At 65.1% G+C, this 56831-nt stretch carries 48 protein-coding genes (1 of these 48 running past the window's edge); 25 read left to right on the top strand and 23 right to left on the bottom strand.

Features of this window, described 5'->3' with window-relative positions; genetic code table 11:
* Positions 1 to 780 carry the 5' portion of a polyprenyl synthetase family protein gene (locus tag AC07OQ_RS20370; protein ID WP_495054972.1) on the bottom strand. Its footprint begins 150 nt before the window's first position, so the window shows 780 of its 930 coding nt (coding positions 1-780); it begins with the start codon at positions 778 to 780; its stop codon lies beyond the left edge, outside the window.
* A gap of 276 nt (positions 781 to 1056) precedes the next feature.
* Here AC07OQ_RS20370 and rplU point away from each other — a divergent pair, with 276 nt between their 5' ends.
* From rplU to proB, 4 genes are all read left to right on the top strand, one after another.
* Entirely contained in the window at positions 1057 to 1368 is a 312-nt protein-coding gene (gene rplU / locus AC07OQ_RS20365; RefSeq protein ID WP_195797624.1) for a 50S ribosomal protein L21, read from the top strand.
* 41 nt (positions 1369 to 1409) lie between these two features.
* Positions 1410 to 1667, top strand: coding sequence for a 50S ribosomal protein L27 (rpmA, locus tag AC07OQ_RS20360; protein ID WP_495054971.1), 258 nt, complete (start codon positions 1410 to 1412; stop codon positions 1665 to 1667).
* Between the two features lie 119 nt (positions 1668 to 1786).
* The gene (obgE, locus tag AC07OQ_RS20355) at positions 1787 to 2866 is read left to right on the top strand and encodes a GTPase ObgE (RefSeq protein WP_495054970.1); all 1080 of its coding nucleotides are present in this window, start codon (positions 1787 to 1789) and stop codon (positions 2864 to 2866) included.
* A complete protein-coding gene (gene proB, locus AC07OQ_RS20350; RefSeq protein WP_495054969.1) occupies positions 2863 to 3984 on the top strand; it encodes a glutamate 5-kinase in 1122 nt (373 codons plus the stop codon). The genes obgE and proB overlap by 4 nt, the downstream gene beginning before the upstream one ends.
* 74 nt (positions 3985 to 4058) lie before the next feature.
* On the opposite strand, the gene AC07OQ_RS20345 is transcribed toward proB, so the two are convergent.
* Positions 4059 to 4646 (bottom strand): RNA pyrophosphohydrolase, encoded by a 588-nt coding sequence (locus AC07OQ_RS20345; RefSeq protein WP_495054968.1) that lies wholly within the window; start codon positions 4644 to 4646, stop codon positions 4059 to 4061.
* 134 nt (positions 4647 to 4780) lie between these two features.
* Here AC07OQ_RS20345 and AC07OQ_RS20340 point away from each other — a divergent pair, with 134 nt between their 5' ends.
* Together AC07OQ_RS20340 and AC07OQ_RS20335 are read left to right on the top strand one after the other, a co-directional pair.
* The gene (locus tag AC07OQ_RS20340; RefSeq protein ID WP_495054967.1) at positions 4781 to 6526 is read left to right on the top strand and encodes a proline--tRNA ligase; all 1746 of its coding nucleotides are present in this window, start codon (positions 4781 to 4783) and stop codon (positions 6524 to 6526) included.
* Positions 6523 to 7134: a lytic transglycosylase domain-containing protein gene (locus AC07OQ_RS20335; RefSeq protein ID WP_495054966.1), complete on the top strand. Its 612-nt coding sequence runs from the start codon at positions 6523 to 6525 to the stop codon at positions 7132 to 7134. The genes AC07OQ_RS20340 and AC07OQ_RS20335 overlap by 4 nt, the downstream gene beginning before the upstream one ends.
* A 111-nt stretch (positions 7135 to 7245) precedes the next feature.
* Here the strand turns inward: AC07OQ_RS20335 and AC07OQ_RS20330 are convergent, their stop codons facing one another.
* The 6 genes from AC07OQ_RS20330 to hemA form a co-directional block, all read right to left on the bottom strand.
* Positions 7246 to 7818: a UbiX family flavin prenyltransferase gene (locus AC07OQ_RS20330; protein WP_495054965.1), complete on the bottom strand. Its 573-nt coding sequence runs from the start codon at positions 7816 to 7818 to the stop codon at positions 7246 to 7248.
* Positions 7818 to 8129 (bottom strand): Grx4 family monothiol glutaredoxin, encoded by a 312-nt coding sequence (gene grxD / locus AC07OQ_RS20325; RefSeq protein ID WP_495054964.1) that lies wholly within the window; start codon positions 8127 to 8129, stop codon positions 7818 to 7820. Before grxD ends, AC07OQ_RS20330 begins: the two co-directional genes overlap by 1 nt.
* A gap of 90 nt (positions 8130 to 8219) precedes the next feature.
* Positions 8220 to 8840 (bottom strand): hypothetical protein, encoded by a 621-nt coding sequence (locus AC07OQ_RS20320; protein WP_495054963.1) that lies wholly within the window; start codon positions 8838 to 8840, stop codon positions 8220 to 8222.
* Positions 8841 to 8999: 159 nt separating this feature from the next.
* Positions 9000 to 9821 (bottom strand): peptide chain release factor N(5)-glutamine methyltransferase, encoded by an 822-nt coding sequence (prmC, locus tag AC07OQ_RS20315; RefSeq protein ID WP_495054974.1) that lies wholly within the window; start codon positions 9819 to 9821, stop codon positions 9000 to 9002.
* A gap of 2 nt (positions 9822 to 9823) precedes the next feature.
* Positions 9824 to 10903, bottom strand: coding sequence for a peptide chain release factor 1 (gene prfA / locus AC07OQ_RS20310; RefSeq protein WP_495054962.1), 1080 nt, complete (start codon positions 10901 to 10903; stop codon positions 9824 to 9826).
* Positions 10904 to 10966: 63 nt separating this feature from the next.
* Positions 10967 to 12274: a glutamyl-tRNA reductase gene (gene hemA / locus AC07OQ_RS20305; RefSeq protein WP_495054961.1), complete on the bottom strand. Its 1308-nt coding sequence runs from the start codon at positions 12272 to 12274 to the stop codon at positions 10967 to 10969.
* Between the two features lie 116 nt (positions 12275 to 12390).
* Between hemA and AC07OQ_RS20300 the strand changes: the two genes are divergently transcribed.
* Positions 12391 to 12663: a hypothetical protein gene (locus AC07OQ_RS20300; RefSeq protein ID WP_495054960.1), complete on the top strand. Its 273-nt coding sequence runs from the start codon at positions 12391 to 12393 to the stop codon at positions 12661 to 12663.
* Positions 12664 to 12696: 33 nt separating this feature from the next.
* Here AC07OQ_RS20300 and AC07OQ_RS20295 read toward each other — a convergent pair whose 3' ends face one another.
* From AC07OQ_RS20295 to AC07OQ_RS20265, 7 genes are all read right to left on the bottom strand, one after another.
* The gene (locus tag AC07OQ_RS20295; RefSeq protein WP_495054959.1) at positions 12697 to 13449 is read right to left on the bottom strand and encodes a hypothetical protein; all 753 of its coding nucleotides are present in this window, start codon (positions 13447 to 13449) and stop codon (positions 12697 to 12699) included.
* A gap of 113 nt (positions 13450 to 13562) precedes the next feature.
* Positions 13563 to 14897: a tRNA (N6-isopentenyl adenosine(37)-C2)-methylthiotransferase MiaB gene (miaB, locus tag AC07OQ_RS20290; protein ID WP_495054958.1), complete on the bottom strand. Its 1335-nt coding sequence runs from the start codon at positions 14895 to 14897 to the stop codon at positions 13563 to 13565.
* 16 nt (positions 14898 to 14913) lie between these two features.
* Positions 14914 to 15306 (bottom strand): hypothetical protein, encoded by a 393-nt coding sequence (locus AC07OQ_RS20285; RefSeq protein WP_495054957.1) that lies wholly within the window; start codon positions 15304 to 15306, stop codon positions 14914 to 14916.
* A gap of 106 nt (positions 15307 to 15412) precedes the next feature.
* Positions 15413 to 16366 carry a lysylphosphatidylglycerol synthase domain-containing protein gene (locus AC07OQ_RS20280; protein WP_495054956.1) on the bottom strand — a complete coding sequence of 318 codons (954 nt, stop codon included), beginning with the start codon at positions 16364 to 16366 and terminating at the stop codon, positions 15413 to 15415.
* A gap of 10 nt (positions 16367 to 16376) precedes the next feature.
* Positions 16377 to 17675 carry a cardiolipin synthase ClsB gene (clsB, locus tag AC07OQ_RS20275; protein WP_495054955.1) on the bottom strand — a complete coding sequence of 433 codons (1299 nt, stop codon included), beginning with the start codon at positions 17673 to 17675 and terminating at the stop codon, positions 16377 to 16379.
* On the bottom strand, positions 17672 to 18409 hold the full coding sequence (locus AC07OQ_RS20270; RefSeq protein ID WP_495054954.1) for an endonuclease/exonuclease/phosphatase family protein: 738 nt from the start codon (positions 18407 to 18409) through the stop codon (positions 17672 to 17674). The genes clsB and AC07OQ_RS20270 overlap by 4 nt, the downstream gene beginning before the upstream one ends.
* 122 nt (positions 18410 to 18531) lie before the next feature.
* Complete coding sequence (locus tag AC07OQ_RS20265) at positions 18532 to 20673, bottom strand: diguanylate cyclase domain-containing protein (protein WP_495054953.1); 2142 nt, start codon at positions 20671 to 20673, stop codon at positions 18532 to 18534.
* A 193-nt stretch (positions 20674 to 20866) separates the two neighbouring features.
* Between AC07OQ_RS20265 and AC07OQ_RS20260 the strand changes: the two genes are divergently transcribed.
* The 4 genes from AC07OQ_RS20260 to AC07OQ_RS20245 all read left to right on the top strand — a co-directional run bounded on the left by AC07OQ_RS20260 (position 20867) and on the right by AC07OQ_RS20245 (position 24979).
* Entirely contained in the window at positions 20867 to 22294 is a 1428-nt protein-coding gene (locus tag AC07OQ_RS20260; protein WP_495054952.1) for a circularly permuted type 2 ATP-grasp protein, read from the top strand.
* A 144-nt stretch (positions 22295 to 22438) separates the two neighbouring features.
* Positions 22439 to 23407, top strand: coding sequence for an alpha-E domain-containing protein (locus AC07OQ_RS20255; RefSeq protein WP_495054951.1), 969 nt, complete (start codon positions 22439 to 22441; stop codon positions 23405 to 23407).
* 16 nt (positions 23408 to 23423) lie between these two features.
* On the top strand, positions 23424 to 24236 hold the full coding sequence (locus AC07OQ_RS20250) for a transglutaminase family protein (RefSeq protein ID WP_495054950.1): 813 nt from the start codon (positions 23424 to 23426) through the stop codon (positions 24234 to 24236).
* An 11-nt stretch (positions 24237 to 24247) separates the two neighbouring features.
* Positions 24248 to 24979: a proteasome-type protease gene (locus tag AC07OQ_RS20245; protein WP_495054949.1), complete on the top strand. Its 732-nt coding sequence runs from the start codon at positions 24248 to 24250 to the stop codon at positions 24977 to 24979.
* 19 nt (positions 24980 to 24998) lie between these two features.
* Here the strand turns inward: AC07OQ_RS20245 and AC07OQ_RS20240 are convergent, their stop codons facing one another.
* The gene (locus tag AC07OQ_RS20240) at positions 24999 to 25595 is read right to left on the bottom strand and encodes a restriction endonuclease (RefSeq protein WP_495054948.1); all 597 of its coding nucleotides are present in this window, start codon (positions 25593 to 25595) and stop codon (positions 24999 to 25001) included.
* Between the two features lie 127 nt (positions 25596 to 25722).
* On the opposite strand from AC07OQ_RS20240, the gene AC07OQ_RS20235 reads away from it, so the two are divergent.
* The 7 genes from AC07OQ_RS20235 (at position 25723) to AC07OQ_RS20205 (ending at position 37504) form a co-directional block, all read left to right on the top strand.
* Positions 25723 to 26058 carry a hypothetical protein gene (locus AC07OQ_RS20235; protein WP_495054947.1) on the top strand — a complete coding sequence of 112 codons (336 nt, stop codon included), beginning with the start codon at positions 25723 to 25725 and terminating at the stop codon, positions 26056 to 26058.
* A gap of 702 nt (positions 26059 to 26760) precedes the next feature.
* Positions 26761 to 28602 (top strand): NERD domain-containing protein, encoded by a 1842-nt coding sequence (locus AC07OQ_RS20230; protein ID WP_495054946.1) that lies wholly within the window; start codon positions 26761 to 26763, stop codon positions 28600 to 28602.
* 11 nt (positions 28603 to 28613) lie between these two features.
* Complete coding sequence (locus AC07OQ_RS20225) at positions 28614 to 31781, top strand: hypothetical protein (RefSeq protein WP_495054945.1); 3168 nt, start codon at positions 28614 to 28616, stop codon at positions 31779 to 31781.
* Positions 31718 to 33631 (top strand): DrmB family protein, encoded by a 1914-nt coding sequence (drmB, locus tag AC07OQ_RS20220; protein ID WP_495054944.1) that lies wholly within the window; start codon positions 31718 to 31720, stop codon positions 33629 to 33631. Before AC07OQ_RS20225 ends, drmB begins: the two co-directional genes overlap by 64 nt.
* Positions 33632 to 33634: 3 nt before the next feature.
* On the top strand, positions 33635 to 34858 hold the full coding sequence (locus tag AC07OQ_RS20215; RefSeq protein WP_495054943.1) for an AAA family ATPase: 1224 nt from the start codon (positions 33635 to 33637) through the stop codon (positions 34856 to 34858).
* 86 nt (positions 34859 to 34944) lie between these two features.
* Positions 34945 to 36591, top strand: coding sequence for a hypothetical protein (locus AC07OQ_RS20210; RefSeq protein WP_495054942.1), 1647 nt, complete (start codon positions 34945 to 34947; stop codon positions 36589 to 36591).
* A 34-nt stretch (positions 36592 to 36625) separates the two neighbouring features.
* Positions 36626 to 37504, top strand: coding sequence for an HNH endonuclease (locus tag AC07OQ_RS20205; RefSeq protein WP_495054941.1), 879 nt, complete (start codon positions 36626 to 36628; stop codon positions 37502 to 37504).
* A 10-nt stretch (positions 37505 to 37514) separates the two neighbouring features.
* Here AC07OQ_RS20205 and AC07OQ_RS20200 read toward each other — a convergent pair whose 3' ends face one another.
* The 6 genes from AC07OQ_RS20200 to AC07OQ_RS20175 form a co-directional block, all read right to left on the bottom strand.
* Positions 37515 to 37958 (bottom strand): very short patch repair endonuclease, encoded by a 444-nt coding sequence (locus AC07OQ_RS20200; RefSeq protein WP_495054940.1) that lies wholly within the window; start codon positions 37956 to 37958, stop codon positions 37515 to 37517.
* 11 nt (positions 37959 to 37969) lie between these two features.
* On the bottom strand, positions 37970 to 43489 hold the full coding sequence (locus AC07OQ_RS20195; RefSeq protein ID WP_495054939.1) for a putative type IV secretion/conjugal transfer ATPase: 5520 nt from the start codon (positions 43487 to 43489) through the stop codon (positions 37970 to 37972).
* Positions 43486 to 44844, bottom strand: a complete 1359-nt coding sequence (locus AC07OQ_RS20190; RefSeq protein WP_495054938.1) for a hypothetical protein — start codon at positions 44842 to 44844, stop codon at positions 43486 to 43488. The genes AC07OQ_RS20195 and AC07OQ_RS20190 overlap by 4 nt, the downstream gene beginning before the upstream one ends.
* Positions 44845 to 44990: 146 nt before the next feature.
* The gene (locus AC07OQ_RS20185; RefSeq protein ID WP_495054937.1) at positions 44991 to 47111 is read right to left on the bottom strand and encodes a hypothetical protein; all 2121 of its coding nucleotides are present in this window, start codon (positions 47109 to 47111) and stop codon (positions 44991 to 44993) included.
* A gap of 24 nt (positions 47112 to 47135) precedes the next feature.
* On the bottom strand, positions 47136 to 48638 hold the full coding sequence (locus tag AC07OQ_RS20180) for a DNA cytosine methyltransferase (protein ID WP_495054936.1): 1503 nt from the start codon (positions 48636 to 48638) through the stop codon (positions 47136 to 47138).
* Between the two features lie 95 nt (positions 48639 to 48733).
* Positions 48734 to 49099 (bottom strand): helix-turn-helix domain-containing protein, encoded by a 366-nt coding sequence (locus AC07OQ_RS20175; RefSeq protein ID WP_495054935.1) that lies wholly within the window; start codon positions 49097 to 49099, stop codon positions 48734 to 48736.
* A gap of 125 nt (positions 49100 to 49224) precedes the next feature.
* Between AC07OQ_RS20175 and AC07OQ_RS20170 the strand changes: the two genes are divergently transcribed.
* The 5 genes from AC07OQ_RS20170 (at position 49225) to AC07OQ_RS20150 (ending at position 54413) form a co-directional block, all read left to right on the top strand.
* Positions 49225 to 49806, top strand: a complete 582-nt coding sequence (locus AC07OQ_RS20170; protein ID WP_495054934.1) for a hypothetical protein — start codon at positions 49225 to 49227, stop codon at positions 49804 to 49806.
* A 13-nt stretch (positions 49807 to 49819) separates the two neighbouring features.
* Positions 49820 to 50893: an AAA family ATPase gene (locus tag AC07OQ_RS20165; protein WP_495054933.1), complete on the top strand. Its 1074-nt coding sequence runs from the start codon at positions 49820 to 49822 to the stop codon at positions 50891 to 50893.
* Positions 50894 to 50905: 12 nt separating this feature from the next.
* Positions 50906 to 51535: a hypothetical protein gene (locus AC07OQ_RS20160; protein ID WP_495054932.1), complete on the top strand. Its 630-nt coding sequence runs from the start codon at positions 50906 to 50908 to the stop codon at positions 51533 to 51535.
* 230 nt (positions 51536 to 51765) lie between these two features.
* Positions 51766 to 52932, top strand: a complete 1167-nt coding sequence (locus AC07OQ_RS20155) for a ParB/RepB/Spo0J family partition protein (RefSeq protein WP_495054931.1) — start codon at positions 51766 to 51768, stop codon at positions 52930 to 52932.
* Positions 52929 to 54413 (top strand): hypothetical protein, encoded by a 1485-nt coding sequence (locus AC07OQ_RS20150; protein WP_495054930.1) that lies wholly within the window; start codon positions 52929 to 52931, stop codon positions 54411 to 54413. Before AC07OQ_RS20155 ends, AC07OQ_RS20150 begins: the two co-directional genes overlap by 4 nt.
* Positions 54414 to 54450: 37 nt before the next feature.
* On the opposite strand, the gene AC07OQ_RS20145 is transcribed toward AC07OQ_RS20150, so the two are convergent.
* Positions 54451 to 54702: a helix-turn-helix domain-containing protein gene (locus tag AC07OQ_RS20145; RefSeq protein ID WP_495054929.1), complete on the bottom strand. Its 252-nt coding sequence runs from the start codon at positions 54700 to 54702 to the stop codon at positions 54451 to 54453.
* A gap of 153 nt (positions 54703 to 54855) precedes the next feature.
* Between AC07OQ_RS20145 and AC07OQ_RS20140 the strand changes: the two genes are divergently transcribed.
* Entirely contained in the window at positions 54856 to 55416 is a 561-nt protein-coding gene (locus tag AC07OQ_RS20140; protein WP_495054928.1) for a hypothetical protein, read from the top strand.
* A 59-nt stretch (positions 55417 to 55475) separates the two neighbouring features.
* Positions 55476 to 56237: a hypothetical protein gene (locus AC07OQ_RS20135; protein WP_495054927.1), complete on the top strand. Its 762-nt coding sequence runs from the start codon at positions 55476 to 55478 to the stop codon at positions 56235 to 56237.
* The last annotated feature ends 594 nt before the right edge of the window (positions 56238 to 56831 follow it).

The following is a 56831-nucleotide window of genomic DNA, read 5'->3' as shown; positions in this document are numbered from 1 at the left end:
GATCTTCACGATCTCGGGCAGGCCTTGCACCTCGCCATGCTCGATCGCATGGCGGATCAGATCGCGCTCGGCGGGGGCCCCTCGCTCCATTGCGATCAGCAGCGGCAGGGTGGGCTTGCCTTCGCGCAGATCGTCGCCAACATTCTTGCCGAGCGCGCTGGTGTCGCCTTCGTAGTCGAGCACGTCGTCGATCAGCTGGAACGCCGTGCCCAGCGCGCGGCCGTAGCCGGCGCAGGCCTCCTCAATCTCGGCGGAACTGTCGGCCAGTACGGCGCCGAGCCGTGCGCTGGCCTCGAACAGCTTGGCGGTTTTGTAGCGGATCACGCGCAGGTAGCTGTCCACCGCTATATCGGGGTCATGCATGTTCATCAGCTGCAGGACCTCGCCTTCGGCGATCACATTGGTGGCCTCGGCCAGCACCTCCAGCACGCGCATGCGATTCACCGACACCATCATCTGGAAGGCGCGCGAATAAAGGAAGTCACCTACCAGCACGCTGGCGGCATTGCCGAACAGGGCGTTGGCGGTCTGTTTGCCGCGGCGCAGCGAGGATTCGTCCACCACATCGTCGTGCAGCAGGGTGGCGGTGTGGATGAACTCCACGACCGCGGCCAGTTCAAAACGAGCCGCCTGCTGGAAGCCCAGCGCGTTGGCGAACAGCAGCACCAGCTTCGGCCGCATGCGCTTGCCGCCGGCATGCACGATGTAGCTGGCAATCTGGTTGATCAGGGCGACATCGGAGGTGAGGCGTCGGCCGATAACGGCATCGACTTCGCGCATCTCGGCGTCCAGCAGGGCGTGGACCTCGGCGACGGGGGATGGGGACGAGGCGGACGCAGCGTACACACTCAGCTCTCTTGTAAGCGAAGCGCAGATTATAGAAAGAGGTCGCGGGCTAGGGCAGAGTTCGCCGCGCCGCCTCTTGGTGTTTCCCCTGAAGTCTGCTAGACTCCCGGGCTCTGCGCATTTCTTGCGTGGGGTAGTGCCTGTGCCGGGGTGGGTTCGAACCGAGGTTCGGCTCCGGGTGGTGCAGGTTGTTTTATTGAAAGGGCTGATATGTACGCGGTCATAAAAACCGGTGGCAAGCAATACAAGGTTGCTGCTGGCGAAAAGATCAAGGTAGAACAGATTGCTGCGGATGTTGGCCAAGAGATCGTGATCGACCAAGTTCTCGCCGTGGGTAACGGCGCGGAACTGAAGGTTGGCACTCCCTTGGTTGCTGGCGCAAGCGTCAAAGCCACTGTTGTGGCACAGGGCAAGCACGACAAGGTGCGCATCTTCAAGCTGCGTCGTCGCAAGCACTACAAGAAGAGCCAGGGCCATCGCCAGACCTACACCGAGCTGGAAATCAGCGCGGTCAACGGTTAATCCGGCTTTCTTCTTTCGCCAACAGTTCAAGGAGCTAATCCATGGCACAGAAAAAAGGCGGCGGTTCCACACGGAACGGCCGCGACTCCAAACCGAAGATGCTGGGTGTGAAGGCCTTTGGTGGCCAGGTCATCTCGGCTGGTTCCATCATCGTGCGTCAGCGTGGCACCCGCTTCCACGCCGGCACCAACGTCGGCATGGGCAAGGATCACACCCTGTTCGCGCTGATCGATGGCACGGTGTCCTTCGCCGTCAAGGGCGAGAAGAACCGCTCGACGGTCATCGTCACGCCGGTCTGACCGACCGCGCCATGCTGGCGGAGGGCTGCAGCCGCCCGCCAGCCATAGAAGCCCCGGCCTGCCGGGGCTTTTGCGTTTCAAGGCTGCCTTAACATTCGGGCCGTCAAGGCGCATAACGTATGAAGTTCGTAGACGAAGCCACCATCGATATCGTGGCCGGCAATGGTGGTGCCGGCTGTGCGAGCTTTCGCCGCGAGAAGTTCATTCCCTTCGGTGGGCCGGACGGGGGTGATGGCGGCCGTGGCGGCAGTGTCTGGGCCGTCGGCGACCTGAACCTCAACACGCTGATCGACTACCGCTATGCGCGTCGCCACGAGGCGCGCAATGGCGAGGCCGGCCGTGGTTCCGACCAATACGGCGCGGCGGCCGACGATATCGTGCTGCGCATGCCGGTCGGCACCATCGTCAAGGATCTGGAGACCGACACCGTGATTGCCGAGCTGATCGAGCCGGGCGAGCGCGTGCTGCTGGCCAAGGGCGGCGATGGCGGTTTCGGCAATCTGCACTTCAAGACCAGCACCAACCGTGCGCCGCGCCAGAAGACACCGGGTTGGCCCGGCGAGGCCAAGAAGCTCAAGCTGGAGCTGCGCGTGCTGGCCGATGTCGGCCTGCTGGGTCAGCCAAATGCTGGCAAGTCGACCCTGATCACGGCCGTCTCGAATGCCAAGCCCAAGATCGCCGACTATCCGTTCACGACCCTGCATCCGAATCTGGGCGTGGTGCGCGTGGCGCCGGAGAAGAGCTTTGTCGTCGCCGACATTCCTGGCCTGATCGAGGGAGCCTCCGAGGGCGCCGGCCTGGGGCATCAGTTCCTGCGCCATCTGCAGCGCACCCGCCTGCTGCTGCATGTGGTGGATCTGGCGCCCTTCGATCCCGAGGTGGATCCGGTGGCCGAGGCCAAGGCCATCGTGGCTGAGCTGAAGAAATATGACCATGCCCTGTTCGAGAAGCCGCGCTGGCTGGTGCTGAACAAGCTGGACATGGTGCCGGCCGAGGAGCGCACCGCGCGCGTCAAGGACTTCGTCAAGCGCTACAAGTGGAAGGGCCCCGTGTTCGAGATCTCGGCCCTGACGCGCGAGGGCTGCCAGCCGCTGATCCATGCGATCTACGACCATGTGGCCGCCGAGCAGAAGCACCATGTCGAGCCCGATGTGCGCTTCGATGCGCCGGTGGAGGGTGGCGGCGAGGCCCAGGCATGAGCACCGGCGTCTTGAAGGACGCGCGGCGCATCGTCGTCAAGGTCGGCTCCAGCCTGGTCACCAACGAGGGTCGCGGCGTCGACGCCGAGGCCATCGGCAACTGGTGTCGCCAGCTGGCCGCGCTGGCCTCGCAGGGGCGTGAGCTGGTGATGGTCTCAAGCGGCGCGATCGCCGAGGGCATGAAGCGCCTGGGCTGGGCCACGCGGCCCAAGGAAGTGCACGAGCTGCAGGCCGCGGCGGCCGTCGGCCAGATGGGCCTGGCCCAGATGTACGAAAGCAAGCTCAGCGAGCAGGGCATGGGCAGTGCCCAGGTGCTGCTGACGCACGCCGACCTGGCCGACCGCGAGCGCTATCTGAACGCGCGCTCCACGCTCTTGACCCTGCTGCAGCATCGCGTGCTGCCGGTCATCAACGAGAACGACACCGTCGTCAACGACGAAATCAAGTTCGGCGACAACGACACCCTGGGGGCCCTGGTGGCCAACCTGGTCGAGGCCGATGCGCTGGTGATCCTGACCGACCAGAAGGGCCTGTACTCGGCCGATCCGCGCAAGGACCCGAACGCCCGCTTCATCGATGAGGCGATCGCCGGCACGCCCGAGCTGGAGGCCATGGCCGGTGGTGCCGGCTCATCGCTGGGCCGCGGGGGCATGATCACCAAGATCCTGGCCGCCAAGCGCGCGGCGGGCTCCGGCGCGAGCACCGTGATCGCCTGGGGGCGCGAGCCCGACGTGCTGCTGCGCCTGGCCGCCGGTGAGCCCATCGGCACGGCGCTGGTGGCCAGCACCCAGAAGCTGGCGGCGCGCAAGCAATGGATGGTCGACCATCTGCAGATGCGCGGCGCGGTGCTGGTCGATGCGGGCGCGGCGGCCAAGCTGCGCGACGAGGGCAAGAGCCTGCTGCCGATCGGCGTGGTCGAGGTGCAGGGCGAGTTCCATCGCGGCGATGTGATCGCGGTGCGCGATGCCGAAGGGCGGGAGCTGGCGCGCGGCCTGACCAACTACTCCAGCGCCGAGGCGCGTCTGATCGCCCGCAAGGCCTCGCACCAGTTCGAGCGCGTGCTGGGCTATGCCGCCGAGCCGGAGCTGATCCATCGGGACAATCTCGTGCTCGCTTAGCGAGCACGAGATTGCGGCGCAGACTCACATCGCGCCAGCGATGTGAGTCGTGGCCACAATTTCCCCGCGAGCGCCTACTTGCTCTCGTTGGTGGTCGGCGGCTCCGGATCCTGCGGAGCCGCCACAGGTTCCTGCCGGTCGCGATGCTGCGGCCGCATGCCCGCGCGCAGATAGCGGTTGTGGTGGTTGGTGCGCGGCAGGTAGCGAGCCAGCTCGGTCAAGGCCATCTGGTAGACGCCGCGCTTGAACTCGATCACCGCCTCTAGCGGCACCCAGTACTCGTTCCAGCGCCAGGCATCGAACTCGGGATGGTCGGTGGCGCGCAGATTCATGTCGCAATCGCGCCCGGTCAGCTGCAGCAGGAACCAGATCTGCTTCTGCCCCTTGTAGTGGCCGCGGGCATCGCGGCGGATGAAGTGCTCGGGCACTTCGTAGCGCAGCCAGTCGCGCGTGCGCGCGATGATGCGCACCTGGTCGGCGTGCAGCCCCACCTCCTCGTGGAGCTCACGAAACATCGCCTGCTCGGGCGTTTCGCCATGCTTGATGCCCCCTTGCGGGAACTGCCAGGAATGGGTCCGGATGCGTTTGCCCCAGAACACATCGTTCCTGTGGTTGAGCAGGATGATGCCGACGTTGGGCCGGAAGCCTTCACGGTCGAGCATAATCAACCCCAAATCTATAGTTGGATCGATTATTGCATTGGGGCGGCCGCCCGGCAGTCCCCTCGCTAACCCTCACCCCCTCAGTCAAGAAGAGGCCCGCCGGCCATGCGCCGCAAGAGCCGAGATAGCACCTCATGAAAGCCTCCCAGTTCTTCATTTCCACGCTGAAAGAAGCTCCCGCCGATGCCGAAGTGGTCAGCCACAAGCTGATGATGCGGGCCGGCATGATCAAGCGCCTGGGCGCCGGCATCTACAACTACATGCCGATGGGCCTGCGCGTGATCCGCAAGGTGGAGGGCATCATCCGCGAGGAGATGAATCGCGCCGGTGCCGTCGAACTGCTGATGCCGGTGGTGCAGCCCGCCGAGCTGTGGCAGGAGACCGGCCGCTTCGACAAGATGGGCCCCGAGCTGCTGCGCGTGAAGGACCGCCATGAGCGCGACTTCATCATCCAGCCGACCTCGGAAGAGGTGGTGACCGACATCGCGCGCCAGGAGCTGCGCAGCTACAAGCAGCTGCCGAAGAACTTCTATCACATCCAGACCAAGTTCCGTGACGAGCGCCGGCCGCGCTTCGGCGTGATGCGCGGCCGCGAGTTCACGATGAAGGACGCCTACTCCTTCGATCGCGACGTCGAATCGGCCGGCCGCAGCTACGAGAACATGTACGCGGCCTACTGCAAGATCTTCGACCGCCTGGGTCTGGAGTACCGCGCCGTGGCCGCCGACACCGGCGCGATCGGCGGCGACCGCTCGCACGAGTTCCAGGTGATCGCCGAGACCGGCGAGGACGCGATCGTCTACTGCCCCACCAGCGACTTCGCCGCCAATATCGAGCTGGCCGAGGCGGTGGCCCTGCTGGCAGCGCGTGCCGCGCCCGCCCAGGCCCTGGCCAAAACGCCCACCCCCGGCAAGAGCACCTGCGAGGATGTGGCCGAGCTCTTGAAGCTGCCGCTGGCCCAGACCGTCAAGTCCCTGGTGCTGGCCACCGACGAGCTGAGCGAGACCGGCGACATCGTCAAGACCCAGGTCTGGCTGCTGCTGGTGCGCGGCGATCACGACCTGAACGAGGTCAAGGCCGGCAAGCTCGAAGGCCTGAAGGCCGGCTTCCGCTTCGCCACCGTGGCGGAGATCGAGGAGCATTTCGGCTGCAAGCCGGGCTACCTGGGCCCGATCGATCTGAAGAAACCGGTGAAGATCGTGGCCGACCGCACCGTTGCCAATATGGCCGACTTCGTCTGCGGCGCCAACCAGGCCGACTTCCACTACACCGGCGCCAACTGGGGCCGCGATCTGCCCGAGCCCGATCTGGTGGCCGACATCCGCAATGTGGTCGTCGGCGATCCCTCGCCGGACGGCAAGGGCGTGCTGGCCATCCAGCGCGGCATCGAGGTGGGCCATGTGTTCTACCTGGGCACCAAGTACTCGCTGGCGATGGGCGCAAACTTCCTGGACGAGACCGGCAAGCCCAAGCCCATGGAGATGGGCTGCTACGGCATCGGCGTGACCCGCATCCTGGGCGCGGCGATCGAGCAGAACCATGACGAGCGCGGCATCGTCTGGCCGGACGCGATCGCGCCCTTCACTGTGGTGCTCTGCCCGATCGGCATGGACCGCAGCGAGGAGGTCAAGGCCGCTGCGCTGCAGCTCTACGGCGAGCTGCAGGCGCTGGGCGTCGACGTGCTGCTGGACGACCGTGGCGAGCGCCCCGGCGCGATGTTCGCCGACTGGGAGCTGATCGGTGCGCCGCACCGCGTGGTGCTGTCGGACCGCGGCCTGAAGGAGGGCCAGGTCGAGTACCAGGGCCGCCGCGACGCCGAGGCGACCAAGCTGGCGCTGGTCGATGTCGTGGCCCATCTGAAGGCCAAGCTCAAGCCTTGAACCGCCGCGGCCTGCTGATCGCAGCGGCGGCCCTGGCGGCCCTGCCGCTGCGTGCCCATGCCGGCGCCCAGGTCGAGGAACCGCTGGCCGACGCGGTGCGCTCCGCCCTGTCCTCGGCCATCGCCAATGGCGCACCGCCCAAACCACAGTTCGCCGATATCGAGCAGCGGCTCGCCTATCTGCGCTGGCTGGGCGAGATGAGCCAGCGCCTCAAGGGCCGCTTGTCGGAGGCGCAGACCCGCATCGAGTTTCTTGAGACGGTCTGGTATGAGAGCCGGCGCGCCGGCCTGGAGCCGGCCCTGGTGCTGGGCCTGGTTCAGGTGGAGAGCGGCTTTCGCAAGTATGCGATCAGCATCGCCGGTGCGCGCGGCTATATGCAGGTGATGCCCTTCTGGGCCAGACTGATCGGCGACGGCCAGGCCTCGCACCTGTTTCACATGCAGGGCAATCTGCGCTTTGGCTGCGTGATCCTGCGCCACTACCTGGACCGCGAGAAGGGCGATATGTTCCTGGCCCTGGGGCGTTACAACGGCAGCCGCGGCCGGGCCGAATATCCGAACGCCGTCTTTGCCTCGCGCAAGCGCTGGCTGATGCCCGGCGAGCAATAGCCCACCCCCTACGGCCTGCGGCAGCCCCCTCAAGGGGGCAAGCCCGTGGGGCCGGCAGAGCCGGACCCTCGGGCTTCGCTGGGTCGACCGGCTATGCCTAGAGGGCTAGGCTCAACTGCGCAGGCCGTTCCAGGCCTGCGGCGCAGCGCCGGCCACGCCGGCCAGTTCCAGCACCCGCTCGGCGCTTTCGTTCACCAGTTCCTCGATGCTCTTCGGGTGGTGATAGAAGGCCGGCAGCGGCGGGAAGACGATGCCGCCCATTTCGGTCACGGCGGTCATATTGCGCAGGTGAGCCAGGTTGAGGGGCGTCTCGCGCACCATCAGGATCAGGCGGCGGCGCTCCTTCAAGGTGACGTCGGCGGCGCGCGTCAGCAGGTTGTCGCCGAAGCCATGGGCGATCGCGGCCAGGCTCTTCATCGAGCAGGGCGCCACCACCATCGCGGCGGTGGCGAAGCTGCCGCTGGCCACGCAGGCGCCCACATCGCCGGGCGCATGGCTGAAGCTGGCCTCGGCCTCCAGGGCCTGGCGGGTGAGGCCCAGCTCGTGGTGCACGTTCAGCACACCGGCCGGCGTCACGATCAGGTGGGTCTCCAGCCCCAGCTCGCGGCCGCGCCGCAGCAGCCGCAGCCCGTAGGCCGCGCCGGTGGCGCCGGTGATGCCGACGACCAGGCGCTGTGCCGTCATCAGGCGCTCAGCACCTGCTGCAGCTCACCGGCCTGGTACATCTCCATCATGATGTCCGAGCCGCCGACGAACTCGCCGTTCACATACAGCTGCGGGATGGTGGGCCAGTTGGCGTAGTCCTTGATGCCCTGGCGCACGCCCTCGTCCTCCAGCACATTGAAGGTCTTCAGGTCGCTGACGCCGCAGGCCTTCAGGATCTGGATGGCGCGGCCGGAAAAGCCGCACATCGGGAATTGGGCCGTGCCCTTCATGAACAGCACCACGCGGTTGTTCTTGACCAGGTCGTCGATGCGTTGCTGAACGTCGCTCATCTCTCTTGCCTCATGGGTTTGCGGCGCCGACGGGCGCCCATGGCCCGATTATCGGCCAGGGGCCGCCGGGGCGGCGCGCTGGGGCCTTGTTCAGAAGCTGTAGCTCAGACCCAGTTGCAGCACCGGGCGCAGCTGTAGATCCCTCAGCAGGTCGTCCAGGCTTTGTGCAGCGTTGTTGCGCCCCAGGCGCAGCCCTTCGTGCGCGCTCAGCCCCGCGAGGCCGAGGTCGGCGCTGAAACCCCAGCCGCTGCGCAGCGACTGGCCGGTGTAGCCGATGCCCAGATAGGGCCGGGCCTCGGTGGCCTCGATGTCGGAGGGCAGGGTGGGGCCGAACAGGCTGATATGGCGCCGGCCGAACGCGACGCCGGGCCGCCGGCCCAGGCTGGCGCTGCGCAGCGCCAGGCCGGCGCTGCTCTGGCTGAGTGCGGCCGAGCCCATCAGCACGCCGCCGGTGGTGCGCAATCCGCCCTGGGTGCTGGCGCCCAGCAGCGAGCCGGTCAGGTAATAGTCGCCCAGCAGATTGGCGCTGAGCAGGCTGCGGCCACTGGCGCGGTTGTCCAGGCTGCTGAGCTGCACGCGCGCCTGCCAGCGCAGGGAATGTTTCTCGAGGGGCGGGAGCTGCAGGCCTTCGGCGCCGGCGGTCTGCAGGCTGCCGGTGAGCAGCAGCGCAATGGCCAGGGTGGGGACAGGGAGGCGGACTGCGGTACGCATGGCAAGCTCCTGCGACATGGCCTGCCGGGCCTCGGCCCCGAGAGCCCGGATGCGATCGATGCTAACTCCGCCGGCCGCGCCGTGCAGAACGAACTGCACCTTGTTCGGGGTGCTCTTGTGGCTTTTTGAACAAGTGGCGCCCGGGCGGGGCGGCCGGGTTCAGCCGGGCCAACGGCCACCGCTGACCCGGGGCTGGCCGCCCAGATCCTGCCGGCAGGCCAGGTCGACAAAACCCCGCTCGGCCAGCAGCCGGGCCACCGGCTCGGCCTGATCGTAGCCATGCTCCAGCAGCAGCCAGCCGCCGGGTCGCAGATGCGGCGGCGCCCCCTCGACCAGGAGGCGCAGTGCCGCCAGGCCGTCGCCACCGGGCGTCAGGGCGCTCAGCGGCTCGTGACGCAGGGCCGGCAGATGCGGGTCGTCGCCGGCGATATAGGGCGGGTTGCTGACGATCAGCTCGAAGCGCCGGCCTGCCAGCGGCTGCCACCAGTCACCGGCCAGGAATTCGACCTCCAGCGCCAGGCGGCTGGCGTTGGCCTGGGCAACCGCCAGCGCGCCGGCGCTGAGGTCAATGGCGGCAACGGCGGCGGCCGGGTGGCGGTGCTTGATGGCCAGCGCGATCGCGCCGCTGCCGGTGCCCAGGTCGACGACCTGCGGCGCGGCGGCCGCAAAACCCGGCAGCAGCGCCAGCGCCCAGTCCACCAGCACCTCCGTGTCGGGGCGCGGCACCAGGGTATGGGCATCGACCTGCAGGCTCAGGCCATGGAATTCCTTCTCGCCCAGCAGATAGGCCAGCGGCATGTCCTGCAGGCGCTGCGCCAGCCAGTCGACAAAGCGCGCGGCCTGCTCGGGCGTCAGTTCGGCATCGTCATGGGTCAGCAGCCAGGCGCGCTCGACCTCCAGCAGCGCCCCCAGCAGCAACTGGGCCTCCAGCCGGTCCAGGCCACGGCCACGCGCCTCGGCCAGCGCCTGGGCGACATTCATCATCAGCGGCCTTCCAGCCCGGCCAGCTGCTCGGCCGCCTGGGCGGCCTGCAGGCCGGCCAGCACATCGTCGAGGTCGCCGTTCATGATCGCGTCCAGCTTGTAGAGCGTCAGGTTGATGCGGTGGTCGGTCAGGCGCCCCTGCGGGAAGTTGTAGGTGCGGATGCGGTCGCTGCGGTCGCCGCTGCCGATCAGGCTCTTGCGCTGTGCGGCCTCCTTGGCGGCACGTTCATTCTTGTCCTTGTCGCGCAGGCGCGCGGCGAGCACGGCCATGGCCTTGGCCTTGTTGCGGTGCTGGCTGCGGTCGTCCTGGCATTCGGCCACCAGGCCGGTCGGCAGGTGGGTGATGCGGATCGCGGAGTCGGTCTTGTTGACATGCTGGCCGCCAGCGCCGCTGGCGCGGAAGGTGTCGATGCGCAGCTCGGCCGGATTCAGCTGGATCTCCTCGGCCTCGTCGGGCTCGGGCATCACGGCCACGGTGCAGGCGCTGGTGTGGATGCGGCCCTGGCTCTCGGTCGCCGGCACGCGCTGCACGCGGTGGCCGCCGGATTCGAACTTCATCCGGCCATAGACGCCGTCGCCGTCCAGGCGCACGACCAGCTCCTTGTAGCCGCCCAGGTCGGAGGCGTTCTCCGACAGGATCTCGCTCTTCCAGCCCTGGCGCTCGGCGAAGCGCAGGTACATGCGCGCCAGGTCGCCGGCGAACAGGGCCGACTCGTCGCCGCCGGTGCCGGCGCGGATTTCCAGGAAGGCCGGGCGCTCGTCGTCCGGATCCTTGGGGATCAGGGCCAGCTGAAGCTGTTCGTGCAGGCTGGCGATGTCTCCTTCAGCGCCGGCGATCTCCTCCCTGGCCATCTCCGCCATCTCCGGGTCGTCCAGCATCTCGCGGGCGGCGACGAGGTCGGCCTCGCGCTGCTGGTAGCGGCGGTAGTTGCCGACCAGGCCGCTGGCCTCGGCCTGCTCCTTGGTCAGCGCGCGATAGCGCTTCATGTCGGCGGCGACGGCGCCGTCGGCCAGGATGGTGTCGAGTTCCGCGAGGCGGAAGGCCAGGCGTTCGAACTGCTGGCGCAGGGAGTCTTTCATGGGGAGCGAAAAGCGGTGAATGGCTGAAGGGCCGGCCAGGTTGCCGGGGCGACCTCAGCGCCGCTAATGCTCGGACGCGGGATTCGTGGGACTGCGCGAGCTGTTGCGCAGGAACAGGCGCGAGACGGTCTGGGCCAGCTGCATGCGCTGCTCGCCCTCGCTGGCGTGCAGCTCGGCCAGCGCGCCATGCAGCATCTTCTGGGTCAGACCCTTGGACAGGGCTTCCAGCACGGCCTCGACATCCTCGCCGCGCGCCAGCAGCTTGCGGGCGCGGGCTGTTTCTACCGCGCGCCACTCGTCGGCCTGCGCATTCAAGGCCTGGATCAGCGGCACCGTGTGGCGCTGGCCCAGCCAATGCACGAAGCTCTGCACGCCGGCCTCGACGATGGCTTCGGCCTGCTCGACCGCGGCCTGGCGCTTCTCGCCGGCGCTCTGCACCAGGGTGGAGAGATCGTCCACCGTGTAGAGATAGACATCGTCCAGCTGGGCAACCTCGGGCTCGATGTCGCGCGGCACGGCCAGGTCCACCATGAACATCGGGCGGTGCTTGCGGTGTTTGAGCGCGCGCTCGACCGCGCCCAGGCCGATCAGCGGCAGGCTGGACGCGGTACAGGAAATCACCGCGTCGAACTCGTGCAGGCGCTGCGGCAGGTCGGCCAGGCGCAGCGCCTCGGCCGACAGCCGGCCGGCCAGCTTCTCGCCGCGCTCCAGGGTGCGGTTGGCGATCGCCATGGCCTTGGGCGTCTTGGCCGCGAAATGGGTGGCCACCAGCTCGATCATCTCGCCGGCGCCGATGAACAGCACCTTGATCTTGCTCAGGTCCTCGAACAGCTGGGCGGCCAGGCGCACCGAGGCGGCGGCCATGCTGATCGAATGCGTGCCGATCTCGGTGGAGCTGCGCACCTCCTTGGCCACCGAGAAGCTGCGCTGGAACAGCTGGTGCAAGGTGGTGCCGAGCGTCCCGGCCTGGTCGGCCTCGCGCACGGCCTGCTTCATCTGGCCAAGGATCTGCGGCTCGCCCAGCACCATCGAATCCAGCCCGCTTGCGACGCGGAAGGCATGGCGCGCCGCGGCGCTGTCCTCCATCACATAGGCATGGTCCAGCAGGGCGCTGCTGCCGACCCCGCCCATCTGGGCCAGCCAGGCCACGGCCGGCTGCACCATGGCGGGGTTGCCGGCCACATAGAGCTCGGTGCGGTTGCAGGTGGAGATCAGCGCGGCCTCGGGGCCGGCGGCGCCGCGGCGCGGCCCCTGCAGTTGCTCGCGAAAGCCGAGTAAGGTGGGGGCGAGTTGCTCGAGCGAGAACGCAAAACGTCCGCGCAGATCCAGGGGCGCGGAGTTGTGGTTGAGGCCGAGGGCGAACACGCTCATGGGCGGATTATAAAATTCAAGGCTTGTCCGCGTGAGGCCGGGGCCGCTATTCCCCGCACATGCGATTGATGCGCATCAAGAAAAAATGCTGCGCGGAACTTCAGCCCCCACCCATCTTGAGCCCTCTGGACTTCTTCTGGCATCTGTGCAACTTTCTCGCACCCGCCTGGGTGGTGGCCGCCCTGATGGCGGCCGGGCTCAAGCTCTTGTGGCGCCGGGAGCTGAAGGCCAGGCCCTGGGGCGGCCTGGCCTTGTGGGGCGGCATCGGCGGATCGCTGGGCCTGCTGGCCGCCCTGGCCCTGCTGGGCCGGGACGGCAGGATGGCCGGTTATGGGCTGATGATCTGCGCCATTGCCGTGCCGCAATGGGGGCTGACACTCAAGCGTTGAGCGCGCATGAGTCCGGCGCGCAACAGCGCCTTGTCAGTTGATCTTGAACATGAATTCCTGATCGAAGAAGTGATTACCCGGGCAGACATAAGTCTCGCGCAGGGTGCGGGTCACGACCTCGATGAACCTTTCATTCAGGCTCGGGTCGATGCTGCCCACCTTCAGCTTGGCATCGACCAGCGAGACCTTGCCGTCGGTCACGCGGGCACGCACGTGCACGACGAGGGTGCCCGTAGCGTCGACTCGTGGCACATCGGGCTTGCCCATGGCGCTGCAGATCATGGCCGCACGCACCGGGACCAGGCCGCCGCTGGGCTCGTCGGCGATCGCTGCCGCAGCCGTACTCGCGGCGGCCGCGGCTCGGTTGGCGGTATCGGCCTCGCGCCACTGGGCGCTGCCGCGCATTCTCTGCTCGTCGGTCAGAGGTGCATGGTCGAACTTCACCCGCAGGTAGAAGACATGCTTCTTGTCTTCACCGCCGCAGCTGTAGTTGTTTTTGACGTGCGCCCTCAGGCTCTCGGCGACGGTTCGGTTGCTCTGCTTGTCCATGCCGCGGATCACATCGACATCGACGTCGTCGGGGCGGCCTTCCTTGGCCGTGAGGGTGACTCTGTAGTCAAAGCTCCCCATCCACGGCACCTGCGGCGGCACGTAGCGGCTCGTGGTGCGGCAGGTCGGCAGCGCGGCGGCGGCGCCAGGCTCCGTGGCCTGCAGCCCATGCGCCGCCAGGCCCCAGAACATTAGGCCCAGCGCAGCGGCGGGCCGTATCAAACGGTTCGGTTTCATTTTCCACTCCCTCGCCTGCTCACTGGCGGGCCTGAATCTGCCACGACTCTTTCCGAGTTTGTCAGCGGGCCTCTGGGGCGGGAGTTTAGGCAGATTCGAACGCCGTCGGCGGCTTATTGAGTCAAGTCGGCCATCACCACCTCGGCGCGCAGCGAATGCGCGAAGGCCTGGGTGATGCGCACATCGATCAGCTGGTTCATCAGGCGCGGCGCGCCCTTGAAGTTGACGATGCGGTTGCACTCGGTGCGGCCCATCAGCTCGCTCGGGTCCTTGCGCGCATTGCCGGTCACGAGGATCTTCTGCGTGGTGCCGACCAGGGTCTCGCTGATGCGGATCGCATTGGCCTCGATTTCGGCCTGCAGCTCCTGCAGGCGCTTGACCTTGGTCTCGTAGGGCGTCAGGTCCTCCAGGTTCGCGGCCGGCGTGCCGGGGCGCGGGCTGAAGATGAAGCTGAAAGACGCATCGAAGCCGACGTCGCGCACCAGCTTCATCAGCTTGGCATGGTCGTCCTCGGTCTCGCCGGGAAAGCCGACGATGAAGTCGCTGGCGATGCGGATGTCGGGCCGGATCGCGCGCAGCTTGCGCACGATGCTCTTGAACTCCAGCGCGGTGTAGCCGCGCTTCATCGCCATCAGGATGCGGTCGCTGCCATGCTGCACCGGCAGGTGCAGGTGGTTCACCAGCTGCGGCACCTTGCCGTAGGCCTCGATCAGGCGCGGGCTGAACTCGTTGGGGTGGCTGGTCGTGAAGCGCAGGCGCTCGATGCCGGGGATCTCGGCCGCGTATTCCAGCAGCAGGGCCAGGTCGGCATATTCGGCCGTATCGCCCATCTTGCCTCGGTAGGCGTTGACGTTCTGCCCCAGCAGATTGATCTCCATCACGCCCTGGTCGGCCAGGCCGGCGATCTCGGTCAGCACGTCCTCGAAGGGCCGCGACATCTCCTCGCCGCGCGTGTAGGGCACGACGCAGTAGCTGCAGTATTTGGAGCAGCCTTCCATGATCGAGACGAAGGCCGAGGCACCCTCGACCTTGGCCGGCGGCAGGTTGTCGAACTTCTCGATCTCGGGGAAGGAGATGTCCACCTGCGGGCGGCGCTGGGCCTGGCGCGCCTCCAGCATCTTGGGCAGGCGGTGCAGGGTCTGCGGGCCGAACACCAGGTCGACATAGGGCGCGCGCTCGATGATGGCGGCGCCTTCCTGGCTGGCCACGCAGCCGCCGACACCGATCATCACGCCCTTTTCCTTCAGGTGCTTGACCCGGCCCAGGTCGCTGAACACCTTCTCCTGCGCCTTCTCGCGCACCGAGCAGGTGTTGAACAGGATCAGGTCGGCCTGCTCCGGGTCCTCGGTCTTCTCGTAGCCCTCGGCGGCGCCCAGCACGTCGGCCATCTTGTCCGAGTCGTACTCGTTCATCTGGCAGCCGAAGGTCTTGATGTATACCTTTTTCATCGCATCGCCTCCTGCTTCAGCGCTTGGTCCAGGTCTGGGTGCCGGGCTCGAACAGCCAGCCGGCGGCTTCCTGGGGCGTGCGCGGCCAGGTCTTGTTGGCCAGCTCGGCCGGGTTCAGCACCCAGACGTCCATCAGCAGGCCCGAGGCGGGCTCCACCGTGTAGTGCACGGCCAGCTTCTGGCCGGCCACGCTGGCCGGCTGCAGCAGCAGATTGGTGTCGCCGCGCAGGCGTGCGCCGGGGGCCAGCTTGGCGGCCCGGCCGTTCAGGCTGACATCGGGCGCCTGCAGCACGAGCAGTTCGCCGCGCAGGGCCTGGACCGGGAAGGGGCGGTGCACCTGGGCCTGGGCCGGGATGCAGCAGACGAGGGCCGCGACGCAGGCGGCGAGGGCGGAGGCACAGCGGTACATGGTATGTGTCCAGTGGCTGCGTTGAGGGGATGGGGGATGAAAGACAAACGGCCTCGGGGGCATGCGACATGCCTCGGGCCGTTTTCTGCGGGTGGACAATTTTAGTCTATCGGGCATGGGCCTTGCCCTGGGCCTCCAGCAGGAAGTACAGCAAGCCGGCCAGCATGAGCGGCGCCAGGTAGTAGAAGGCCCGGTAGGCCAGCAGCGCCGCCAGCAGGGTGGACTGGGGCAGCTGCGCGCCCAGCAGCGCAAGAAACACCACCTCCAGCACCCCGATCCCGGCCGGCACATGGGTCAGCACGCCGGCCACCGCCGCCGCCAGCAGCACCGCCAGCACCTGTGCATAGGGCACGGCGCCCTGCAGCAGCACGAAGATCACCGCGGCGATGGTGAGCCAGTTCAGACAGGACAGCGCCAGCTGCAGCAGGGCCAAGCGCAGGCCGGGTAGACCGAACTCATGGCCGCGTAGGCTGAAGCGGCGCCGCCGCGCCAGGCCGCACAGGGCCAGATAGCCGCCCACCAGCAGCCACAGCAAGGCGCCCAGGCCCTGCAGCATGCCGCCGCCCAGGCCCCAATCGGCCGGCGGCGTCACCAGGCGCAGCAGGAGCAGGCCGCCGGCCAGCAGGCCGTAGCCGAGCCAGTTGCTCGCCAGGCTCAGGCCCAGCACCTGGACGATCTGGGCCTGGCTCAGGCCCTCACGTGCATACAGGCGCAGGCGCAGCGCGAAGGCGCCGACCAGGGCGCCCAGGTTCAGGTTGAAGGCGTAGCTGATGAAGGTGATGCGTATCACGCGCGGGCGCGGCACGCGGTGGCCGGTGCAGGCCCGGCCGATCAGGTCGTAGCTGCTGTAGATCAGGTGGCTCAGTGCGGCCAGCAGGGCGGCGCAGGCCAGCGCGGCGGGGGGCAGGGCCAGCAGCGCGGCCCAGACCTCGCCCCAGGCGATCCTGCGCGCGGCCCATGCCAGCAGGGCCAGCACCGCCAGCATGAAGGCCGCGTCCAGCCAGCTCCGCCAGGCGGGGCGGGTGGCCGCCGCCGTCGATGGGGCGGGCCTGGGCATCATCGCGTCGGCCTCAGTCGGCCCGCTCCTGCAGCAGCGGCTCCATGCCGGCCTGCCATTGCCAGGCTTCGACCGGCTCGTTCTGCGGCGCCTGCACGATCACCGAGCTCTCCGACGCCGGTATCACGCGCTGCTCGCGCGCCGGCAGGCTGGCGGCCCAGCGCGGGAAATGCCGTATCACATGGAAGACCAGGGCGCCGACGCCCAGCTGCCACCACCAGCGCCGCGCGGCCGTCTGCTCGATCCCGACCTGCTCGCAGCGCTCCCGCATCAGCGGCTGCAGCTTTTCGCGCAGCAGGGCGTTGAAGCCGCGATCGCGCACCATCAGGTTGGCCTCCAGGTTCAGCGCCAGGCTCAGCGGGTCGAGGTTGCTGGAGCCGACGGTGACCCACTCGTCGTCCACCAGGGCCACCTTGCTGTGCAGCGGGCGCTCGCGGTACTCGTGGATGCAGACGCCGGCCTCGATCAGCCGGTGGTAGACCATGCGCGAGGCATAGGCGGCCCAGCGGATGTCGGGCTGCCCCTGCAGGATCAGGTGCACGCGCACGCCGCGCCGGGCGGCATGCTGCAGGCTTTTCAGCAGGCGGTAGCCGGGGAAGAAATAGGCGTTGGCGATGATCACCTCGCGCCGCGCCGAATGCAGGGCACGGCGGTAATGGCGCTCGATGTCGTCGCGATGCCGGTGGTTGTCGCGCGTCACCAGCTGGGCTCGCGCCGCTCCGGCCGCCGGCAGGCTCTCGGGCGCTGGCGCCTCGGTCTGGCGCGGCAGCCACCAAGGCCGCCCGAGCGGCCCGTCCCGGGCCGGCGCGATCAGCTGCCGGGCCTCGCGGCGCAGCCGCGCGACGATCGGCCCCTCGGCCCGCACCGCATAGTCCTGCTTGGCCGCGGGGCCGTAGTCGGCCAGATGGTCGGCCGAGAAATTGATGCCGCCGATGAAGCCCACGCGGCCGTCGACCACGACGATCTTGCGGTGCAAGCGCCGGAACGGGCGCAGCCGGCGCGACAGCTTGGGGGGCGGATCGAACACATGCAGGCGTACGCCGGCCTCGGTGAGCGCCGTGATGAAGCCGCGCGACAGCTCGGGCGAACCGAAGCCGTCCACCGTCACGTCGATCCGCACACCGCGCCGCGCCGCCGCCAGCAGCACCGCATGCAGGGCCAGGCCGACCTTGTCCTCGAAGAGGATGAAGGTCTCGATCAGCACCTCCTGCGTGGCCGCCTCGATGGCGGCGAACACGGCCGGGAAATACTCCTCGCCGTTCTCCAGCAGGCGCAGGCGGTTGCCGCCGATCCAGTCCAGCTCCTGGTTCATAGGCTGATCTCCGCGGCCAGCGGGGCATGGTCGGACAGGTGCGACCAGGGGCGGCGCGGCAGCACCAGGGGGCTGTGCACCGCCGCGCCGCGCACATAGATGCGGTCCAGCGCCAGCAGCGGCCAGCGCGCCGGGAAGGTGCGGGCCGCCCGCCCATACTGCTGCAGGAAGACCTCGCGCAAGCCGGCGCCACGGCTCAGCAGCCGGTGCGCGCGCTCGCGCCAGTCGTTGAAATCGCCCGCCACGATCACCGGGCTGTCGGCGGGCAGCCCGGCCACCAGCCGGCACAGCGCGCGTAGCTGCTGCTGCCGGTGCGCCTCGCGCAGGCCCAGATGCACGCAGATCGCGTGCAGCTCGCGCCCGTTCGGCAGGGCCAGCACGCTGTGCAGCAGGCCGCGGCGCTCCGGGCCGCCGACCGAGACGTCGTGGTTCTGGTGCCGCACGATGACGAACTTGGACAGCAGGGCGTTGCCGTGATGGCCCTGCGGATAGACCGCGTTGCGGCCATAGGCATAGGCCTGCCACAGGCTGTCGGCCAGGTACTCGTAATGCGGTGCATCGGGCCAGCCCGGCACGCGGGCGGCATGCAGGGCGTGCTCGCCCAGCACCTCCTGCAGGAACACGAGGTCGGCCGAGACGCTGCGCACCGCCTCGCGCAGCTCATGCAGGATGAAGCGGCGGTTGAAGAAGCCGAAGCCCTTGTGCAGGTTGACGGTGAGGATGGTGAGGCTCATGGCGGGGCCCGGGGGAGCGCCGACTCATGTTGCGGCCTCCCGCAAGGCCCACTTGTCGGACGGCGCCGCATCGGGCGATCGGACGGCGGCGCGTTCGCCGGGCCCGGCAGGGCCGGCCGGCGCTAGAGCGGCATGCTTCGGCCGACGACCTGGTCGCCGAACCGGATGGGCGCGGCCATGTGCCAGCGGCCGCGACCGGCGGCCTTGGCCTCGTACAGGGCCCGGTCGGCGCGCTCCAGCAGCAGCGCCGGTTCGACCCTGTGCTCGCGCGAACCCTGGTACCAGGCGATGCCGATGCTGGTGGACGGCATCAGCGTCGCCTCCGGCAGCACCATCGGCTGCGTCACGCTGCCGATGATCTTCTGTGCCACGGCACGGGCCTGATCGGCCTCGTGCAAGTCCTCCAGCAGCACGACGAACTCGTCGCCGGCCAGGCGGCAGACCAGATCGGTGGCGCGCACGCATTGTGTCAGGCGTTCTGCAAAGGCCTTCAGCACGGCATCGCCGGCCGCGTGGCCGAGGCCGTCATTGATGTTCTTGAACTTGTCGATGTCGAGGAACAGCAGGGCCAGACCCTGCTCGTGGCGCTGCGCGCGCGCCAGCGCCTGCGGCAGCAGTGCCTCGAGATGGCGGCGATTGGGGGCGCCGGTCAGGGCGTCCACCCGGGTCAGGCGGTCGAGGTTCTCGGCCAGCAGCTTGGCGGCGCTGATGTCGCTGGCCAGGGTGTAGACGCCCGCCACCGTGCCATCTTCCAGCAGGTCGGGAAGATAGTCGATGTGCAGCTGGCGCCGCACGCCATGGGCTTCGGCCTCGGCCTCGAAGTCCAGGCGCTCGCCGGCCAGGGCGCGCGCCAGCATCGGGCGCCGGGCCTCGTACTGCGCCGGCGGCAGCAGTTCCGACAGGCGCCGGCCCACCGCCGCGCCGGCGTCGATGCCCATCCAGCTGCCGAAGGTGGCATTGAGGAATTGCAGGCGCTGCTCGCGGTCGATGTAGGAGATCAGGGCCGGCAGATTGTCGGCAATGGTGCGCAGGCGGCGTTCGCCGGCCTGCACCTGGTTCAGGGCCTGCCGCAGCTCCAGCGTGCGCTGCTCGACGCGCTGCTCCAGCGAGGCGTTCAGCTCGGCCAGCATCGCGTCCTGGCGCGCCTGGCGCTCGGACAGCTCGCCCAGCGCGTCGGACAGCAGTGCCGCCTCGCGGTAGCCGCCGATGCGCGGCACGCGGCCCTCGCCCAGGTGGTGGCGCGCAGCGATGGCCTGGGCCAGCCGCACCAGCGGGGCCGACAGCCGGCGCGACAGCAGCCAGGCCAGCGGCACGGCCAGCGCGATCAGCAGCAGGGCGGTGGCGGCGATCTGGGCGCGCAGCCGGTCGTAGTCGGCCAGCGCCAGCGCGGCGGGCTTGCGCAGCAGCACGGTCCAGCCCAGCCCGGGGTAGGCGCCATGGCCGCGGGTGGCCGCGTTGACGACAAAGTAGTCGATGCCGGCGTCCGTGTAGCGCAGCGCGCGGTCGGCCAGGCCCTGGCTGCCGGCCGGGCCGAAGCCGGGCAGCGGCTTGCCCTCCAGCGTTGGCGGTCCCAGCAGCACGGTGCCGTCCCTGGCGATCACCAGGGCCTCGGCCTCGTGCGACTCCATCGCGGCGTCGAGCAACTCGCTCTTGATCTGGCGGGCCCAGCTCCAGCTCAGGTGCACGCCGAAGACGCCCAGCGCCTGGCCGCGGTCGTCGCGCAGCGGCCAGGCGAAGTCGACGAAGCGCCAGGGTTCGTCCTGCTGCGGCAGCAGCTTGGCCAGCAGCAGGGCGGCATGCACGTCGCCCACATAGATGCCCTGGTTCGCATTGATCCACCAGGGGCGCTGCGCGACGTTGGCGCCCTCCAGCATGCCGCCGCCGGCGGCCAGCACCCGGCCCTGGGTGTCGGTGATGCCCAGCCAGGCGAAATGGGGCAGGCCCAGCTGGATCTGGTTGAGCGCGCGTCGCAGCGCCGCCACGTCGTCATGGCGGCGGAACAGCTCCAGCTGCGACAGCACCTTCACCTCCTGGAACTGCTGGGCCATGCCGCGGTCCAGCGCATCGCGGAAGTCCATCGCGATCTGGCGCAAGGATTCGGTGGCCCGCCGCTCGGCATGGGCGCGCGCGAAGGCCTCGATCAGCAGGGCGCAGCCGGCCACCGCCAGCAGCATGGCCGCCAGTACGGCGGCGGTCAGCCAGCTGCCCAGCGACAGGCGGTCGCCGCGCGGAGCCGGCGCCGCAGGGGCTTGAGAGGGTTGCATGGGGGCTTTTTATCCCGGGGCCGGCGCGCTCACAAGCCGGAATAGCGCCGCGTGCACCAGGCGGGCGCGGCGAGGGCTGCACTACGGCGGTGCCCGCTGGCGCCCGGCACCAAACTCGGGCAAGCTCTTGCCGAGGCCCTGGGCACAGGGCTTGCATTGGTCCTGGTACAAGCGAGCGAGACGGAGTCCCTTCATGCATGACCTGACCCTGCCCCCCGCGGGCCATCACGACGAAATGCTGCTCGCCAGCGGCGAGATCCGCCCGCATTACCAGGCCTTTGCGCACTGGTTGCAGGCGCAGAGCCCGGAGAACCTGGCCAAGAAGCGGGCCGAGGCCGACCTGCTGTTCCACAAGGTCGGCATCACCTTCGCGGTCTATGGCGACGAGGCCGGCGCCGAGCGCCTGATCCCCTTCGACACCGTGCCCCGCATCGTGCCGGCCGGCGAGTGGCGGATGCTGGAGCGCGGCCTGCGCCAGCGCGTGACCGCGCTCAACAAATTCCTGTGGGACATCTACCACGACCACGAGATCGTCAAGGCCGGCCTGATCCCGGCCGAGCAGGTGTTCGCCAACGCGCAGTACCAGCCGGCCATGCAGGGCCTGAACCTACCGCATGGCATCTACACCCACATCACCGGGGTGGACCTGATCCGCCATGCGGACGGTGGCTACTATGTGCTGGAGGACAATCTGCGCGTGCCCAGCGGCGTCTCCTACATGCTGGAGAACCGCAAGATGATGATGCGGCTCTTCCCCGAGCTGTTCGAGCGCTACCAGGTGGCGCCGGTCGCGCATTACCCGACCCTGCTGCTGAACACGCTGCGCCATGCCAGCCTGGTGGACAACCCGACGGTGGTGGTGCTGACCCCCGGACCCTTCAACTCCGCCTATTTCGAGCATGCCTTCCTGGCCCAGCAGATGGGGGTGGAGCTGGTCGAGGGGCAGGACCTGTTCGTCAAGGACGATTTCCTCTACATGCGCACCACGGTGGGGCCGAAGCGGGTCGATGTGATCTACCGCCGCATTGACGACGCCTTCCTCGATCCGCTGGCCTTCCGCGCCGATTCGATGCTGGGCGTGCCGGGCCTGCTGTCGGTCTACAAGCAGGGCCACCTGATCCTGGCCAATGCGATCGGCACCGGGGTGGCGGACGACAAGTCCATCTACCCCTATGTGCCGGACATGATCCGTTTCTATCTGGACGAGGAGCCGATCCTGCACAACGTGCCCACCTGGCAATGCCGCAAGCCGTCCGACCTGGACCATGTGCTCAAGCACATGGCCGAGCTGGTGGTCAAGGAGGTGCATGGCGCCGGCGGCTACGGCATGCTGGTCGGCCCGGCCGCAACGAGCGCCGAGGTGGAGGACTTCCGCGAGCGGGTGCGCGCCGACCCGAGCAACTACATCGCCCAGCCCACGCTGTGCCTGTCGAGCTGCCCGACCTTCGTCGAGAGCGGCATCGCGCCGCGCCACATCGACCTGCGGCCCTTCGTGCTGACCGGGCGCGAGACAACCATGGTGTCGGGCGGGCTGACGCGCGTGGCGCTCAAGCAGGGCTCGCTGGTGGTGAACTCGTCCCAGGGCGGGGGCACCAAGGACACTTGGATCCTGGAGGCCTGATGACGGCTCACCCCCTACGCGCTGCGCGCGCCCCCTGCAAGGGGGCGGTGCCGACCGCCCGGCAAAGCCGGATCGGCGGCACCCGCTCGGAAACACATTGTTGGCATGTGACGACCTGGTCGCCCAGCCACGCGGAGAACGTCGATGCTTTCTAGAACCGCCGCCCAACTCTATTGGATGAGTCGCTACCTGGAGCGCGCCGAGAACCTGGTGCGCATGCTGGACGTGACGCACTCGCTGTCGCTGCTGCCGCAGTCGCGCGGCGCGCTGACCGAGCTGGCCGCGCCGCTGGCCGTCACCGGCGCGCTGGAGGCCTACAGCGCCAGCCACCCCAAGCTGGAAGCCCAGGCCCTGTTCAACTTCATGGCGCTGGACCTGGCCAATCCGGCCTCGGTGCTGTCCTGTCTGAAGCTGGCACGCGAGAACGCCCATGCGGTGCGCGGCCAGATCACGGCCGAAATGTGGGAGGCCATCAACAGCACCTGGCTGGAGGCGCGCGGCTTCCCGAAGCGCGGCATCCCCAGCGTCTCCAGCTTCTTCGACTGGGTCAAGGAGCGCTCGCACCTGTTCCGCGGCGCCACCTACGGCACCCTGCAGCGCAACGATGCCTATTGCTTCATCCGCCTGGGCACCTTCGTCGAGCGGGCCGACAACACGGCGCGCCTGCTGGACGTGAAATCGCAGCTGATCGAGCCGGCGGTGGAGTCGCTGGTGCCGGTCGACATGCCCAGCGACAGTGCACCGGACTTCTACGCCTGGAGCGCGCTGCTGCGTTCGCTGTCGGCCTTCGAGGCCTATCACGCGGTCTACCGCGACAACCTGGATGGCCGCCGCGTCACCGAGCTCTTGATCCTGCGCCCCGACGTGCCGCGCTCGTTGCGCGCCTGCTGCGACGAGATCGTCGCGATCCTGCCGCAGATCGAGGCCAACCGCGGCAGCCTGGATGCCGGGCGCCAGGTCAAGCAGCTGGCCGGACGGCTGGCGCTGCGCCTGGAATACGGCGGCGTTGACGAGATCCTGGAAGAGGGCGTGCACCGTTGGCTGACCGGCTTCCTGGACGAATCGGCCAGCCTGGGCGAGGCGATCCGGACGGCCTATCTGGAGGCCACCTGAACGCGCCGCCGCTGCCATGCACCTGATCATTGCCCACGAGACCATCTACCGCTACCAGGCCCCGCTCACGCGCAGCACGCAGTATCTGCGGCTGACGCCGCGCAGCGGCACGCGCCAGTCGGTGCTGCGCTGGTCGCTGAGCCTGCCCGCGAAGGCCAGCCAGACCTGCGACGCCTACGGCAACATCCTGCATGTGCTGACCTTGGAGGGCGCGGGCAGCGAGATCCACCTGGTGGCGCGCGGTGAGGTCGTGACCGGGGACGCGCCGCCCGCGCCCGACCCGCTGGACGAACTGCCCGCGCCGCTGTTCCTGCGCGCCTCGCCGCTGACCCGGCCCGATGCGGTGCTGCGCGATTTCGCGGCCGGCTTCGCCCGCGAGGCGGCCGGCGATGCGATGGCGGCGCTGCAGCGCCTGATGCGGGCGCTGGGCGAGCACATGCCCTACACGCCCGGCTACACCGATGCCGCGACGCCGGCGGCCGAGGCCTTCGCGGGCCGCCTGGGCGTCTGCCAGGACCATGCCCAGGTCTTCGTCACCTGCGCCCGCCTGCTGGGCCTGCCGGCATGCTATGTGTCGGGCTACCTGGCCACCGATGCCAGCCATGTGGCCAGCCACGCCTGGGCCGAGGTGCGGCTGCCGGGCGAGGCCGGCGGCTGGCTGGGCTTCGACGTCAGCAACCAGTGCCTGGCTGACGGCCGCTACGTGAAGCTGGCGATCGGCGCCGACTATCTGGATGCCTGTCCGGTGCGCGGTATGCGCCAGGGCGGCGGCGGCGAGCTGCTGCATACCGTCGTGCAGGTGACGCCGGCCGAGCCGGCCCAGCAATAAACTGCTCCAACATGACCTACTGCGTTGCCATGCGGCTCAAGGCCGGCCTGCTGTTCGCCTCCGACACGCGCAGCAATGCCGGCATCGACCATATCTCGACCTTCCGCAAGATGACGGTGTTCGAGCAGCCGGGCGAACGCATGATCTGCGTGCTGAATGCCGGCAACCTGGCGACGACGCAAAGCGTGCTCAGCCTGCTGCGCCAGCGCTGCGAGCATGAGGGCGTGCACCTGATGAACCTGCCCTCGCTGTACGACGCCGCCGAGCTCTTGGGCCGGGTGCTGAAGGAGGTGCTGGCGCGCGATGCCGACAAGGCCACGCAGGGCCAGGGCGTGGACTTCGGTGCCAGCTTCATCATCGGCGGGCAGATCCTCGGCGAGGCGCCGCGCCTGTTCCAGGTCTATCCGCAAGGCAACTTCATCGAGGCCAGCGAGGACACACCCTATTTCCAGATCGGCGAGGCCAAGTACGGCAAGCCCATCATCGACCGCGTGATTCGCTATGGCTCCAGCCTCAACGAGGCGACCAAGTGCACGCTGATCTCTTTCGACTCGACGATACGCAGCAATCTCTCGGTGGGTCTGCCGATCGACATGCTGATCCAGCGCGCCGGTAGCTTCGAGCCGGCCGCACCGCACCGCGTGGAGAGCGATGATCCCTATTTCCTCAAGCTCAGCCGCGGCTGGGGCGAGGGCCTGCGGCGCGTGTTCGGCAAGCTGCCGGACGAGGAGTGGTTCGGCTGACTCGCGTCGTCGGGGCGCATCAGCGCCCAGCGGCGGATGGCAGCGGCAGGCCACGCAGGGCCCGGGCCAGTTCGGGCGGCTGCCAGATCGTGATGCGCTGCTCGGCGGCATAGGGCAGGGCGTTGTCGCTGAGCGGGGCCAGGGCGATGTAGAGCGCCTCCTCGGCCGCCCGGGCTTCGCGCGCGCCCTGCAGGGCGCGCAAGGCCTCCAGCCCGATGCGGGCCGATTTCCAGCGCCGCGCGCAGACCAGCGTCCGGCGACCCTGACGTTCCAGTTCGAAGTCGAAGCTTGCTTCGCCCTTGCCGTGCTGCACCGCATAGCCGTCGCGCCGGAAGGCTTGTTCCAGCAGGGCCGCGAAGGCCGGCCAGGCCAGCGTCGACAGGGCTTGCTGCGTCTGCGCGATGCGTGCGGCGCCGGGCTGGCGCCATTGGCGGTGGGCCGCCACCAGGCCGATCACGAAAAAGGGCAGGCCCGACAGCGTGCCGACCACGCGCAGTTGGTCCGGCAGCAGCGCGAGGCTCAGCAGGCCCAACAGCAGACCGACGAGGAGGCTGATCCACCAGGGCGAGCGCAGCAGGATTGCGAACAGCGAGTTTTTCGCCATCTGTAGTTTCAAGGGGGGCTCCGGTGCGTTGCGGGGAGGAGGGGTTGAGGCAATGATGCCGCCTGGCGCCGCGGGGCGAGGCCTGAGGCCGATTCTCTTGCACCGCGTGTTGATTTCGCCGAATCCAGACCTACCTGAAATGCTTGTCAAACTGGTGGCCTCTGAGCCGGAGCGGGTCTGTCAGGTGGCCCACGCGCTTCTGAAAGCTGCAGGTGATCAGATGGGCAACATCGCTACATCCTGGTACTTAAGCACGGAATGGTTGTTGGATATTGCTCTGCCACTTCAGGACATGGGTCCGGACGAGCGCGTGGCCGGATCAGTGCTCTTCGAGCGCATGCTGGAGTACAACATGCCACAGGCCAGAGAGATGACGCTGGATTTGGACAAGCGCACGCCTGTCGGCGGTAGCCCCGGCGCGCCGGTCCGGCGTAGATCGCGGCCGAGGGCACGCAAAACGTCAAGGCGGTCTTGAACGGGTACGTTCGCTGGCCTCGCGAAGCGGCCTTACATCTGCTCTTACATCGCGAGCGATGACGAAAAGCAAAAAGCCACCGCTAGGGTGGCTTTTCTGTCTAAGTGCCTGGAGCACAAGGACATTGTTTGGTGGCGCTTCAGGGACTGGCGTAGTCCGCAGCGTCTCCAGCAAAATTTCCTTGTAAAACAATGACTTGGAGAATTTGCCGGGGTGCCAAATTCGCCAAGGAGTGGACCCCGGAAGTGGACTCCCAAGACCTAGTTCCAGCATTGTATCCATAGACCCCTTACAAATAGAGCGCGGCAATTCGAATGACTACTGCGCAAGCCCATCGGCCTCATGCGGCTGCGCCGGCAGGAAGAAATGCAGCTTCGGGGAAAGTTGCCTTCTGGCGATCTGCTGCGGGAGGAGATGAATTTGCGTGGCAAACTCCCAAGAGCTCGCGTGCCGGAGTGATCCGCGTCGCAGCACGCCGAGGAAGCGAAAGGGCCGCGTAGTCGGCCCCGCTCCTCGACCGAGTGCAGTGCCCGGGGATGGCGCGCCACGGTCGACGGCACCGTTTCGCCAGGGAGGGAGTTTTGTTTGAGAGCACTGACTGCGAGCCGCGCGGAATCTTCGAGACGGCCGCGGATTTTCGCTTAGCGTCGTGTCGGGATTTCGCCGTGGTTTCCGTTCTAGGGAAACAGGCGACTGTCTGCCATGCAGTTGCGTCGCCTCATCAAGGCATGTCGCCACCTCGAATCAGGGCGCAGGAATGGGCTCGTTGATGCCTCCATCCTTCTCTCCAATGGCTTGCACTTTTCCGTCTTCGTTGCATTGCCATCTGCCCCCAGCGAGCTTCGCTCGCGCGCCATTTGGACCAATGACGGACGACCGGTTGCGCGGGCGGGATCTCGCATGAGAATGATTCCGTCACGCCCCCCCTCGGCCGCCACGGGGTCCGAAATCGAGATCTTCAGGCTTCTTGAACGGCTTGACCTGGGCGAGCATGCCATCGGCTTCAGTTCCCTCAACCTGTCGAACCACGAGTACAAGAAGTGGGGAGAAATTGACTTCGTGGTGCTCATGCCGGAAGGCTTGCTGGTGCTCGAGGTCAAGGGTGGGCAGGTCTACTGCACCGATCGCGGGATCTGGCGATATGAATCAGGGAACGCGCAAGCGATCGAGCGCGCCGAGTCACCGATGGCGCAGGCCAGCTCAGCTTACTTTTCATTGAAAGACCGTCACCTGAGCCCCGCGCTGGGTCGCCAACTTGTCCATGCTGCACCCTCCGGGTTTGGCGTCGTGCTGGCAAAGACATCGGCACGGGATGCGGCCGCCCGCGGGTTGATTGGCGGTACCGAGATGCCGGTCGAATTGGTCGCGACAAGGAACGAAGTTGACACTCTCCCCGGCCTTGCCGAGACGCTGTCCCGCTTCCTCGGGCATTGGCGTGCCAAGAAGGCGTTTCGAAAATGGACGGCGGACGAAGTCTTTCGCATCGCGGCGGCGATGCGGCCGTGGTTCGATAGGGTTGCACCGTTGTCCTTGAGCGTGGCCCGAGTGAGGGAGGAGCAGCTTTCCTTGACGATGGAGCAGTACCGCATCCTTGATTTCAGCGAACGCGAAGATCGCGTGATCTGTTCGGGTGGCGCTGGCTGCGGGAAAACGCTCTTGGCGATCGAATGCCTTAGGCGAGAAGCGGATGCAAACCCGCTTCTCGTGACGGGCACGGATCTGCTTGCAAGTCATTTGCGTGCGTCCCATGTCGTCGATCCGTCCCGCGTGGTCTCCTTCTCTGAACTAGCCAGCCATCCGCGCGGTGAGCGCAGCGCCTACGGATGTCTGATCGTCGACGAGGGGCAGCAGATAACGAGACCGGCAGCACTTGAGACCCTCTCGCGATTGCTTGACGGGGGGCTGGAGCGGGGGAGGTGGCGGTGGTTCACGGATCCGAACAACCAAGTAGCGGCAAGCAGTGAATTCGACGATGGCAGTCAACGTCGCCTCCAAGAGCTGGCGTTCAGTGGCTCGCTGAGCCACAACTGCCGCAGCACTCCGCAGATCATGCAGACAGTGAGGGTGGTGACTGGTGCGCAGATTGGAAAAGACTGCGCGAAAGGGCATGGCCCCGAGGTCATCTTTTCGTCTAGTCGCGAAGCGCACGCCCAGTTGCGATCGGCCGCGCAGACGATCCGCTCTTGGCTCGAGGACAGGGAAATCTCGCCGGGCGACATTGTCTTGCTTTCGACCCGTGAAATCGATTTTTCCTCCATTCCCCAGATCGCCCGGCTGTCTGGCTTCGGCTATTGCGCCTGGCGCCCAGGCTGGGCCGCGTCTGCTTCCTATCGCACGCATTTGGCTGCCTCGACGATCGAGGCATTCCGCGGAATCGAAGCTCCGTTCGTCGTCTTGTGCGACGTGGATGCGTCGCGAGAGCAACCTGTCCGCGATCTATACCTCGGGATGACCCGGCCCAACTTCGGACTATTCATCGCAGCAGACCATGATGTCATTGCTAGCGCGGTAGCCCGGGCCGGTTCGCAATCAAATCCAAGCTGAAGGACTTCGTCATGGCAAGTTACCAGCCGCGCGACAACGTGGTCACCTATCTTCGGTCGGTGCTTTTCGGGCCGGCTGGCGGCGCGGAAGAAGAGTTGCTCGGGACCCCGTTCTTGCGCTACATGACCGGCATACTTTTTCCCGTTGGCGGGCAGATCGAGACTGTCGCCGATACAGTAAGCGCAAGCGCAGACGAACAAGTCCAATCAAGCGAGAAGAGCGACGACACCTTTGGCGACCAAGGTTCAGCGGTATCTCTGACGTCTGAGGCACTCCCTTCAGCGGTGGGCATCAGCTTCAAAGTAGCCGATTCCACTTCAATTTCATGTTCTGTATGGGCCGCTCGCTATGAGCAACCTTCGGCTCCCGTGGCGGGCGCGAAGCGAGGTGCTGTCAAGTGGCATCGACGACCGATTGCGACCCAAGAGAGCCCGGAGGTCGTCGTCATCGACAAGACCAGCTCGGAGGTTCTTGTCTTCGGAGGCCGTGCGCGGCTCGTGCCCCGCTGGCGCAAGACTGATAGTGGCCATGCGATCGTGACGCTCGCGCTAGTCAACTGCCAGACCGGTTCCGGACGTGGCGCAGATCCAGCCTATTCATTGTTCCAAGTTGGGATGAAGTGCGAAGCGAGCGAGGGCATCCTGCCATATCCGCAAGTCGGCACGAGTCATGACGACGAGACCGAAGAGGCGGAGGTTGAATTCTTGTATCGGGCCGTGCAGCCTTATGCGCGAGGGCACGGAGCGGCAGCCAACTGGGCAGATCCTGCCGAGGGGCGAAGCAAATGGGTCGCGGTTGATTTTGTCCCCAGCGTGGATGTTCCCAAGGCAACGTTCGAGCTCTCGGCACCTGGAGTCAGCACGAAGTGCTGCGAACTTGCGTTCCTAATCGAGGCAGAGAGAAAGTCGGTCGTTGCCGAGCTACAGCAGCTTGTCGACGCCTACAAGGCCTGGGTCACCAAGCAGCGCGAGGGCGTCAAGGCTTCCGGCAACAAGGTCGTGGCAGGGCGCTTTGCGAAGCGCGCCGAGGACTGGCTCCGACGCATGGAACTCGGCGTAGCGCTACTCGAGAAGAACGATGTTGCGTGGCAATGCTTCCGACTTGCGAACGAGGCGATGGCGATGCAGATGGTGCTGGTCAAAGGGCGGCCGAAGGTGCCCTACACCCGCGCCGACCGAAGTGCACGGCCCAAGTTCGATTTCACGGGCCGGTCGTGGCGTCCGTTCCAGATCGCCTTCATGCTGGGGACCATTGAATCGATGTTCGTCAGAGAGTCGCCGGACCGCAGTGTCGTCGACGTCATCTGGTTTCCAACAGGCGGCGGCAAGACAGAGGCGTACCTGCTGGTGTCTGCGTTCGAGATGATCCGGCGGCGCCTCGTGCACGGGGAGCGTGACACGGCCACGGCGATCTTCAGCCGCTACACGCTTCGATTCCTGACTGCGCAGCAGTTCCAGCGGACGGGCGCATTGATCGTGGCCATGGAGCTCCTGCGGCGGCGTCCGGGGATCGGCCTTGGCGAGCGGATGTTCACCTTGGGCCTATGGGTTGGCTCCCGCGTTACGCCCAACACGTTCCGCAAGGCCAACGATGATTTCCAGGAAGAGTTCGAAAGCCGGAGCCCCCGGAACAAGTTCCTCCTGCAATCGTGCCCATGCTGCGGAACAGAGATATTTCCTTCAGGAAGAGGAGGCGCGCGCCGAGGTTGGACCGAGCAAGACTTTGGTATTGACAGCGGGCCCGAGCACTTCCGATTCCGCTGCACGAATTCGACCTGCGAATTCTCGGATGAGCTACCCTTGAATGTCATCGACGAGGCCCTCTATGAGCAGCCTCCGTCCCTGTTGCTCGGGACGATCGACAAGTTCGCTCTTCTTCCATGGGATAGCCGCGCACGGCCCTTCTTTGGCGGGACCGATGACGAGTCAGCACCACCTTCGCTGATCCTGCAGGATGAGCTGCACCTGATTTCTGGCCCGTTGGGCTCGCTGGCGGCTCCATATGACGCAGCCATCGATGCAATCATCTCGGTGCGAGGGGGATGCGCCAAGCGAATTGGATCCACTGCCACGATCAGGAACGCGCGAGAGCAAGTCCGCGGTCTGTATGGCAGGGACGTCGCGGTATTCCCGTCACCCGGAAGCAGGTGGGACGATGCCTTCTTCTTCAGTACGGACGAATCGGCACCAGGTCGCACATACGTGGGAATCATGGGCCAGGGCTACGTCAAGCCGGTAGTAGCGATGGCATGGACTTCGGCCGCCATGTTGCAGGCCGTTCGCGAAGTAGCGCTTCCGCCGGACGCCATGGATGCTTATTGGACGCTCCTCGCGTACCACAACAGCAGGCGCGAGCTGGGACGGACCTTGACCGCAGCAAGGGACGAGGTGCAGGCCCGCATCGGGGCAATTGCTTCTTCCAGCGCGTTGGAGCGGGAGGTTGGCGAGCCGCTCGAGCTTAGCGCGAACATGGTCAAGAGCCTGGGAGAGGCAATCGAGGCATTGGAGAAGCCCTATTCGCCAAAAGACCCACCGGTGGACTTGGTGCCCTGCACGAGCATCATTTCCGTGGGCGTAGACCTGGACCGCCTGGGCGTGATGCTCATGAACGGCCAGCCAAAGCTAACCTCGGAATACATCCAGGCGACCAGCCGAGTCGGACGCGGAAAGGTGCCCGGTTTGGTTGTCTCGCTTTTCTCTGCGACCAAGCCGCGGGACCGCTCTCACTATGAAGACTTCCGCGGCTACCACGACACGATCTACAAGCACGTCGAGCCGACTAGCGTCACTCCGTACGCGTTGCCTGCACGAGAACGCACTCTGCACGCGGCGCTCGTAGCTGTGGTTCGCCACGCGACCAGTTTTGAACTCAATGAGGCCGCGAAGGAGATCGACTTCCATGATCCAGAGGTAGTCCGTGCGATCGCGGCGCTCTTGGGCGTCATGTGTGACAGCGATCCTTCGGAAGCCGCGGAGGTGACCGCATTGATGGCCGATCGACTTGGCGAATGGAAGCAGGTGGCCGAATCCGGCTTCCCGCTTCTCTATGAGCGGCGGAAGGCAGGTCACCAGTTTGCGTCCCTGCTGACTGACTATGGCAAGGCGAGGGCCGGCGCATGCTGGCCAACCATGATGTCCGTCCGCAACGTGGACGGCGAAGTTTCGATCCGGGTCGCATAGTCTTTGAGGGGAGCGAGAAAGTGGAAGAACGTTCGATACGAGCAGCGCAGTTGATCTCTCCGTTCGGCCCGGGGGCGGTAATTGACCTTGGAAGCGAGTCCTTCACGTGCATGGACATCTCTGCATGGCCAGCTTCCGAATGCCCTGTGCTTGAGGACAACGCTTTGCAGCGGGCCTTGGGCCAGATCATCCGGCGGCCGCCCACCGGAGAGCAGCTTGGCCAGATTCCCTTTAGCCGCTTCCCGCGGTGGATGTTTTGCCCATCATGCCGGCGACTCTTCAACTACTCGCAGGCAGACGACGCCCGGGCCGAGTTCAAGGTGCCTGAGTGCTTCGATGGTGATTGCGGCCATGCCACGTTGGTACCGATGCGCTTTGTCGTCGCGTGTTCGCAGGGACATCTCCAGGATGTCGATTGGTTCCGCTGGACGCACAAGAACGCCCAACTGCCTGAGACCGGACAATGCGGACGGCAAACTGCAGAGCTCTATTTCGACACGACTGGCGCAAGCGGAGGCGACTTCAACGCGATGTCAGTCAGGTGTATTAGCTGCAAGGCCAGCAACACGTTTGAAGGGCTTACCAACCGACCGTATCCCTTCGGCTGCCATGGCCGCCAGCCTTGGCAGGCGTATCGGGAAGCAGGCTCATGCAACGAAGCGCCCCGCGTATTTCCTCGGGCCGCCAGCAATGTCTACTATGCCCAGACCAGAAGCGCCCTCGACATTGGTTCCGACGGTGTAGGTGGTGGCAGTGATTCCCTAGCGGCGTTGAAAGCATGGCTTGCCACGCATCCGCGCGTCGTTGGCTTGCGCCCGGTAGTCCGGATCATGCCGACGTGGCGCGAAACTCCGATCCTGTTCTCGGACATCGTCAAGGATGGCGTCGACGAGTTCGGGCTCTCCGAGGATGACGTGCGCAGCGCGGTCATCGATTCGCTCGACCCTGATTCCAACGTGGCCCAAGCGGCCACCCAGGACCGGGACAATAGCCAGCACGGCTTCCTCCGCGCGGAATGGCCGTACCTTGCTCGCAAGACGGGCATTCAAGGCAAGCACCTTCGGACGACCGCCCACGACCTCGCTGGACTTTGGCCGCCTGAGTATGCAAAGCCATTCGAGCAGATCACACTTGTGGAGCGACTACGCGAGGTGCGAGCATTGCTTGGCTTTAAGAGAGTCAAGCCAGACACCGACGGCGCCGAGGTGCTCGTCGACTTGGGCACAGGCATGGATTGGTTGCCAGGCGTCGAGACGTTTGGGGAGGGCATATTCCTCAAGCTCTCCGAGCCCTTTGTCGCCGCTTGGGAGGCCAGGGTGGTGCCGGAGACCATGGCCCAGATGGCGCGGCTTGCGCAGGCCTGCTCGAGATGGGGCCGGGAACCAATTGGCGTCTACGCTTCGCCGCGGTTCATCGCGCTGCATACGCTTGCGCACGGGCTTGTCCGACGGCTTGCCTTCGACGCAGGCTACTCCTCTTCCTCGATCCGAGAGCGAGTCTATTGCGACCAAGGCGTCCATGCTGCCGCCGGGATCCTCCTCTATACCTCCGATGGAGACTCGGAGGGTTCACTGGGGGGGCTGGTGCGCCAAGGCCTGCCCGAAAGGTTCCTCGGAACGCTCCAGCGCACTCTTGCAGACCTATCTTGGTGCTCTGCAGATCCTGTCTGTTCGGAGATGGAAACGCAGGGCGTGGATGGCATGAACGCAGCTGCTTGTCATGCCTGTGCCTTGATCTCGGAGACCAGCTGTACTTTCAACAATAGCCTGCTCGATCGGCGCCTGGTGGTCGGCACAGGCAACAAGCGCGTCCCGGGCCTGTTGGAGACCCTCGCAATGAAGGCGGCTTGAACGATGCGATTCCCGAGCTTGTCCCAGCTTGATCGTGACCAGACGGCCGTCTACCAAGGCGCGCATCCAGAGGGCGCCGTGCTCATCGTGGGTCCCCCGGGTACGGGCAAGAGCGTGATTGCCTTCCATCGAGCGCACTTCCTCTCCAAGATGAAGAGGGATCCGCGAGTCATCATGTTCAACAAGGTGCTGGCCCGGTATGCCACCAAGCGCGGTGGCGTCGCAGACGACGTAGTAGTCTCCACCCTGCATTCCTGGGCCTATGGCTGGTGGAAGGCCGTGGCAGGAAGGGGTGCCAAGCCCCCGCAAGCCGGCGACAAGTACACCTTCGACTGGGGCGCGATGGGGCAACAGTCGGTGCCCGTTGTCACCACCCAAGATGGTGCTTCGAGGGCGAACTGGGGGCATCTCATCGTCGACGAAGGACAAGACTTCCCGCCGTCGATGTACGGTGCGCTTCGCACGGTCATGGACCTTGCGAATTCCGTCGGAGGCGCCGCGCCGAAACTCGGCTTGACCGTACTGGCCGATGAAAACCAGCGGCTGACGCCAGACAAGAATTCATCGCTCGCTGAAATCAAGATGCAACTGGGCTTGAATGGGTCGGGAGCCTCTGTCTTCACGCTGAACAAGAACTATCGGAACACGAGGGAAATCGCCGCGTTTGCCGCAAGGTTCTACGTGGGCCTGGGCAGCGGAATGCCAGAGCTTCCCCGCAGGTCAGGCGAGCTGCCCATGGTGAGCACGGTCGCGCGCCCGACGCATGACAAGTTCCTTACCGCGTGCGCTGAGAAGATCGCGCTGTACGCGAAGAGCCGGCGTACCGAGGAAATCGCAGTCTTGGTGATGAAGAACAAGGACCGGACCAAGATGGTCAACCGGCTTGAGGCCAAGTTCGAGGGCACTGGCATCAAGCTCCAGACATACGCTAGCAAGGACGAAAGTTGCCCCGTTGAAGGGCTGGAATTCGATACGCCTGGCCACGTGACCGTGTTGAACTGCAATAGCGCCAAGGGATTGGAATTCGATGCCGTGTTCCTGGTCGATCCAGGTCAGCTAATGGATGATGGCGGTTCGTCGGAGCTCGCTGCAAAAATGACGATGTACGTGATGTGCTCCCGTGCTCGCTCCATGCTCAACATCATGCTAGTTGATGCGGCGCCTTCCCGGGCACTCATGGCAAGCGCGCCGGCATCCCTGGGGATTTATGACGAGGAGGTTTTGTGACGGACCAGGTGGCAACTTCTCCCAAGAGACCGCGGAAGCCTCGGGCGAAGGCCAAGCCGGCTGACGTCACAGCGCAATATGCCGCGATGCACGAAACCAACGCGGCGCTCTGCTTGGCAAGCGGCTTTGTCGCGCCACGTCCAGAAGAAAATGCTGCGAAGGACCACCACGTCGCTGCCGGGCGGGTGGTGCTGGACGAGCATGCCCCGACCGCCTCGTCATTGGCTGGCGCCGCGGGAGACTTGCCCTATGGCACGGTGGTCCTATTCGACATTGACTTGCGCATGTTGGCCCCGGGTCACGCCATCGACTTGGCGGCAATCCCGCTCGCTGCTGTACGAAGGCTGGTGTTTGCCGATGAGCGCTCACGCATGGAATTCGCGGCCAGGACTTCTGCATACGCTGACATCCCGAAGGGATTGATTCCGCTTGAAGTCAATGCAAGCTTGTTCGAACCAGGTTTCGAGACTCGTGCGCAGCTAGATGCTTTCGTCGACACCGCGGGCCTCGACAAGCTCGTGAAGGCAGACGTTGCCAATGGCCTGTCGCTCTTGGATCGATGTTCGGGCGCATGGGCCGCGAGCCTCACGACGCTCCGGGAACCTGGATCCTCGCATTTGCTTTCCGCGCTTGCAGGGATCGATGGTCGATTCTCGGATGCGTCGTCATTGGCGGGGCTTGCCTGGCGTGTCGCATCTCAGATTGATCCGGCCTCGGATGCGGCGGCCTACAAGTCGCTCCTTGTCCAGATCGTTCTGGCACTTGCCACTTCCAATCCGGCCGATGGATTCAGCGCATCGGCGTTCCTGAAGAAGCTGGCCATGGCGTTGGGCGAACAGGGCGACGCGAATGGAACGAGCCAGGCGCAACGATTCCTGCACTTTGCCCAGGATATTGTTGCCCTTCGCAGGGAGCTTCCGGACGCCTCGTTCGACGACTTGCCTGGCTCATCGATTCCGAGGGGAGCACTGCTTTTCCTGCTGAACCCTGAGCCAGACACTTTGGACGCCGTTCGTGCGAGAACGCCAGGCTTGGGATCGAGGACGTATTTCGTCGCCGCCATGCTTGTCGGAATCCGTGCAGGCTTGGTGCGCCTTCCCGCGAGCATGAAGTCCGATAGGGATTCCTTCCTTGCGTTGCCGCAGATGGTGCTCGCCGGGTTTCTCGGCGAACCTGCTTCGCTCGAGGTCAGCTCGCGCTGGGAGCCTGATGGCACGCGGAACCTGGAACTTTGCTGGGAGGGTCGCGCGGTCTCCCGCGTCGCAGCGCAGCCCGATCCTGGCATCAGTTCGTTGATCAATGTCGCGGATGACGTGGGCCTTCGCCTCCAGCACGCGCGGTACTCCGAGGAGCTTTCGTCGAGCGTTGTCCGCAACGGGCTCGAGGGTGTCGTGGTGCTTCGCCAGAGCCGTTGTCCGACTTTTCCCCGTACGCCGGCGATCGAAGTGGAGCTTGCGTTTGAGAGCCCCCTTCCGAAGCGAAATGCAGGCCTGCTGGCTGTTGCCACGAACGAGCGCGCGCGCGACACCGGGGTGCACGGTAGGCTGCTTGAGGATGGGCGGCGCCGGACGGTCGCACTCTCGGCATTCATGGCCGGCGAGCCGACAACCTCGTCGCTCCTCGAGGCGCTCGACGCGCTTTGGGCTAGCGCGGAGGAGTGGGCAAATGCAGCCATGCATACGCAAACTATGATGAGTGCACCGATGCCGGGCGAACTGCCCAACGTTGCCTAATTGCTGGCAAGGAATTGAGACAAAAGGGAACTCTGTGCATCCTTTCAGCCTTGGGCAGGAGTACCGTCGCGCAGCCCTGCTTGAGTTCCTCGGTAGCGGGCAAGAAATGCCGGGAGTCCTGTGGGGGCCACGAGAGCCTGGTTGCGTCATCTGTACTTCGGGTGGGCGGCACGGGAAAAAGGCCGGCTACTCGGACGGGCAGCAACAGGATGGCTCGTGGATCTACGTCGGGCAGGGCAGGACGGGTGACCAGCGCCTGGAAAACTCCGCGAATGCCAAGCTTGCGGCTCGCGATCGGTCGGTGCTGTTCTTCACCACGCGGGAGCCAAATGCGAAGGAGAAGGCGCAGCATGGGCACGCGAAGTTCTACGTCTTCCGCGGGGCCTTCAATGTCGCGGGCTTTGAATTCTTCTCGCCCGACGAGGGCAGCCGGAAAGGCGATCGACTGATCCGATTCTTCTTGTTCCCGGCCGATGATGGCTACGCGGAGAGTCCAGAGCCCGGCTTGGTCTTGGTGGAGGCCAGTGGCGCGCAGCCCTCGCTCGCCAGCTTACAGGCCAGGCTTCTCGGAGACGCATCTACCGCCAAGCCCACAAGAATCTCGATGGTTGAATACCGGGCCAGGAGTGCTGCCGTCCATCGCTACGCGCTTGCGAGGGCTGGTGGCATCTGCGAATGCTGCGACTCGGCGGCGCCGTTTGAAAACGATGCAGGCATTCCGTATCTCGAAGTGCACCATTTGCGTCGGCTCGCCGACGATGGCCCTGACAGTCCTGTCAACGTTGCCGCGGTGTGCCCCAACTGTCACCGCGCGCTCCACTTGTCGGCGAAACGGGCCATGCATGCGTCCACGCTGCTGGCCAAGATACGTGAACGAGAAGAGGCGGTTCGACTTTCTGGTGCGCGACAGTAGGGCGACGGACTCAACTGGTTGGGGCCGCCACAGGCGCTAACTCTCGGAGCCACGAACCAACCTTCGCTGCCGTCACCGCCGCCTTCTCCCTAGTATTCAGATCGCATTCCCAAACGACAAGCACACGCCATCCTGAACGCCGGAGCGTCGATTCGACCATCGCGTCTCGTGCCACGTTGCGGGCGAACTTGCTCGTCCAGAAGTCGACATTGCTCTTGGGCGTACTCGCGACGCGGCAGTCGGCATGCCGGTGCCAGAAGCAGCCGTGGATGAAGATGATGGCCCTGTACTTTGGCAGCACGAGGTCCGGACGGCCGGGTATTTTTTGGTGGAGTCGATATCGAAAGCCGGCTGCATGCAGCAGTCTCCGGAGAGCAAGCTCCGGGCGCGTATCGCGGCCGCGGATGCGCGACATGCGTTCCGATCGCTGCTCCGGAGACATGATGTCTGCCATTGCCTGGCCTTCTAGTCGTCCGTGCGCGCGACGATCTCGAAAAATGGAAGGCCGCGGATGATCTCCGCGCCCGGGCCATGTGATTTGAACATGCAGTGATGGTTCGGCAGTGACTTGATGCGCTCAGCAAGCTCTCCAAGGTCGGAAGTGAGGCCCAGTCCACTAAGCTCGTTCGCGGTGACGTTCGGCACCTTGTGCACGAACCAAGTAAGCAAGGGGTCCCTGTAGTCCGTGGCGTTCACCTTGAAGTGCCGCAGGTACTGGGATGCCAGGATGACACCAACGCCGAATTCCCGGCCTTGCAAGAGCAGCTTGCGAAGGACGTCGAATTCGTACTGCATGATGTTGTCAGCCTCGTCCACCAGCAAGTACGAGTCGATGGCGCGCAGCTGCGGATCGCGGCCGATGAAGGGCCGCTTGACCAGCGAGAGCATGTGCTCGTAAAACATGTTCAGCATGATCGCGACGACCATATTCTTGCTTCGATCGTCCTGACCCATGGCCGCGAGCGAGACCACGACCACTCCATCGAAGAAGTCCTTAAACGATGCTCCGGCTGCTGGCTCGCGAGTGAATACCTCGGAGTCCACGAGATCGCCAATGATCGACAAGGGTGCGTCTGACTTGCCGCCAAGCAGACTCCGGTATTCAGCTTCCACGTCAGCGAGCGTTGGCATCCGGTTCATCGCGCCCGCTGCCTCGTAGGCGCGGCGAACCGCCTGCTTGAGCTTGTCTCGCTGCACGGGGCCGATCCCGGGGTAGATCTTCTCCAGGACATCAGAGAAGAACTTGAATCGCTCTAGCCAAGGAACGGCTGAATCTTCCATTCCCGAGGTGTCGAACAGGTTCAACGGCATGCGAAATGGCTTGACGACCTTAGCACCTACCGCCTGCACGAATTCTGGCGAGCTGTAGTCCTTCTTGTAGTCGAAGATTAGGATCCTTGGCTTGATGCCGCGGTTTGCGGCTGTTGCCTGAGTGATCTGCAAGATCATGGACTTCAGCAACTGCGTCTTGCCGGTACCGAGGTCACCAACGACCCCCATGTTGAGTTGGTTCAGGCGGGTATCAGACAAGTTGAGGGCGACCATAGCCTGCTCGAAACGAGAAGCAGTGGTGCCCAGCTCAAGGATGATGCCTCCTCCCACGGCCGCTGCATCAAATGCCGTCGATTGCGGCTGAGCCGAGGATGCCGCGCCGGGAAGATCGTCGCGATCAAGCGTGGGGGACGCCTGGCCAAAGTCAGGATCCCTGCCGCTAGGTGGGCTCAACTCGTTTGGTGGCGTGGAGTGAGTGGTCGATCTACCTTCATCGGTTGGACTAGTGACCTGCGGGCGCGAGGTTGCGGCTGTTGCCGCCTTCGGCGCCGGCTTGGTCTCCCATGCCCCCAGCTTCGCCCGCATGGCGGCGTAGAGAGGCTCGCCATCGCCGGACAGTATCCGTGCTGCGTCTAGACGGCTAACGACGACGGATTCATCGAAACCGTCGCCGTCGTGATCCGCAGGTCCAGTGTTCGGCGAACCATCAATGACGATCAACCGTCCTCGAGGGTCAACCTCCAGACTGGCGCTCCCGCCAAGAAGCGCGCGCGCCAAGCGTTCGTGCAGGCGTGCCCATTCCTTGCCGTCCTGGGCGATTGCCTTGTTCTGGCTGTAGATACGCATCGAGAAAGCCATCATCGACAGCACGAGCTGGCTAAGCGCCAGCTCCCACATCAACGAGCTTTGAGCTCTTTCGGCGATGGCTTGGAAGATCGCCGCAAACGTGCTTGCCTGGTCGAGCGCCGCCTTGCATTCTTCGCGCGACATCTGGCCGCTGGAGCGGAACTTCACCTCGATGGGGACGAGGCGGATGGCAGTTCCCGTGGCATTGAACGTGAACGTGGCAAGAAGCAGGTCTGGTCGTTTGCCGCTCAAGTCCTTGACCTTGCGCACGTCGCGCGAGAGGTCGTCCAGGTGAGTTCTGAAGGGGTCAACCGGGATAAGCAGCGCGATGCTTGCTTCATCGGCACTCGCTCCCTCTGTGACCGGGATCAGTCCGCCGGGCCCGCCACCCAGCCTGAAGTCGTCCTGGAGTATGCGTGCCGCGATGAACATGCCCAGTGCGCCCGACGCCTTCGTGTCATCTCCAGAAAGTTCCCTGACCGTGGGAATTCCGCGCCTGGCGACCTCGTGGAGCAAGCCTTCGAGCCTGGCGGGCTCCCAAGTATCGTCGCTCATCAGCTGTGCAACGACCGTCGCAAGCACTTCCCTGTCGACGTCCTTGATGCTGGAGATCAAGTAGCTTCCCGCCACGTCGCCAGATCGCTGCGAGTACGACGGGAGAGAGTAGTCCCACAGGTATGCGCCGGTCAGCCATTCGCCAACGAAGCAACCCGGATCGACTGCTGAAGACGAGACCGCGACGAAATCGGCGCCGTCGTCATCCAGTGCACTCTTGATGGCTCCTACGTCAGGGACGAACCGGAACCCGAGAGTCCCGACAGCCCCGGACTCGATGCTTGCTACTGCGTTGCCGACCTTCTGGAGTAACCCCTCGACGCATGATTCCGGCGGTGCTGACTGGCGCGACTCGACAAGGTAGGCCTGGCCTGCCTGTGGCAGCTGCCGCCGGACACGATGTCTGATAAGCGCTCCAGCGGACAACGCTGAGCGCTCTGCCGATGGAGTGAGCATTGGCTGCGAGGCATCGAGTTGCGTGATGATGGCCAGGTCAACGCCGCTCGTCCTCTTCGACTGCAAGTACCAGCGGACGGAAGCCTTCGTGTCTTCCACGAGATTGGCCAGGGAGGGCTCGTCTGGGCGAGCGTCCTCCGGCCGGTTGTCATGAACCTCGATCAAGCGAGTGCCTAGCCGGTTGAACATCGAGTCACCGGTCTCGCTGGCCTCCCCAAAATTCCGCCTGCTCCAGTCGGAGATCCCTGCGTTGCAGGAATCCACTGCGGCGCCGCTCGACGAGAGGCTAATGCTCAGGAGCGGCTTGGCTGGCAGTAGCGAGGCGACATCGTCCAGGGCCTTGCCTACCTGGGCTGGGCTGAAGCCCTTGGCCAATCCGCCGACTATGAGGCCGAACTCGTTGCCAAAGGGTTCCTGTCTTGCGCGTGCGTTGATGGTGGAAAGCGCGCGCGAATTCCACATGACAGACCAATAGTCTGAGCTGCATTCAACCGCAACGAAGGCATGCGGCTCGACCCCGTCGGGTCCCCGGATGGCCAACGACAGGAAGTCAGGCACGAAGTCGGGGTCCAGCAACGCCGCCGCCGGACAAGGCATCGCGCTATCGAGGGCCCCCAGGAGGACTTCTTGCGCCCCGCAGTGCCAAGCTAGCCGCAACGGGTGGATGGGCGACAGCAAGACGGCGTCGAGTGTCGAGGCAAGCGTCTTGGCGCCGGCTTCGTAGGAAGCGATGCCCACGATGTCGGACCAACAAGCGGCGTCACGATCGTTGGCCCACCAGGCAAGATATGCATCGAGAAAGGCTGCAACCTCCTCCCTGAACGCCGGGTCGTCACGGTGCCACTGTCCGAGCGCTGCTTGAGCGGTAAGGCCGGCGTTGTCGACGCCCCTGATGCGCGCAAGGATCGAACGGCGGGCGTCGATGTAGGCTTGGGGCGGGTTCAGCTCACCGCGGGAAGGACGAGGGTCGCTGACGAAGCGGCCCTTGGACACCAACGGGCCACGCTCTGATGACCAATCCAAGCGGGACCACACCAGCGCATAGTCGGGGCCGAGGACTATCGGCCGCCAGGAGTCGCTGCAGGTCGCTTCTTCAAGCATCCATCCCTCAAGGACGGCGCAACGCGCGATCCTGTCCACTTGCACGAGGGCGCGCTTCTTGAGCCGGTTTTCGCCGACAAGGCGCTCGAACTCGCTCGCGCAGCCCGTGACGCGGACGTCCACTGATGGAAGATTGACAAGGCAGCTTTCGTGGACGGCGCGACCAGCCACGTTTCTCTCTATGTCCAGCTTTAGGCTGCATTCCGAGGATGCATCCACTTCCACGGTGAACCGGCCGGGGCCGACCTGGCGTACGTCAAGCGCCAGCTCACCGTCCAGGCCTGCCGCGTCCTTGCTGAAGAGCTTGGCCTTCGGTGATAGCTGAAGCCAAGATGCCGTGAACACGTCGAGGAGGTGGCGACCAGGGCCGTCAAGTTCAATCGTGGTTTCGATGGCTGGCTTCCCTGCTGTCGGCTTGGCCAGGCGCTTGGCGAGCGTGATCTTGCTTGCCGTGCGGGCCTGGATATGAATGCCTGGATCCCACGATTCAATTGCCAAGACCTTGGCGCTCGCCGCTTGCGTCTCTTCAACGAGCGCCACGACCCGCGCCGGGGCCTTGTGCTTCGGAATATCGAACGTGCAATCGACACCACTCGGTGCCAATGCGAGTTCGCGAGAGTCCTTTCCCTTTGCGCTATTGCCGACCTTGCGCTCAAGGACGATGCCGATGGACTCCGTGGCAGCTGGGTGGCTTACCCTCACGTCGGCTTGGCTCGAGACGATGAAGACGCCTCCGATGCGGATTGGCGTCAAGGCGTTGAGCACCTCGATCTCCAGGCTTGGCTTCTCGGGGCGAGACTCCTCGAGCAGCTCAATCCATCGCTCTGCAGTCAACAAGTGCCACCAGTCCGGTGGCGGGGACAGCGTCGGGCCCAGCGAGGTCGAGTAGTAGGCTGCGGGCGCACGGCCAAACGCGGAGGCGATGTCGCAGGCCTGCCTGATGAAATCGCCAAATTGCAGCAGCGCGTCGCGTGTTGCCTGGTCTCCAGCGTTCTCCGTGGCGCGATCGAGTCCCGCCTTGAAGCCATCCTCCAGCGCCAAGGCAAGACAAGCCAGTGCCTTTTTCTGGAGGTCGGCTTGTATTTCATGACCTTCTACAGGCGGAACGCCGCATGCAGCGCATGCCCGAACTATTGCCGATTCCTGGCCCCACGGCCGGCTTGCAGCGAACAGGCGAGCGAGAACCCGCCAAGCGCCCGCCCTGGAACTGCGGTCCTGGTCTAGTTCGTCGGCAGCTCTTGCTGCTGCCTCGACGAGCAAGTGCACGCCACCGGCCTCGGAAGGCACCTCGAGGTGGCCTATGCCGTCCGTGACTACTCTCTGCACGAAGGAGTCCGCCCACCACTCCTCGAAGGTCGCCATCCCTCGGCTGGCCGATGCACTGACCCCGATGGCCTCCGTCGTCGTCGAGACTGAAAGATCCATCTGCTGGCCGGGCGGGACAAGCGCTAGGAAGCTCGGCGAGGCCGGGGTGTTTCTGACTGTCAACAAATGGCCGTGGTCGCACCTTCCTGAGGAGCCTACAGGTGGATTCCGGTCAACAAGCTCCGACTTTGGAACCTGGAGAAGTACAGGCAAGCCGAGATCGTCGCCGCCCGGCCCCGAAGACACCAAGAGCTCGAATACCGGATCAAGGAGTTCAAGTGGCGGTCCACGAAAGACAAGACGGGCCTCCTGGGATGAGGCTGACGTGCCGAGGCGCTCGTGCGCCAATGCTCGGACCTGGCTTGCCAGGTATTCAGTCAACGAGATCATGCTTGGTCTCCAGGCCTGGCGGCGGCTCTCGTGTCAAACGGCGGCAGCACCAGCATCCCGCTCTCTGCATCCGGGCTGTCCAGTACCAGGCTTAGCAGCCGGAGCTGGTGCCCCAGGTCACTCGAGGCGACCTCGTCGCTTCCGATGATGATCCCGTAGCGAGCCAAGTGTTCACAAAGGCGATGGACCGATCGCGGGCCACCTGTCTCGAACAGGCAGCAATGAGCCACGGCGATGACTGCGACCGGCCCCATGGCGACGATCCATCGAGAACGAGGATCATTGGACCGCTTCCTGATGCAGTAGCCCTGGTCATAGCCCCGCATGACCTCTTGGGCAGTCTGTCGCTGTCCCGCCGCATGCCGGATGAACTCGAGCATGTTCATGCCGATGCCTCTTGAACAATTCAAGACCTTTGCCTCGCTTTCGCCAAGCTCGTTCATCTTCCCGGCGAGATCCAATCCGACCAGCGCAGCCTTGTTCTGGTGGACAGCAGCGCGCAGCGCCTGCCAGGAGTCTTGCGTCGAAAGGGGCTTTTCGAACGGGGCTCCGACCTTTTCCAAACCCCACAGGACGGCATTGACGTTCATCCGCGCGTCGAGATAGCGGGCGATGGTTTCCTTTGCCCGCTCCAAGGCAGCAGTCCCATATCGGAAGTAAGAGATCCGCTTGGGATAGATGGTCGACGGCGCCTCTCCGCCGCGAATGGCCGACCGAACGAGCGTCCATCCAAGGCAGTTGACCTCGCATAGCCACAGTACATGTGCTGCGGCACCGATCCGGAGCACGGATTCAAGCAATGTGATCCATTGCCGTCTTGTCATCTGGTCCTTGACACGCAGCACTGCCATGAGGTCGCGGCAAAACTGTCGTGCGGGATAGGCTTCAGGTGGCGTCTCGCCGTGGAACGACGATGGCCAAGACGATTCCTTCATCGGCACGAATGCCCACTGGGCGTCGTCTGGCCTCCATGCGACTAGCTCGCTTTCTAGCCACCGGGCCCAGACATCGTCCGAGCTATTCACGCTTAGCGCGTCGAACAACTCCTGCCAGAGGGCGTCCGCCTCTACCCGGGACGGCGACCCCATCGTCACCATTCGCTCGATGAGGCTGCCCGGCGACCATGGTTGGCCGCTAAGGCGCGCGCTCCCGGAGACACGAGCAGCCTCTGGAACAAGGGGAGTCAGCTGCAGGAATCGCTTCTGGGACTGGTTGGGCAACTTCGGGCTCTGCACTGCGCCCTGGAGGACTCGTGACCAGGCCTCGGCGCCGAGGCTTGCACCGTCCGGCCGCTTGTGCGCCTCGAGGCGCCTCATCAGTTCCCGGCCCGAGACCGGAACATCCTTTTCCTTCATGCCCGGCATCCCTATGCGGCGATAGAGTGCCGCGACCAGAACCTCCGAACTTGCGTACTCTGGCGCAGGATGGATCGCCAGGTCCGCTTGGTCGAGGCATGCATGATCGGTCTGCCACGGAGACTCAAGGAATCTGTCCCACGTAGTCATTCGCGTCCCTCGATCGTCAAGAAGCGGCCACCCATCATCTCGATCTGGAGCCCGGCCACGCCGAGATCCATGATCGAGTCCGCGAGGCTGTCCTCGTCGCGGACGATCGGTCCTGCGAGCGTCGCCTTGGTCGCGTCAATGAGCGCGTTCACTTCCCGAGGCAGAGATGCGCGCGAGAGGCCGGCCGAAATGAGCTCGATCGCGCAGTAGAGCTCGAAGGTCAGGGCAATCGCATGTTCGCGTTGGCCCTTGCCTACCTTCAGGTACCGTGTTGATGACCAAGGTCGATCCGCGGTGTCGTCCTCCAGCGGCCTGATCGATTGCTTGCTGGTCACGAGGGATGCGCGAAGGGCTGCCGGTGCGGCTGGCTGGCCAAAGGTCGTCGTGAGGGGCACTTCGAACTTCTCGCCAGTGTTCAAGAGCCGTTGAACATCTCGCGCTGCGCGCAGCAATGCGTCTCCTTGCGATGTCCCGCGGTCCTCAGCGATGCCCTGGAATCGCTTCAAGAGGGTGGCGTCACGAGTAACCGCCGATCTCGTACCCAAGGTGCGGCGCACCAAGCGGCTGGCGAAGTCCCTCAGGGCGTGCTGGATGCGAGTCGCAGCGTCTGGCCGCCGACGACGGAGCGCCGGAGTCGATAGCTCGCGGTCGAGATCGGCGAGCCGCCCCAGCAGTTCCACCTCGGCTGGCGACATGCACCGACGCTTCACCAATACGTCCCGGCCGGCACGGACAGACTGGCTTAGGTATGCATCCAGTTCCCGGAGCGTCAGTCGTTCCGAGGCGTTGATCTGCACCTGGTCTGCAGGGTCGGCCAGTGCTGGGTCCAACGAATCGCACAAGCCCTCGAGCAGGCCCTCGATCATCGATGGTGGCCTGGACGTTCCGCCTGCGCGAAGGAAGTAGTAAAGGCCCATTGCCACGTGGTTCTGGTCCAGGCCAACCTCCTTGATGTCTCCATAGAGGCGCCGCGCGGATCGTTTGTTCCAACTGCCGAACAGCTGGTGTTGGTATTGGTGCGCGACGAGGGTGTAGATGGCTGTCGACCGCTTGGGGTCGGGCTTTGACCCAAGCCGGGACTGGTCCTGGTCAACGAGCCTCGCTGCCCACTGGCAAGGACTGAGGTTGGATGTCCCCGCGCCCTCCACTGCTGGCCCCGAAAGCAAGAACGAGACGAGCGTGAAGAAGTCTCGGAATGTCCAGCGCTTGGCCGTAGCCAGCTCGTGCCATCGAAGCACGGTCAGGAGGTTTGAAGCTGTGTCACCCGTGGACAAGACTTGCCTGCTTCGGCAGAACGGGCAAAAGTTCTTCGCTTCGCATTGGCCATATGCTGGCCATGAGCCTGTGTCCAGTGCCTTGACAAGTATCGTCAAGGCTGGCGCGGGGTCGCCGTCACGCGTCTTTACTAACAGCGATTCGATGTCCATCGGCCAGACCGCGACGCTGGAATACGCCTGGAGAGGCCAGCACGCATCTGCACCTGCACCCTGTGCGACTGCCCTGATCGTGGTAGCGAGGAGCGTCTGGACATCCTTCGGCCCATGATCAGTGGCGTGCACCATTGCGTCGTCGAGCACACCCCTGTTCACGCAGGAAAGGTAGATGTCTCCCTCGAGCGCGCCGCGCAACGCGTCCTCGAGCTCCCCCACCAGCAGCGCAGCTCTCGAGCTGTGCGGATCGGGCTCGAGCGAGGCATCCTGGACGATGGTGATGCTGTGCATGCGCGTGGACTTCGAGCCCAAAACGCTGGCCCGCGCGACGCGCTGGAGTGCTTTTGTGCCGCTGGGTTGCAACTGTTCGCGCAGTGCCGCCATCAGTGCGCCGCTGCACCCCAGCTGGTGGTCGAGCCACTCGATGGTCGATTCGATTGCCTCCGTCTTGCCGTTCCCAGGCCCGCCGACTAGGAGGACGATCCCCGGCGTCTGGTCTGGTCGGCTAGCAATCGCTTGTGTCCAGGCATGCAAGCGCCTTAGCAAATGAGTTTGCAGGACATCGCGCGTAGGACGACCGCTTCCTTCCTCGAAGAGCCGTCTCACCCCGCCGGCCTGGTTGCCGGACCAGTTCCGGAGTCCTGCCGGGAATGCCGGCTCGTTCGCTTTGTTCGCGTCTTCGGTCATTTCCCGTCGTCTCCCTTGTCTCTATCAAGCCGCCTGCGCCTCGACGACTCCTGATTCTTGGCTGAGGTCTACTTCCAGATCCAGCTTGTGCTTCTTGATTACGAACTCGAGCGCCAAGCCCAGGGCTAGCCCGAGCAGTGGCGGCACCGCGTTGCCAACTTGGGTGTAACGGGGGCACTCCTTGGTCCGCCGGTCACCACCTGTCGTGTATTTCCCCTTGAACACGAACCAATCCGGGAAAGACTGCAGGCGGGCGCACTCGCGCACCGTGAGGATCCTGGGATCGCCGAAGTGGAGGATGTCGTCTGGCAGGGTCGTGATCGTAGGCGCTGGCTCGTCCGCGGACATCGGATAGATGCGATGCTTCTTCAGCTTGAACGTGGCGCGATCCTGATCACTCATGCGGACGCCTTGCCGGCAAGTCCGGATGATCTCCGAAAATCGAGACCGGACTTCCTCGGAGTGCCGCGCGAGGCGCATGCTATCCATGGGCTCTTGGCCCATGCCGCGCCGCATCAATACCTGGTAGTTGCTTCGCGAGCGACGGCCGTCATAGGCTACTTCGAGGAATCCTCGCGGGGACGCGGGATCCTCGCATTCCTTGAGGTCCCAGATCGTCCCGTTGCGGCCGAAGATCGAAAGATCCCCGATTGCCTCGCTTGCGGTCACTGGGGCTGACAGTCCGAGGCTGGACAGGAATGCTTCGCGATGCGAACGAAGGCGCTCGAAGACCTGGGCGGCAAGCGGCTCGACGGTTGCCTGCCGGAATCGTTCCTTGAGCAGTCCGACGACGATGAGTCGGGCGCGCTTCTGCGGCACGCCGTAGTCAGTTGCGTTGACGATCCTGGCTTCCACGTCATAGCCAACCATTGAGAGCTCGCCGACGAGCCGTTCAAGGAAGGATCCCTTGGTGTTGCTCGCCGGCTTTCCGTTGAATGCGGGCGAGCTGCCATGTGCAACGCCCATTCCTGGCACGTTCTCAAGCAGGACGGCGGTCGGCCGGACGATCTTCACGACCTCCAGGTATTTGGTGAAAAGTTGGTTGCGCGGGTCGTCTGCCTGACGGCGTCCCGCAAAGCTGAAGCCCTGGCAGGGGGGGCCGCCTGCGATCAGGTCGATCTCCTGTGCCGCGAGCGACTCGAGCTTGGCCCTATGGGCGTCCAGGAGTTCGTCGATCCCGCAAGCTTGCTTCGGGAGCCATTCCGGCCACTCGAAACGCCGCAGGCCATTGCGCGACGCGTCGATGAGGTTCGCCTTGAATGTCGCGAATGCCATCGGATCCTTCTCGATCGAGAAGAGTCCTTGGTGGCCGCCGGAGGTTAGACCGAGCGACAGCCCACCGCAGCCTGAAAATAGGTCGACAAATCGAAGCACAATCTCGTTCTCGGTACTTGTTGCGAGCCACGGCCCGCGCAAAATGACGAAGCTTACCTTGTCGGCCTGGCACTCGCCGGCTGCGACGCGAACAAGGTATCCAGTGGCCGTTGCCTGCTGGCTACCAGTGGCAGCACTGAGTCTGGATGCCATCTAGCTCATGACGTGAGCCACCTCTTCGAGGCAGTGCTTCCTCTCTCCCCGCCTTCAGGGCATGGATGCGCTAGGAGCAAGCTGAACGGAGGCTCCTACTTCGACGACGCGACCATCTTCCTTGTTGCATGGCGCGCTCGCGCGCCGGCGCTGGCAGCCTCTGTGTTTGCCTTCGGCCCTTTGAACGAAGCCTTGACCGCTGCCGGCGCTTCTTCGTCAGCAACATAGGCCAGCAGGTCCCCAGGCGTGCAGTGGAAGTAGCGGCAGAGCCGATCGATGTTGGCGATCGTGGCGTTGTAGCCGATCGACGAAACCATCTTTGACAAGGTGGCCCGGTGGATGCCGGTGGCCTCGGCAACCTCTCGCCATTCCACTCGACGCCCCTCGCGGAAGCTGTGTTCGGCCATCAATTCAGCCAGTCGGATGCGAATCATCGCGGTCTCACGTTGGTAGTGCCTCATGCATTATGAATCTAGTTTGTTGCGTAAACGCGACTTCATGAATCAACAGTCCTTTGATTTCTTGCGAATATCCTATTGATTGCGCATGATGCGTATACGCAACTTCTGATCTTGAAGGGAGATTGATGCGCAAGACTGTCAACAGAATGAAAAAGCCAACGGCAACGGCTTCCGGCGTCACCGCGAGTGGCTCCGGGCCCTCTCAAGATGTTGGGCCTAAGGCATTGCAGACGGTTCGACTGCTAAGTCCCGTATCTCAGAGACGGCATGCCAACGAAGCCGATCTGGGATGGGCTGCCGGGGTCCTGGACGGAGAGGGCTGTATTCATATCGCGCGTCAGACGTATGGCGCTAGTGGCCGGCGTCCTACCTATCGGCTTCGGCTGCACGTCTCGCAGAACGATGAACTGCTGCTCAAAGAGTTCGAGTGGGCTGTTGGCATTGCCGGGCGGCTCTACAGCGTTAAGCCCACACCAAATCAGAACAGGTCTTGTCACAGCCTCATCTATGACGGAATCAAGGCGTTCACGGTACTTGAGCGGCTGTACCAGCATTTGCGCCGCAAGCGGGCACAGGCAGCCTTAGCTGCGGAATTCCGAGAACGCTGCGACATTCATCGTCATACCGGGCCGCGCGGATGCCCGCCGGAGGTTTGGGAATTGCGCGAGTGGTACTACGAGCGCATGTCCGATCTGAAGCGCAGTTGAGGCGGAGATAGTCATGGCAATGGGAGAGACCCCTCGAAGCGCCGACCGCGCCCAGCTCAGTTTCTACGTAGAAAGTATCCTGGCCGCCACCCAGTGCAGCCCCGACGACGAAAAGCGTGCTGTGACGGCGGCTCACACCGTCCAGTTCTACGACCCCGCTGACCTGACCCGGTTTGAGAAATTCTGGTCGGGTGACCGAGGCGACGGCAGCGCAAACGCCCGCAAGCTAATCCGGGACTTGGCGCAGCGCGTGTCGGATTGGCCCTGCAGTCCCTCGCCGGCCGACAGCGACTTGCTCGCGCTGACCGACAAGTTCCCCAACTTCGCCCCGGTCGCCGACTACGTGCGGCGTGCTGCGGCCCTGGCGCGGCTGTCGCCTGGCGGGCCGCTGGTGCTGGCGCCTCTTCTATTAGATGGGCCGCCTGGTATCGGCAAGTCCGCGTTCGCGCGAGCCTTCGCCGCAGTGCTGCAAGCGCCGATGCTGCAGTTCAGCATGACCCAGGCGACCTCTTCGTTCAGCCTGGGAGGCCTGAACGCGCAGTACAGCGGCGGTGGGCCGGGCTATCTTGTGCGCTCGGTGGTGGAGTGCGGTGCACCCGATGCGGTCGTGGTCGTCGATGAACTCGACAAGGCTGCCATCGATGCCCATCACAACCCGACCCTGCCGCTGCTCGAATTGCTGGAAGCGAGCACTGCGGTTCGTTACGTGGACGACGGCCTACAGATGCCCCTCAACATGAGCGCGCTACGCTGGATCTGTACGTCCAATGACGCTGGATTGATTGCCGAGCCGCTGCGTTCGCGCTGCATGCAGTTCCAGATCCCGCCGCCGACGCCGGAGCAGATGCAGGCGATCGCTTCGACGGTGTACCGCGACATCGTCAGCGAAGGCGGCTGGGCCGCTCACTTCGATCCCGAGCTGCCTGCCGCGGTCGCCATCTTCCTGGCGGGATCCGTCCCGCGCGACCTGGCACGCGTCCTCCGTAGCGCGCTCGGCGCCGCAGCGCTGGCCGGCCGTTCGACGATTCGCGTCGACGACCTCCCGTTACGTCACCGCTCGGCACGCCGGCGGATCGGCTTCGTCTGAAAGAACTCGTTCATGGATACCTGTGCAACGGATGTCAGTTCAACGCCATCCAGCCTCCAGTGGTATGCGCACGAAACGTCGACCGAAGACGCCCTCCAAATCGCCGCCCACATCTACGGCGCCATGCCGCCCGGCTGGCAGGAGCTCTGGCGCGAAACGGTACGACAGCTGGTCAACGCTCGAACCCCTGAGCGCGAATTCCCACTGAGGTACCTCAGCGCCGAGTGGGCAGACGGCCTGCTCGAACTGGACATGCCCTGGGCCGATGATGTCCTGACCGGCATCGCACGCCGCTGTGCGCAGCGCTCTCGCTTCATCTGCCGGCAGTGCGGCAAGGCCGGGCTGCTGCGGCAATTCGACATGGCCGAAGCCGCGGTGCTGTGCGCGCGCTGCGCGGCGCCGGAGCTGCTGCACCGCGCCATCGAGGACGCGGTGAAGTACCCGGGCCTGATCGTCATCGGAGGCCGTGTTGACGATGTGCGGCGCGTGCCCGAAGTCCTGAGAAAGGACTTTCTGCGAACCGCTCGCCGCAGGGGGGCGTCGGACGGCATGGCCTCTGTCTCCATGGATGGCATCAGCTTCTGTCGCTGGGTCGAGCGACTGCAGCTTGTGCAGCGCTCACTGCCACCTCGCGCCACCTGAATTCGTCCAAATGAGCTGGGGTCAAACGAGCCCGGCCCGCCCCAAAACGAGATCCGAATTGCTAAATTGAAATCGAGCTGACTAGGCAGTGGCAGCCCGCGCCGAGGACGGCGCGAGAGGCTCCTGCCCAGCAGTCCATTCGAGAGGAGCCGACGGCATTCCGGCGGCTCACAGCATCGCCGGTGCTACTCAGCACCGGCTTCCCCTCGCATCCCTTTCTGGAGCTTCCTATGGATACGACTTCTTCGTCGTTGATCGACCCTGCCCACGACGTCCCTGCGCTGGATAATGACGTGGACATCATCCTGCCTTCGGAGACCCTGAGCTCGCCCGTGCCAAGTGCGCAAGGTGCGCCAAGCGTGCCGCAGCGCAAGCCGGGCCTGCCCAAGACCCCGCTACGCATCCTCCTGCTCGACCCGCATAAGGTGCGCGTGCCGGACGTCTTCAACCGCCTGAAGGACTTTGTCGACGATCCGCGATTCGAGGAACTGCGCATCAACATCTCCTCCGCCGGACGCAACTCCCAGCCCATCCTGGTCCGGGAGATCGAGGGCGAGCCAGGTCACTACCTTCTGGTCTTCGGTGAGCGCCGCCTGCGAGCCTGCCAGTTGGAGGGACTGATGGTGCATGCCATGGTCATCGGGCCGGAGACGCCAGTGGCCGCCGATTGCATCGAACGCATCCGCGAAAACACGGGCAGGGAAGAGCTCTCGGCCTACGAGATCAGCCAGCAGCTCAAGCACGCAATGGCAACGCTGAAGCCGGGAACTCAGGGTGAGTTGGCCGCGCTACTGGGCATCAGCGGCTCCAAGGTCAGCCGGGCCAAGGACCTGGCGGCCTTGCCCGACACGATGATCGCGGCGTTCGCCTCGCCACGCGAGATCCGCATCCAGGACATCAAGGTGCTGAAGGATGCCTGGCTTGCACAGCCCGAGGCGATCCTGCGCGAGGCAGAGGCCATCCAACAGCTGGCCCAGCCGCTGACGCGAGCCGAGGTGATCCAGCGCTACAAGACCGCGGTGGAGGCAGCAACGAAAGCTGCCGACAAGGGCGCGGCGGTAGCAAAGGAGGAGCGCGGTGAGGGTTTTGCACCGTGCAAAACAGGTGCCGAGCCAGCAGTGCCGACCGACCCGCCGCCGAATCCCTTGGTCTGCTACGGCGATCCGGTCGGCGACTGGGCCCTGTCTGCACAGGGCACGCTTGCCATCCGGCTGAGGGCTTCGATGTCGGAAGTGCAGCGACGCAAGCTGCTGGACATGGTGCATGGCTTCATGCTGAAGCTGCAGCCCAAGCCGAAGGAAGCGGCGGTGGAGCCGGCAGGCGTCGTCGCTATAGCCGAAGCGGGCACCGAAGGCACGCAGGCCGCGCCGCAGCTCCCGACGAAGAAGGCCGCATGAACGCCGCCACGCAGAACGACAACGAAGAAACCAACGCTGTCGTAGCCACTACGAAAACGAATGCCATCGATCGCGAAGAGTCCGCCAGGACATTACCGGACGGAAGTTACTGTGAAGTAACGCCTCGTTCGGTAATGTCCCACGCACTAAGCCCGAACGGGCTTGGTGCGCACAGCCAGAGGGGCTTCGCGCAGCGGGATGCGGGTGGCGAGGCGTCGGCTGTCGGTGCGGGAGCACCGGCGGCCGGGGCCATGCCAGCTGCAGCCTGCGAAGCAAACAGGCGGGCGAAGCTCGCCGGGGTGGCGCTGGCGTCGGTCTCGATGCGCAACGCGATCGAAGCTGTATTCGTCAACGAAGCAATACCGCACACGATGGACGGCGTCATCGAAGCAGCGCAGACGCTGCTCACCGCCGTCGATGCCACACGCGACCAGCGAAAGGATACGCAACCGAAGAAATCCTCACTCGAGGACTACGAGCGCAGGCAACTGCTGGTGGACGAGGCCATGGAAGATGTCCAGGGCAGCTACGGCGAGCGGCTCGTGCGGGTGATGGGCAGCTGGGCTGCCAAGGACCAGACCTTCAGGAAGATGCGGGCAGCGCTTCGCCAACGAGCAGTCGATGCGGTGCGCAGCAGCCTGCGAGTGTTGCAGTCACTGCAGGGCAAGCCCGATTTCCTGGGCCTGCGACCCGCTGTGGTGAAGGAGCTCAAGCAAGAGCTGCCGGTCCTGGCGCACGCCTTCCTGCTCGACAGGGATGTCTGCCTGGCCGCGGTCGATGGCAAGCCTGAACTGGCCAGCTCCAAGAGCCGGATGCTGAGTCGCCTGCCGATGGGCTGGCGCGAGAGCTTCATGGACGCTGTGGCCAACTCGAACCAGTACGCAATGCCTTGCATGCTGCTGAGCGCGACCGGGCTGCGGCCGACCGAACTCGAGAAGGGTGTCACGATGCGAATGGAGGGCGACAAAGTGCAGGTCCACATCCAGGGTGGCAAGGTCCGCGAAGGGGCCGGGCAGCCGTGGCGGCAGTTCGAGCTGGCGCGCGATGTCTTGCCGCACTGGGCCTACGAGAAGGTCAGCCGGGCTGGCGCCTTGACGGTGACGGCTGACGCGGACGCGCTGCGGTCGTTTCTCGGGCGCGTGTCGGAGAAGCTGTTCCCGCGGCACGATCCTCCGCGCAAGAACGACATTTTGCTATCGGCCTACGTCTTCCGCCACGCGCTCGTGTCGGACCTGCGGGCCGAGGGCTGGGGAACCGACGAAATCGCGGGCGCCATCGGCGAGAGCAGCGCCGAGACGGTGAGGTGGTACGGCAAGCGCTGGGGTTCCGGTGGGAAGCGCTCGCACAAGGCGCGGGCCTCGGGCATTGACCGGAAATCGCTGAAGACAGCCCGTCCCGTGCGGCCAGCCTCGACGGCGGGGCTCGACCAGGTCAAGGAGGCGACCAAGCGGTCACGGAGCGCCGTGAAGTTGGGGCGGTAGGCCGGCGGAAGAAGGAGCAGCCCAGCGTCGCAGGGGCTCACGACTCGTGCGCGCTGCGCTCGACGATGGCGCGGACCATGTCGGCGGGGTCCGCTTCCAGTGCATCGGCGAGCCGGATCAGGACGGCGAGCGACGGCTGCGTCTGCGCCACTTCGAGCCGTGCAATGAAGGACCGATGCACGTCCGCACGATGAGCCAGTTCCTCCTGGCTAATGGAAATGCGTCCGCGGCGAGCCTTGATCTCGGCCGCCACTGCTTTCACGACTTGTTCATCTTGGGCTTTGCGCATCCGCCGAAATGGTCGGCTTCAAGTCGCATAAATGCACCCGCATATATGGTACAACTCGATCCAGCAAAAAGCATGGCCTGACCCTCTGAGCAAATCCGATCTGTCCTGGGGCGGGCTTTGACATCACTCGTCCAACCTGGGGAGGTCGGCAACATGGCAGTTCGTCTTGGATTCGCGGGATTCATCATTGGCATGACAGGCCTTGGGCTCGCACCCGACGTCAACGCCGGACCGAAGCTGACGCCGAAATACAAAGCGACGAAGTGGGACGCGGCGGCGCTCGCATCGCGTAGGGACACGGATCCGGATCTGAACGGATCGGTCAGTGATATCAAGCCGCGGCCGTCCGATGTCGGCATGCTGGCTGCCGCCAGCTCAGCGCAGCGGGACGCCGACCCGGACCTCAACGGCAGCGCCATGGATGGACTAGGGACCGAGTCGTCGTCGACCACAAGCGCGCCGCTCGCCACGGCCTGGGACGCCTACGAGCGCTGCCATTGGCGCGAGGCTTTTGATCTGTTCTCCGCGCTGGCGGACGAAGGCGATGTAGAGGCTGCTCGGGTCGCCGCAAGCATGACTGCGCATGGCCGCCTGCTCTATCGACAAAGCTTCGATGTCTCGTCCGAGCGGCTTCGCTCATGGCGGCAACGCGCCGGCTTGCCTGTCGTCAGCCATCGCCGTGCCGCTATCGGCATGGATGCCAAGCGTGAGTGATGGCCGGTCAGTAGCAAGGACGGCAATCGAAAACATTGAGTTCAATACGAGGAAACTTCATGAAGCTTGCGAAGGTGCTGCTGGCCTCGGCCATCGGATTGACGGTCCAGTCCAGTTCGGCGCTGCCGACCATGGAAGAGGTTGACGTTGTCGGTATCCGGTTCGGCATGTCGCCCGATCAGGTGCTGGCTGCGTTGAAGAAGAACAGCGCCGAGACGGCGGTCATCGCCAAGATGCACTACAAGGCCGGCCCTGGCAACAAGCAGGGAGTTGCTTCGCTCTCGACCTGCGACCGCCCCGTGGATGTCAGGTCCCTGACCGCCAAATGCGCCGACGAAATCACCATCGCATTCACTGCGGGGACGCAGGAGGCGTTCTATATCAGGCGCAAGGTTGTCTACGACGGCAAGCTGAGGCAACAGGATCTCAGGGCGGCGCTGGAGAAGAAGTACGGCTTCGTGCAGGCGAATGTGACGAAGCAGTTCGGCGGCACGGGCGAGACGCTGTATGGCGCGATGGCGGCGCTGGTTGATGGATCCGTCAGCTATGCGCGGATCAATCCGGCCGGTTGCGAAACGGCCGGAAGCGGCCCCGGCGGGGAACCGACTCGGGCGAACGGCCGGTGCCATTGGGCCATGGTGACCGAGTCGTCCGGCATGGGCGCGCGGCGCGATCTGGTGGAGAGCCACACGCTGGCCCTCACCAGCCACGACACGCTGATGCGCTCGTTGAAGTTGGAGCAGGCGGCGCGTGACAACTTCGGTAAGGCGCAGAGGGAGGAGCAGGACAAGAAGATCCAGCCCGGAGCGCCGAAGCTGTAACCTGAGCAAAGCTTTCTACGCAGAAACGGCCACGAGCAACTGCAGACTTTTCCATGTCAAAAAGCCGAGAACGCGCAGCCTCCCGTCCCGATACCGCCGAGAAATCGGGGCTGGCGTCGAAAGCCCACGTCGATGCCCGAGACGAAGTGGCTGTCGTTTTGAATACTGCACTGCATATTCAACTTGAACGCACGGGCGGGGCAAGGGCGTCATCGCTTGCATCCGCAACAGCCGCACTTGCGCGCTTGCGCCGTGAACGCGGAACGTCCTGAGGCAGGCCAGGGCAACTGCCTCGCCGATCTTGCACCGCCATGCGCTGAAGACTACTAGCCGCGTCAACTGCGTGTGTCGTGGAAACTGCGCAAAACTCTACTAGCGTGTAGGACAAGCATGAGCCTTCCGCCAGCCGCACTGGTCGGCCTTGCCTTCTCGCGGCGACACATTGCGCAATGTCGGCGCTACAGCGGGTCCAGTCGCTTAGTTGATCAGCCCCGCGTACAGCTCAATTGCCTTACCCTGTTGATTCCCGCGCAATCCTGACCCACCGTTTCCATCCAATCTTGACCCACCCTTGTTAGTGCCTCTGGGGCTCAG

The organism is Roseateles sp. GW821-FHT09B06, from assembly GCF_059418245.1.
The sequence above is the reverse complement of the archived record's forward strand: the minus strand, read 5'-3'. Positions and strand labels throughout refer to the sequence as shown.

Excerpts from the sequence above, each read along its gene's own strand:
- rplU (WP_195797624.1), top strand. The coding sequence starts at position 1,057 with ATGTACGCGGTCATAAAAACCGGTGGCAAGCAATACAAGGTTGCTGCT.
- rpmA (WP_495054971.1), top strand. The coding sequence starts at position 1,410 with ATGGCACAGAAAAAAGGCGGCGGTTCCACACGGAACGGCCGCGACTCC.
- obgE (WP_495054970.1), top strand. The coding sequence starts at position 1,787 with ATGAAGTTCGTAGACGAAGCCACCATCGATATCGTGGCCGGCAATGGT.
- proB (WP_495054969.1), top strand. The coding sequence starts at position 2,863 with ATGAGCACCGGCGTCTTGAAGGACGCGCGGCGCATCGTCGTCAAGGTC.
- AC07OQ_RS20345 (WP_495054968.1), bottom strand. The coding sequence starts at position 4,646 with ATGCTCGACCGTGAAGGCTTCCGGCCCAACGTCGGCATCATCCTGCTC.
- AC07OQ_RS20340 (WP_495054967.1), top strand. The coding sequence starts at position 4,781 with ATGAAAGCCTCCCAGTTCTTCATTTCCACGCTGAAAGAAGCTCCCGCC.
- AC07OQ_RS20330 (WP_495054965.1), bottom strand. The coding sequence starts at position 7,818 with ATGACGGCACAGCGCCTGGTCGTCGGCATCACCGGCGCCACCGGCGCG.
- grxD (WP_495054964.1), bottom strand. The coding sequence starts at position 8,129 with ATGAGCGACGTTCAGCAACGCATCGACGACCTGGTCAAGAACAACCGC.
- AC07OQ_RS20320 (WP_495054963.1), bottom strand. The coding sequence starts at position 8,840 with ATGCGTACCGCAGTCCGCCTCCCTGTCCCCACCCTGGCCATTGCGCTG.
- prmC (WP_495054974.1), bottom strand. The coding sequence starts at position 9,821 with ATGAATGTCGCCCAGGCGCTGGCCGAGGCGCGTGGCCGTGGCCTGGAC.
- prfA (WP_495054962.1), bottom strand. The coding sequence starts at position 10,903 with ATGAAAGACTCCCTGCGCCAGCAGTTCGAACGCCTGGCCTTCCGCCTC.
- hemA (WP_495054961.1), bottom strand. The coding sequence starts at position 12,274 with ATGAGCGTGTTCGCCCTCGGCCTCAACCACAACTCCGCGCCCCTGGAT.
- AC07OQ_RS20295 (WP_495054959.1), bottom strand. The coding sequence starts at position 13,449 with ATGAAACCGAACCGTTTGATACGGCCCGCCGCTGCGCTGGGCCTAATG.
- miaB (WP_495054958.1), bottom strand. The coding sequence starts at position 14,897 with ATGAAAAAGGTATACATCAAGACCTTCGGCTGCCAGATGAACGAGTAC.
- AC07OQ_RS20285 (WP_495054957.1), bottom strand. The coding sequence starts at position 15,306 with ATGTACCGCTGTGCCTCCGCCCTCGCCGCCTGCGTCGCGGCCCTCGTC.
- AC07OQ_RS20280 (WP_495054956.1), bottom strand. The coding sequence starts at position 16,366 with ATGATGCCCAGGCCCGCCCCATCGACGGCGGCGGCCACCCGCCCCGCC.
- clsB (WP_495054955.1), bottom strand. The coding sequence starts at position 17,675 with ATGAACCAGGAGCTGGACTGGATCGGCGGCAACCGCCTGCGCCTGCTG.
- AC07OQ_RS20270 (WP_495054954.1), bottom strand. The coding sequence starts at position 18,409 with ATGAGCCTCACCATCCTCACCGTCAACCTGCACAAGGGCTTCGGCTTC.
- AC07OQ_RS20265 (WP_495054953.1), bottom strand. The coding sequence starts at position 20,673 with ATGCAACCCTCTCAAGCCCCTGCGGCGCCGGCTCCGCGCGGCGACCGC.
- AC07OQ_RS20260 (WP_495054952.1), top strand. The coding sequence starts at position 20,867 with ATGCATGACCTGACCCTGCCCCCCGCGGGCCATCACGACGAAATGCTG.
- AC07OQ_RS20255 (WP_495054951.1), top strand. The coding sequence starts at position 22,439 with ATGCTTTCTAGAACCGCCGCCCAACTCTATTGGATGAGTCGCTACCTG.
- AC07OQ_RS20250 (WP_495054950.1), top strand. The coding sequence starts at position 23,424 with ATGCACCTGATCATTGCCCACGAGACCATCTACCGCTACCAGGCCCCG.
- AC07OQ_RS20245 (WP_495054949.1), top strand. The coding sequence starts at position 24,248 with ATGACCTACTGCGTTGCCATGCGGCTCAAGGCCGGCCTGCTGTTCGCC.
- AC07OQ_RS20235 (WP_495054947.1), top strand. The coding sequence starts at position 25,723 with ATGCTTGTCAAACTGGTGGCCTCTGAGCCGGAGCGGGTCTGTCAGGTG.
- AC07OQ_RS20230 (WP_495054946.1), top strand. The coding sequence starts at position 26,761 with ATGCAGTTGCGTCGCCTCATCAAGGCATGTCGCCACCTCGAATCAGGG.
- AC07OQ_RS20225 (WP_495054945.1), top strand. The coding sequence starts at position 28,614 with ATGGCAAGTTACCAGCCGCGCGACAACGTGGTCACCTATCTTCGGTCG.
- drmB (WP_495054944.1), top strand. The coding sequence starts at position 31,718 with ATGCTGGCCAACCATGATGTCCGTCCGCAACGTGGACGGCGAAGTTTC.
- AC07OQ_RS20215 (WP_495054943.1), top strand. The coding sequence starts at position 33,635 with ATGCGATTCCCGAGCTTGTCCCAGCTTGATCGTGACCAGACGGCCGTC.
- AC07OQ_RS20210 (WP_495054942.1), top strand. The coding sequence starts at position 34,945 with ATGCACGAAACCAACGCGGCGCTCTGCTTGGCAAGCGGCTTTGTCGCG.
- AC07OQ_RS20200 (WP_495054940.1), bottom strand. The coding sequence starts at position 37,958 with ATGGCAGACATCATGTCTCCGGAGCAGCGATCGGAACGCATGTCGCGC.
- AC07OQ_RS20195 (WP_495054939.1), bottom strand. The coding sequence starts at position 43,489 with ATGATCTCGTTGACTGAATACCTGGCAAGCCAGGTCCGAGCATTGGCG.
- AC07OQ_RS20190 (WP_495054938.1), bottom strand. The coding sequence starts at position 44,844 with ATGAAGGAAAAGGATGTTCCGGTCTCGGGCCGGGAACTGATGAGGCGC.
- AC07OQ_RS20185 (WP_495054937.1), bottom strand. The coding sequence starts at position 47,111 with ATGACCGAAGACGCGAACAAAGCGAACGAGCCGGCATTCCCGGCAGGA.
- AC07OQ_RS20180 (WP_495054936.1), bottom strand. The coding sequence starts at position 48,638 with ATGGCATCCAGACTCAGTGCTGCCACTGGTAGCCAGCAGGCAACGGCC.
- AC07OQ_RS20175 (WP_495054935.1), bottom strand. The coding sequence starts at position 49,099 with ATGAGGCACTACCAACGTGAGACCGCGATGATTCGCATCCGACTGGCT.
- AC07OQ_RS20170 (WP_495054934.1), top strand. The coding sequence starts at position 49,225 with ATGCGCAAGACTGTCAACAGAATGAAAAAGCCAACGGCAACGGCTTCC.
- AC07OQ_RS20165 (WP_495054933.1), top strand. The coding sequence starts at position 49,820 with ATGGCAATGGGAGAGACCCCTCGAAGCGCCGACCGCGCCCAGCTCAGT.
- AC07OQ_RS20160 (WP_495054932.1), top strand. The coding sequence starts at position 50,906 with ATGGATACCTGTGCAACGGATGTCAGTTCAACGCCATCCAGCCTCCAG.
- AC07OQ_RS20155 (WP_495054931.1), top strand. The coding sequence starts at position 51,766 with ATGGATACGACTTCTTCGTCGTTGATCGACCCTGCCCACGACGTCCCT.
- AC07OQ_RS20150 (WP_495054930.1), top strand. The coding sequence starts at position 52,929 with ATGAACGCCGCCACGCAGAACGACAACGAAGAAACCAACGCTGTCGTA.
- AC07OQ_RS20145 (WP_495054929.1), bottom strand. The coding sequence starts at position 54,702 with ATGCGCAAAGCCCAAGATGAACAAGTCGTGAAAGCAGTGGCGGCCGAG.
- AC07OQ_RS20140 (WP_495054928.1), top strand. The coding sequence starts at position 54,856 with ATGGCAGTTCGTCTTGGATTCGCGGGATTCATCATTGGCATGACAGGC.
- AC07OQ_RS20135 (WP_495054927.1), top strand. The coding sequence starts at position 55,476 with ATGAAGCTTGCGAAGGTGCTGCTGGCCTCGGCCATCGGATTGACGGTC.